A 55,217-nucleotide genomic window follows, 5' to 3' on the forward strand; every position below is an offset into this window, starting at 1 on the left:
TGAACAAGGAATAACTCTATTCATTGCTGAATGTAACACCATTTAAAACATTTGGGTGTGGTGGGTTGACAGTTTCGTTCATATCAGTTGCATAATGAAAAAGCTGCCTTAAAGACAGCTTCGGTCTACAGCTAACTTACCCGTTTGTTAAATAGGAAAAGCATCGCCACAAATTTTATAAAATGCCAACCGGTAACTAAATGGGAATTCTTGAAGCTCTTTTAGAAAACAATTAAAGATCCCCTATTTAATTGCTCCCAAAAAAGTCCGCATTACTTGTTCGGCTGTAGCTTCCAGCAATTCAGCTCCTCTTTCCATTGCTTCTTTTAAAGGCATAGGAGTGTTCACTAAACTATGTACACTGGTTACTCCATGGTCATATAAAACGTCAATCCCAGTTCCGATCGATCCAGCTAAAACAAATACTGGAATATCATGCTTTTTGGCTTCTTGTGCAACTCCCATTGGTGTTTTGCCTGAAGCAGTCTGGTAATCGATTTGGCCCTCACCGGTAAAGACACAATCAGCATCGGAAAATTTCTCCTCCATTTTCGTATGCTCCAACACAATATCGATGCCCCTTTTTGTTTCTGCAGGGAAAAAGGCTTGGAATGCACCTCCGATTCCGCCTGCAGCACCAGCACCCGCTTTATCATGCAAGTGTATGCCTGTCTTGATTTCCACTAAATCAGCCCATAATGATAAAGCTTTATCAAGCATTTCAACCATGGCAGGAGTGGCACCTTTTTGAGGTCCGAATACACTTGATGCACCGTTCGGACCGACTAACGGATTCTGGACATCCGAAGCAATCAAAAACTCGGAATCGGCAATTCTGGAATCAAAATCTTCCATATTAATTTCTGATATCCGCGATAATTCGGCACCGCCGAATCCAAGCGGTTTACCGTCTTCATCAAACACCCTCATTCCCAAAGCCTGGAGCATTCCAACACCCGCATCATTGGTAGCGCTTCCCCCTACCGCTAAAATGAACTTTCGACAGCCATCATTCAATGCTTTTTGAATCAGCTCCCCTGTTCCGTATGTAGTTGTGATCAATGGGTTCAACTCATCTGGATCGATTAGGCACAGTCCGGATGCACTGGCCATTTCAATCACGCATGTTTCCTGATCACCCAAGATTCCATATGCTGCCTGAACGTCTTCAAGTAATGGTCCTTTAACAGTCACTTCAACTTTTCGACCATTCGTAGCTGCCAAAAGGCTATCCATCGTACCTTCCCCGCCATCCGCTACAGGAACCAATTCTGTTTTCGCATCCGGCAGTGCCTTCCTGACCCCTCGCTCGATTGCTTCCGATGCCTCTATTGCTGACAAACTTCCTTTAAAGGAATCAGGTGCAATAACAATTTTCATGCTCAGGCCCCCTTTGAATGAATTTTTAATTATAATCTTTTGATATATTTAAATCATCTTTCATTCCATACGAAAAATAGTATGACTTGTTGCTCGCTTTGTCCTTGGTTATACGTTATAGAAAACATGATCTTTAGTTAGCATTCTGTTATTTACCCACCTACCTTAAGTATAAGGCTGCTAAAGGCTTAAACTAACAACCATTCACACTTTCATTATAAGTCATAGCTTGTTTGCATGGGGTGAATTGAAATTATATCCGTTAAATAAGAGTGAAGTGATTCAAATGACGGAAACTGTTTTTGATTCTCAGCACACCCTTGTTGGGTCAATTTGACTCGGGTTTTCACTCCCACTGCTGCGCTTGCTGAAAATAGTATCGACCAAAGACTGGATACAGTCATCAACCAATCAATTAAACAAAAGGCTCGGTTAGTCGAATCGGTTTGTGCTCCGTAGTGGAAGGAAAAGGAATCTTACAAATGCCACTTTTTCCTGGAAGCTGAATCAGCACTTTTACTAGGTGAAGCAAAAAGGCACTGTTTGAAAGGGGAGATGAGCGGACGAAACGGCAATTACATGAAAGAATACTAAGCAGCTTATCTGCAATTGGCCGGGACACTGCAACAATTTTTGTCCTTAGTAACTAACATATCGGGGTATGTGCAAAAAAGAATGTATATCCTCGTAATGCCTTTATATACCGATAAAACGGTATTATTCACATGAACTAATGATGCCATAAACTAAGCAGTTGGCCATTTGGGTAATATAAAGTAAAAATAAGACGGTCTTTTAAATTAACTCATTCTATTCCTATTAAATCCTTGCATTGGAAATCTGTATAATTGATCGAATTACCGAGTAGATTAACAATACATGATTTTTTTGCATATCAGGAGGGAATTTGAATGAGTGGCATCGCAAATCTTTTAATTATCCTAGGATTTACCGTAATTTTGATCGTTATCATCGTCTTGGCTTTCCTATTAGTTTATATGATTTTCTTTGATCGCACCCAGAAGCATCATGCAATTTTAAGAAATTATCCCGTGCTCGGGAGAATACGTTACTTCCTGGAAAAAATAGGGCCTGAAATGCGGCAATATTGGTTTAACAGTGATAACGAAGGAAAACCCTTTTCCAGGGATGATTATGAACATATGGTGAAAAGTTCAAAATATTTAAGGGATGTTATAGGTTTTGGTTCAAAACGGGATTTTGATGAAGAAGGCTTCTTTGTTAAGAATAGCATGTTCCCAAAATTGGCCGAAGAAGAAAAATACGATCGAGAAACAAAGGTGACGACTAAAAGATACATTCTAATGAAGGACCCGCTTTTCTCACAGCGAGAAGAAAAATGGGGAGATGAAGTGTCCTCTGCATTCTTATTGGATGATGAAGATGCCGTGACCATCGGCCCAAACACTAAGCATCCCTTTCGGGTAAAAGGTCTTATCGGCATGTCCGCCATGAGTTATGGTTCTTTGGGTAAGAACGCAATCACTGCCCTTTCTGAGGGATTGGCTGCAGCAAAGGGCACATGGATGAATACTGGGGAAGGCGGACTTTCTCCTTATCATTTAACCGGCGGTGTCGATATAATCATGCAAATCGGGCCAGCCATGTTTGGGGTTCGTGATAGTAAGGGCGAAATGGATTGGGAAGAGTTAAAAAGAAAAAGTGAAATACCAGAAATCAAAGCATTTGAAGTCAAATTGGCTCAAGGTGCCAAAACTCGCGGAGGGCATATCGATGCTGAAAAAGTGAATCCGGAAATCGCTGAAATCCGTAAGGTCGAACCGTACAAAGCGATTGATAGTCCAAATCGGTTTCATCAATTCAATGACGTGAAATCCATGTGCGATTTCATTGAAAGAATCAGGGAACATACAGGCATCCCAGTCGGCATCAAAATGGTCATCGGCGGCAATGACAGTGTTGAAGAACTTGCTAGCTATATGAAAGAAACCGGGAAAGGTCCGGATTTCATTTCATTGGATGGCGGTGAAGGCGGCACTGGTGCTTCTTATCAGGAATTGATCGATAGTGTAGGATTGCCGCTAAAATCCGCGTTGCCGATTTTAGTATCGACACTGGAAAAATACGGCGTCCGTGATCGGGTTAAAATCATTGCCTCCGGTAAATTGTTCACACCTGATAGAATCGCCATTGCCCTAGCCATGGGAGCCGACCTTGTTAACATAGCGCGTGGTTTCATGATTGCGATAGGATGTATCCAGACGATGAAATGTCAATCCAATGCTTGTCCTGTCGGGGTAGCAACCACTGATCCCGAACTGCAAAAGGCACTTGTCATCGACGAAAAGAAATTCCGTGTGGTCAATTTTCTTGTTACACTTAGAAAAGGATTATACCGGATCTCAGCCGCTGCTGGTTTGGATTCACCTATCCATTTTCAACCTAAGCACATCAGTTATAAGGATGATAAAGGAATTGTCACATCCCTTGAAGATATCATGAAAGAAGTAAAGGGACATATAGGTGCCAGACAATGAAAAAACCACCGCCCAAGTTTATGGGCGGTGGTTTTCACTTTATCAATAAGTGAAGTCATTTTAGGCTGCTCCAAAATGTATCAGGCATGTAAACGAATATCCCCTGTCTGCTCTTTTCCCTTACCCATCAGTTTTCCATAGCGATAATACACATAAACTGCAGCTATAAAACCAGTTACAGACAGAAAAGCATCAAATATGAAGATGATTGATATATTCCCGCTTTTCGACATCCACCCCGTTACAAGCGGCATAACTATAGAAGCCAATCCAGCAGCCGTTGCCACGATCCCTGTCACGGTTCCTTTTTTTCTCCAGAAAAATTCCGTCATAATCGTAATGGCTAATTGAAAAATCCCCGCAGTGGAAAGTCCGATGAAAAATGCGGTGATGGAAACGATGATCGGTACCTTAACCAAAAGGATCGTAAGGATTGAAATAAAAGTTATGACCGGATAAACCATGATAACCGTTATTGGCCTCACGATCTTTTTTAATAATACGGATAAAACCAATACAGAAATAAGCGCCCCTAAACTATAATAACTCAGTAATTTGATGGAACTGGCCATCGTCATGCCCACAGCTTGCTGACCATAAGTCGGAAGCCATATCTGTGAAACGGTGAATAATCCTGTTGAAGTGAAGCCGATTATCACAAGAGCAAGTCCCTCTTTGCTTAATACCGGTTCTGAAATGAATTTCTTACTCCCGGTACGAACATCCACTTGTTTTTCCTTATACATATTTGTACTTGGAAAGGAAACCGTGAATAAAAACATCAAATTCAATAAATAAATGGCAGCAGGAATAAAAAAGGCATGACCATAAAACATCTCATGATTCGAGAAAAATAATATCATGAACGGGAGAAGAAAAGCTCCAGCAGACATGAATGCTTTCACCAGTACACTGGCAGAACCGGAAGCTCTTGGGAAAATTTCTGTTAAACCAGGATATGAACCGGCATCCATCGAAGAATTAGCGACACCTGCAAGGATGGCAAAAACAAAAGCCAAATGATAATTTGGTGATAATGGAATACCGAACAAGAAGATACCCATTCCCAATGATGAAGCAATAATTAATGGTTTACGCCCGATTTTATCTGATAAATATCCGGTAAATGCATATGTAAGTAACTTCCCTACCCCTATAGCTTCGATGATATTACTTACCCCGGCATTATCTGTATCCCATTGCTCCGTTAAATACGACATATTCGATGCGAGCATGATATTGACCATGCCTAACAGGAAATAATTAATATACACTGCTGATGCTGTTTTCATATACGTGTTCTTCATCTCAAAACTCCCAACCTATCTTCAGTAAATCTTCTCCAGCGATTCAATATTCATAAGAATCTAAAAATAATCATAACATTTTTTCCTTTTAAGTAAATTAAACCGTTTAAACTTATTCATTAACGTTTTGCATGCACAAAAAGCTCATATGACATGAGCTAGAAACAATGTTCAATATATCAAATGGATTGATAATACCATTTGCCATCACGTTTAAACTTTCTGCATTGGTCATTCAAAAGAAGGTATTCAAGGTGAGCCAATGTTTCACCAACAGCAAACCTGGTTTCATGAATGGGCAGATTTCCAAATAAGATATGGCAAGCACTTTTTACAGTAATCGGCTCTTTCATGTTTTCATGAATTACATGCAATCTGTCCCGATGGTGGTCCAACAATTCAACAATTCTTTTATTGGCATTTTGAAACGGTTTCCCATGTGAAGGGATGACATATTCAACGTTCAGCTTTTGTATTTTTTTCAAGGAAGTAAAAAACTCTTCCAATGGGTTGCAAGAACCTTTAAACCAATACGAAATATTTGGAGATATCTTTGGCAATATATGATCTGTCGAAAAAAGGACACTTCTTTCCTTATTGTATAATGATATCAGGCCATCAGAGTGCCCCGGCGTGAAAATTACTTCATACTCATATTTGCCAAACTGCAGCTTCATTCCTTCTTCAAGATGATGATTTACGGTAGGATAGGGTTTTACTTGGGGCACGAATCCACTTTCGTCACTGGATAAGGCAATGGCCACCTCGTCTTCCATACCACATGCCTTATAGTTTTCCTTAAGCAGATTCAGCGAATCCGTTTCCCAATACGTAGTTCCCGCATGTTCATCCACTTGTGTCATCCAAACATCGGCACCGGTTAATTGTTGTAATGTCCCAGCATATCCGAAATGATCTGGGTGATAATGGGTGATGATAAGATCAGTAATATCGTGTTTTTCGATAATTGGGTTCCATAAATCCTTTGTCGTTTTGTTATTTAATCCCGCATCAATGATCGTCCATCCTTTTTTACTTTCTGCTAAGAAACAATGGACATGATCCAACCTAAAAGGCAGTGGAATGGTAACTTGAGTAACTTTCAATTCATTCAGCAACTATAACTTCCCCTTCCGATGTAAAACATTTAAGTTTATTAAATAAAAGTATATCATTAATCAATTCGACGATTTCTTTCAAGTTCCTTTAATCGATATCCAGATCCAATCGATTAAAATATAAAACACATAGCATGGGGCATTAAAGACAAAAAGGGGTCGGCATGAGAGCATACCGAAACCCTTTTGTCTACAAACTGACGTCATTAACATGTATGACGACACCTCATTTTATAAATTTTCCTCGATTGTTTGTACAAGGATAAAAAGAAAATGATAGATTAAATCAAAAGCTTCTTCTAATGACATGCCATCTCTAAACCCTTTTAAGTTATCCAAGGCAAAATTCACGTCCCATAGCCCTTCGCCCTGATTAAACATTAAACTGTACGATCCAATTGCTTCTTGAAGTTCCTTAGTTAAATATGTTTTTAACACTTCACCCATTTTTTTCTGGAATTTCAATCCGAACATCGCGTTATATGTGCCGAAAACATCATCGACTTCTAACGAAAGTGCCTCAACACCAATTAATTCGAACCATTGTGATTCAAAGTATAGGAATTCATCTCTGTTTTTTTTCAAATAATCGATGGGTTGTGATAAAAATGCATAGTTCTCTTCCGAGATTAATTCTTCGCTTTCTTTATTACTGCGCTCCATATAAGCATCAGTAAAACGGGATGTATTTTCTTTTTCCACTATAATGATATCATCGGCAATTAATTTATGCTTTTCTACATAATCCTTTTCTTCTTTAAACAACTCAACCTTTTTTTCGGTTACGGATTTTGATATGTATGATTCCATTTGTTTTTTTAACATGATTTGTCCTCCTAGTATCTTTTCAAGCTCTCGCAATTTCAATCATAGCATATTCATTATAGATAAAATAATTTTGTGAAAGAAATTACAATGTCGATTGTAGCAATCAATTCATGTCTTCGATATAGTAGTGTTATGAGTTTATACATATGAGAGAAACGAGATGTTGAATATGAAAAAAATCATTGTGGTCGGTGCAGGAATTTTGGGAGCTTCAACTGCCTATCAGTTAGCTAAAAATGGGGCTGAAGTGATCATTATTGACCGTCAAGATGTCGGGCAGGCTACATCTGCTGCTGCAGGAATCGTTTGCCCATGGATATCGCAAAGGCGTAACCAGGCTTGGTATCTACTTGCAAAAAATGGTGCTGCTTTTTATCCCGGTTTAATTGAAGAACTTGAACGGGACGGGGAAACAGAAACCGGTTATGCCCAAGTCGGTGCCATAAGTCTACATACAGAGGAAGCTAAATTGAATGCCATGAAGAAGCGGGCGGCAATACGGAAAGAAGATGCACCGGAAATGGGGGCGATCACATTACTTTCCGCAGAGGAGACACGTGCCTTATTCCCGCCTCTTTCCAGAGAATATGCAGCCGTTCACGTGAGCGGTGCCGCGCGGGTCGATGGACGCGCACTTCGTGATTCCTTATTGCGGGCATCACAAAAAAACGGTGCAAAACTTTTGTATGGTGAGGCTATACTTTCGTATATCGGTACTCAAGTGACAGGTGTAACACTTGGAGATGAATTCATACCTGCCGATAAAGTGATTGTTTGTGCTGGCGCTTGGGCACCGGAATTATTGAAACCACTTGGCGTGAATTTTCAAGTCACCTTCCAAAAGGCTCAAATCATCCATCTGGAAACGCCAAATGAAAATACGAATAACCGGCCTGTAGTCATGCCCCCCAGTGATCAATATCTTTTGGCTTTCGATAATCATAAAATCGTTGCGGGGGCGACGCATGAAAATACGGTAGTTTTCGATAACCGAATGACCGCAGGAGGGCTGCAGGAAGTTTTCAACAAGGCCTTGCAAACCGCTCCCGGTTTGACGGATAGTACATTTGTTGAAGCAAGGGTCGGTTTTCGCCCATTCACGCCGGGATTCCTTCCGGTCATGGGTCCTTTACCTGACTGGGAAGGCATAATCGTAGCTAATGGTCTTGGAGCTTCCGGTTTAACAATGGGCCCATATTTAGGCTCCCTATTGGCAGACCTAGCACTCGATAGAAAAATCGAAATCGATATAGAAAATTATGATGTAAGAGGTGCACTTTCCACATAACCTTCAAATCATTACTATTGGCTTCCATAAATGTCGGCTCAACTGAAAAATTCCCAGATCATTTTTTAAAATATTCCTTTCTTAAAAAAATCAAGGACCTTTAATGGGTCCTTGATTAATCTTTAATTTATCTAACAAGATTTCTTGCGGAAAAAGTAATGTTTCCATTTATTTTTTCATTCCATGAAATGAAAAATCAAGAATCTTCCATTCGAATTTTTCATCTATTTATATCAGGTCCACATACTTCTTCATAAATAACTTTTAACTCTTCAATAGTAAGTGATTTTAAAAATTCCTCTAGTTCATCCAATTTAATGCCTCCCATAATAAAGAACATTTGTTCTTATTATAATCTCCAAAATATCACTAGTAAATAGTAAATAGTTAATTTTACTTTTAACACTATTAGATGAATTAAAGAGCTAATCGATGTTTGCCATCCTTTTATATCTATTAAAGTTTCATTAAGTATATTTAATCAGTGGTCATTCCTTTGAAAAATAGTTCTGTAACATGTTTTTCATTTGCTCTTTATTTGCTGCAAATTGTTTATGTCGATGACCATTTCCTCCAGAAGGATGAGGAAATCCTGGAAGTATATTTTTAGCATCCAAATAATCGTGACCCGCTAAATAGTTTAAGACCTTGGAAACATTAACGCCTAAAGGAATAATAAGCGGGCGTTCAATGGTACCTATTTCTGCAGCAAATCCTTCCATTATATATTTTTTAAGCAACTCGGTCTTTAAAATGTTCGGAGTCGATCCACTGTAGTTTTTACCGTTATAAAAGACTGGATAGGTTAAAACTGAGGTAGTATGAACAAGGTGAGTAGCTTCGTTAAAAAAATCCTGTGTGGACGAAATGTTTAAGTATGTGTGTAATCCAAGTTCATCTAACATTTGAACCAAATTTTTTCTCATCGTTCCTTCAAAACTGGAATTCTTTTTTACTTCGTGCAGAATCTCTTCATCGCTATGTAAGTGCCCACTTTCATTAATTACGGTAGAATAAGATTTTTTCATTTGATGTAAACCAGGAGTGATTCCGACTATTACCACTTTGGCCCGTTCATTTACATATTCGAAAGGTGCGTAATAGATTTCGAGTTTTTTCGTTTCATCTCTTTCAAGCAAAAATTGTTCGCTCTGTATCATTTTATCTGTATAATCAGCAGGTAAAGCATTAATTAAGTCCTTAAATTGCGTAAAATTAGAAAAACAAGCGATTCCCATAAAATCCTATCCCCACATTTTTTATTTATTTTGCCCATATCAGTATATCAGAATAGGAGGCTTGTCAACGAGCACGGGTGCGTTCTCGGTTATGAAGACATTCACTGGCTTCCATAAGAGAGGCTCAATTCACTTCCTTAATTTCAGAAAATATAGAGTTAAATGAGGATTTGATGTTGGATCAGTAGGATTAAAGAGAATATAGTGCAATAAAACAGGTAAAGGCCCATGTTTAAGGTCCTCTTTTTCCCTTCCATCACCAATGTTACTCTTTAATTGAACCTTAAAAAAAAGATAAATTGCTTTCCAACCCTTCGGTTGAAAAGAATTTATCTTAAAATGGTTTGGGGATAAATAAAAATTTGGGTTTACAAAATGAAACTATTGATTGAATCTTCCGCGCTGGCGAAGTAATTCACGGTTCAGGTTCGGGTCTTTTTCAAATGCAGCGCGACCGTGAAGCCAGAATATATTATTTACGACAACTAAATCTCCAACAGGCAGTTCCAGTTCAAGTACACTTTCATCGCTTTCTAATGAATCGGATAAATCGCGTAAGTATTTGGCTTGTTCGATTGATTCAGGATAAACAAATTGATCGATATAACATATACCAGGTTTGTTGTTATGATTGAAGAAAGTCAATCTTTCAATCTCCTGATCAATGTTCTTGCTTTTTGGGGCCTTATATGTGAATTTCTGGCTGGATAATGGATGATTCACATACATATCAAGCTCTTTCCAATCGTCTAAGTGCAATAAACGTGATTCGCCACCGCGAGCATTTTGTTCAATCATCTTCATCATTAATAACCAATCCGTCGGTTCATCTACAAAGGTGCCGTCCGTATGGAGGGTAAATAAACGATAGGCCTGACGCAAATACGAATCACTGCTATCCGTGTCTTGAACACTAAAGCGAGCATAATATTTTCCTGACATCGCATCATGGTTTGGAGTTCCCAGCAAGTATGAAATGGCCGTTGCAAAAATGACGTATTCATCCGTATTTTCCGTGACACCCTCCAAGCCTAAGGTGAAGCCGCCGGATTCCCGATCATGAACGATGTTCCGAAGCACTTCACCAAAATCTTCACCCACTTGATCCAATAGATATGAAGCAATGATGAGCCGTGCATATGGTGTATATTCCAGATGCTGAACAGACTGATTATCCTTCGATACGGTTTCTAAAAAAGCGGCAATTGCCTCTTTTGAAATTTCAATATGATATAAACGGCTGGATTGAGGGTGAACTTTCACTTCGTATTTTTCAGTTTTCCTTTCGAACTTAGCTCTCCTTTTTTCTGCAATGCTCATGAATAATTCCTCCTGTTATTTGTAATATAGGTGACAAAGTTAACGGGAAATATAAAAAGCCAGTCGCACATGACCCCAAATAAAATAGGAATCAAACTGTACAACTGGCTTATATTCACTTCACTGCTCTATGCGAATAGAGTCACAGCGAATATGCAGTTTATGTATGATTTATTTTTCCTGTTTCCAATCAATATGATCTTTACACGATTCTGAAAAGGTATTTTCCAAAGGTGTTAATGTCATAATATTGGCTTAATTCCATTAAAACGTTTTTTCGTAAAATTGTCAATACTTTTAACATATTATTCTGATAAATTATATTCCTAACTTGGTAATTTCGATTTATCTCCTGATTTAATTTGCTGAAAATGGAGATCGAGGTCTTTCAAGGCAGCAATCAGTGCATTAGCCGCTTTCCCCCGATAATAAGATTGAATGGATTCTATCGCATCATCAACCCCATCATTTAAACTGATTCCTTTTAATAGACGCCCGATAAATTCCCTGCCATGCTCTGTTGCCAGTGTACAGGAAGCTTCCAGGACAACTCCATATTTAGCATCGACTTCTGCAGTGATAGTCAGTGTTTCAAAGACACTTTTCGCAGCCATCCCTTGAGGTAAGCGTGCATGACCTGCAATGAAGATTGTTTTACCATTGAACATGAGGCTTCTTCCTCTCTCTTTAACGATTTTTATTTTGTCAATACGGCTTCCAATAAGTGTGGTTGTTCCGGAATGCGGTTAACAACCTCTTTTCCAATTTCAATTGAGGCTGTTGCAGCAGGTGACGGTGCATTACATACATGTATGGTCCGTTTTCCCATTATAATATGAAAATCATCCACCATATTACCATCATCCTGTAACGCCTGTGCACGTACTCCAGCAGGTGCTGGGATTAAATCATCTTCTTGAATTTCAGGAATTAATTCCTGCAGGCTTTTTGTAAATTGCTTTTTACTAAAAGAACGGACGTATTCATCCATCCCTTCCTTCATGAATTTACTAGCCAGCTTCCAAAAGCCTTTATAGCTTAAAACTTCAGTTAAATCTTTCGCATTGAAGTCCGTTTTCTTATAGCCTTCCCGTTTGAAGCTTAGTACAGCGTTTGGACCGGCATCCACTTCACCGCTAATCATCCGTGTAAAATGAACCCCCAAAAATGGAAACTTCGGGTTAGGTACCGGATAAATCAAATGATTGACAAGGTAGCGTTTTTCGGGCTTCAGTTTAAAATACTCACCGCGAAACGGGACAATTTTCATATCAGTTTTATACCCAGCAGCAGCTGCGATACGGTCACTATGCAACCCTGCGCAATTAATGACCATTTTTGCCTTTATGGTACCATTGTTCGTTTCGATGATGACATCATCAAAATCCTCGTCAATTTTCTCGACTTTTGTTTTCAGCTTAATCTCACCGCCATTGCCCCTGATGATATCCGCCATCTTTTCACTTACTTGACGATAATTGACAATGCCAGCTTGCGGGACGCGAATCGCACCAAGACCATTAACATGCGGTTCGATTTCCTTTAACTCATCCACACCGATTCTTTGTATAGCCAGTTCATTTTGTAAACCCCGAGAATATAAATCATCTAAAAGGGGCAACTCTTCTGGCTTTGTTGCAACAATGACCTTTCCGCAAATATCATGTTCAATTCCATGCGTCCGGCAGAATTCCGTCATTGATTTGCTACCTTGACGGGCAAACCGTGCCTTGAAACTGCCTGGTTTATAATAAATTCCTGAATGAATGACGCCGCTGTTATGCCCGGTTTGATGATCTGCAACAACAGCCTCTTTTTCAATGACTACCACTTTAGCATTAGGAAAACGCTGGTAAAGTGCCATTCCCGTCGATAATCCTACAATTCCTCCGCCAACAATTGCGAAATCATACACAATTAACACTCCTTTTATTGATGATTTTTAGTATTCAGCAACTCCATATACGTAATTAAATTGTTCTTAGTCCGTAAGATGTGAAATTCAACTGCTGCCCTTAGTTCTGCAGGATCTCCTCTTAGTGCCGCTTCATATATCATCCGGTGTTCCCGTTGCGTTTCTGGGTAATAATCAATCAGCAAATTTGGAGCAATGGGTGAGATCCCCAGCGTTTCTACCATTTTTTGAACCCTTGGCCATGGGCACCCTTTTCGAAGGGTTTCATGAAAAGCCGCATTCAATAGGATATAATGCTCATTGGTTTCATCAGATAACTGAATTCCTTCCATTTCTATTAAAATTCCTTTTAGTTTTTCTTTGTCCTCCTCTGTTAAGTACGGAAGTGATTTTTCTACTGCAAGGCCCTCTAGCAGAGACCTGGTATGATAAATTTCTTCAATATCATCCCGGGTAATCGGTGTGACGATTGCTCCTTTATGGGGAACCATTTCCACCAACCCTTCCATTTGAAGCTGTGTAAGGGCCTCACGAATGGGCATCCTGCTCACTTCCAGGCGATCGGCCCACTCCTCTTGGATGAGTCGTTCTCCCTTTTTCAAAGTCCCATTCAAAATCGCTTTCCTAAGACTTTTTGTTACATTTTTAACGATTGTCGATTTATCTTTTCCAGAATTAGCATTATCCAATTCAGCGTCCACCTTTCGATATTGGATACAATTTTAACTATATCAACTATATAAAGCGATTACAATACTGAAAATTAAATATTTTGTATCCAATTCCAAAAATAATGGATACAAAATAAAGAAAAATCATCTACTTCTTACCTGATTAAAGCTAGCCTTAATGGTATGAACCCCGTCACCCCACCATAACCTGCCTTTTTATTTAACCTTTATTCACTAGGGATTTGGAATAAACCTCCTTTAGCAATATGACTTATCTTGTCCAGTCCGTTATTTGTAGTTTCTTAGCATTCTTTTTTATTCATCATTTTTTTGTGTCAGGGTGCATTAATATTTTATCTGCAAGCTACAACCGTGATAAAATCAAACAAATGTAGTTATGAAAATTCATCTATAAAATATGAAATTGGCAAAAAAGTCATTAGAATAAAGGGGAAAATAGCATGGCAGTATTAATCGATTGGAAAAATAATGCTCACGGGCATAAATTCATAGCATCTTTTAGCGGAGGAAAGGATAGTGTCTTAGCTCTATATAAAGCAATGAAGGATGGCGAAGCTGTAGGACTGATCGTCATGCTGGAGGAAGAAGGAAAACGTTCCAGATCCCATGGGATGCCACCGGAACTCATACATGCCCAAGCTGAATCAATAGGTTTGCCTGTATATACAGCAGCTGCCAGTTGGACTGATTATGAAGAAGTATTTATGCGTCTTTTAGAAAATGCTAAAAATCAAGGAGCAGAAGTGTTAGTAACTGGAGACTTGGATATGCCCGCTCATGGCTGTTGGCATGATAAGGTTACGAAGAATGCCGGGTTGAAGCTTGGAATGCCTTTATGGGAAATGAACCATCGTGAAGCTGTCGAAGAGTTCTTGCATCTAGGATTCGTAACGGTCATTGTAACCGTCAATTTAACATTGGGAATGCGAGAAGATGATTTAGGACGAACGTTAACCCATGAATACGTGAAGGAACTTGAAGCTCGGGGCATTGATCCCTGCGGAGAAGGTGGAGAGTTCCATACCACAGTGATAGATGGTCCTATTTTTAAACAGCCGATCCCCGTTCGTAAATGTGAGATTATTAAGGACGGGGAGTATGCTTTTTTGCCTTTGGAGCTAGATCATATAACGAATAGGAATACCTTTTAACCAAACTATACCCCGAATTCCTTCCACGCTTTCCCTACTTCACCCCAATTTTTACATGTTCTCTAACAAGTGGGGTGAAGTTCATATTCCTTTTTGGGCAAGGAGGATAAATCGCCACTTTTAGTTACCATAATATTATTATAGTAACTTCATTGTTTGCCCCCTTACATTCTTGATAACTTTTATAATATTATTTATTCAAAAAAGTAGAATAACAGATTTTCAGAAGTCTAAATGTTTCTAATATATTGTTTAAAAAGAAATTGGAATTTTTTACAGAATCGCTACTGGATGATATCAACAAAAAAAGACTGGAATATAGTCTTTTTTTGTTGATATCATTCAAATGTGTTAAGGCCTGTTCAATTACCAGTATTACCAGTTACCTTTGAGCATACAAAAATATCTAAATAATGTTCACATTGGAATAATTCCCTATTACAAGCCTGTAATAGCAATAATGAGTAATACAGGAGTTGTGTTCGTCCGTTCTGTTAATAATAGAAATCCATTAATGTTTCGTCCATTAAATCCTGTGTGAGCCCTATGTAAATCATCGTATCTTTTGGATTGGAATGATTAAGGATTTGTTGCAGTAAAGCAATATCCTTGAATTTTTGATAATGCAAATACCCGAAAGTTTTTCGAAGAGTATGTGTACCGACATCCGGAATGTCTGCCATTTCAGCTGCTTTGTTCAGCACCCGATAGGCCTGTACCCTAGTGATTGGACCATTTCCTTTTCGGCTCGGAAATAAATACTGTTCATTTTTCAGATTCGATTTCCGGACATACTTCCTTACTTCCTTCCGAAGTTGAGGATTGACAAGGAAACGCTTAATTTTATCTGTCTTTTGCTCCACAATGACTATATGCGTACCCTCAAGGATATCTTTCACGCGCAATTGTAAAAGATCCCCTATGCGTAATCCAATGTTTATCCCGATTGAAAACATCATATAATCCCTGTAACTGCAATATTTTAATAATGACTTTTTCATCTTTTCTATGTGATCCAACCGGCGTATCGGCTGGACATTCTTTATTCTTTGAGAGGTTGCTTGCATGAGTGGTTCATTCCCCTTTCCCCTTCTTTCATTGTACGTGAACAGGTGCAAAAAAGGCAAGTTTTATCACTTTTGATACCCTTATAAACCTTGATTTAACGCGTTTTTGAATGTATCAATAGAGGTCCTTTGTTACATTCGGAATATTCTTATAAAAGAAACTGAAAAACCGCTTAAAATCTAAAAACCTCCATTAACCGGCCATATAGCTTCATATAGCGACTTTAATCAAAACTTGAATAAAGACTCTAAGGAATTAAAACAACAGCTTTAAAAGTTAAATATGAAGCTCGTTTTTTGACTGCTTTTATATTTTTTTAAAAAAATATAAAATATTAAACAAGACTGTTCCTCTAAATTATAATAATGTCTGCATTCTATATTAATATAAGGGAAACGCCATTTTAAAAAGCCGATTTCCCCATGCTAAGGAATGTTCGGCATTAATTACAATTTATTCTTGTAAAAAACAAATATAATCGTTCCCGAAATTTCTTCGGCTCATTTGATGATGGAATCATTTATATTAACAATAACAATGTTATGTAAACCATTACATTTGATAAAGAGAATCTAAGTTGCTTCCCTTTGTCAAATGTAACCAATCAATTAATGAATATAAAAACTGGCATCATCTATGAACTCTATTTCTTTGTAGCTTTTCAGCTCATACACCAATTGGAAAAGTGCTCCATCCTTTTGTTTTGCTTCGATCATGCAATCCAGCTGTGGTAGGCTTCCTTTTATTTGATGCAAAAATTCCATGAACATTCCTGTGTCCACAAAGTCAGCGTGTGCTCGAAATTCCTTATCGGACCTTGGACTTGAAATATGCATTTTAGGAGGCAGCTTCGAATTACTCCAGGTATTTAATATTCGATCCCAATGGTCTTTCCAATCTTCATTTGGTAACTGATGTGCGAGGTAATGGTGATAATCAAAAACCATTGGTATCCCTAATTTCTCACATAAATAAAGGGTTTCCGACAAAGTATAAGTAGTATCATCATTCTCAAGAATGACCATTCTTTGAATCGATTCAGGAATCAAACCCCAATTATAAATAAACTGCTCTAATGCCTGAACATGCTCCCCATAACCGCCACCAACATGCAGAACACAGCGGTGCTCGGGATCCACTCCCATTTTTTTCAATAATGTATGATGCATCCTTAATGTTTTTAATGATGTCTTCAAAATATCGATATTTGTACTGTTCAAGATGACGAAATGATCTGGATGAAAATCTATCCTTATTTTTGGGTGGTTTTTAATGAATGTTTTTAATTTAGCCAGTTCTTCTGAAATCGGATCGATGTAATCCCATTCTGGAATTTCTGGATGATTGGCTAAAGGGATAAGTTTTGAAGAAAGTCTAAAGAACTGGATATTATTAGCTTCATTATGAATCAGTAAACGCCAGCAATTATGAAGATTGGAAATTGAAATACGTTCGAGCTTCCTTATCGCGGCATCTCTGTCCTTAATTTTCGAAAACTGGGCAAAAGTCATCGTTTGGGATGGTGAACAGTTTGGAACATGATTACTCATGGCTACATAGCCAAGGCGAATTAATGTCAATGGGGTAGCTCCTTTACAGTTTTATGTTTATTGGAAGTATTCCCCTTTGGAATCCATATTATATATGTAAGCACCCATCCCTCCAAAAAATTAAAAAATGGCCTTTTACCGAATGAATATCGGGCAAAAGCCATTTTTCCAAATTCATTTTCACGCTAGGATTTCATACCTTTACACTTCAGGAGTCGGGGTCGGTTTGGCATATCCACTGTTATATTTTTCATCGACTTTACTCCGGATCTCTTTGATGCTCATACCATCATTCAAGTCCAAAATGGATTGTGCAGCTATTTCTAAGCAAACTCCGCATTTCGTCCCATGGTCATCCCAAACGACTTCACCATTTTTTTTATTTTCATGGATAAAACAATCGTAATTATTTTTATGATTAGCTGACTCTCCACAACCGCAGTAACAAGGTATTTTTTCAAGTAAATCTTTGTTTTGCGCAACAGCTAAATAGATTGTCTTCATATCCTCAGGTTTATCAGCCAAGAAATCCGGTGCTATCTCCTTGCTGCTGGTCTCCTCCTGAAGATCTCCGGATACAGAATGCTCTGAATGTCCTTCATGACTGCTTTCTTTTTGAACAACACTTTCCTCTTCACCTGAACAACCTGAAAGTATCAATGAAGAACAGATCCCCAAAGTGATGGTCATTAATTTTAGCTTCATTTATACACTCCTTGATCAATTTGATACCCCCATTTTATGGTACGCAATGGATTTCTACAAGTATTTGGTTCCATATTTATAAGGGTGTAAAATGACAAGTATCCATGCCACATTGATTAAATTGCCTTTATGGTACGACTTTGTGCATATTTTTAAAGTATTATCCGCACTTAAAGAAAAGAACGAAGTAATAATGAGGTGAGAGTGCTACCATCATTAGTATTTTGTAAGGCACACATTTACTTATTTCCTGCCGAAAATAGCCGATGAATTCCCATAAGGGAATCATCGGCTATAATATTTTGGTGGATATTCGTCACCGTTCACGATTTTACTTGCGTTTCAACATGAACGAGAAATGTACTTTATTTCTTACTTCTCGATAAAGTTAGCGGAATGGTTATGAGTGAAACTCCTGCTGCAATCCAAACCCAGCTGCTATTTCGTTTTTTTCCTCTTCCTCCTTTACTGGGTATACTTGATCCGTATGTTTTTCTGGTGGTCGGCCGTTCTATGTCTGCTGATTCATTCGCTCTATGCAATTGCTGATTTTCTGGAAGTTGGGTTGTTCTTTCTAAATCGCTTGTATCTTCTCCCATTCCTTTAAGGAAGGTCATCAGAAAAGTCATGGCTTGTTTGACTTCTTGGTCATTCAAGGTACGCAGCAATGTTAGATAGCTTGGCTTTTCTGAAAATTTATCAGATTCGGCCACACGGGCAATCCCTGAATTGACTTTGAGGATAAGCGGTTCAAGCTGCTGAACATTAAGTGTTCCTAAGGTGCCCAGTATGAGAAGGATATTTTTTAGCGTATTTGCCGTTTCGGGGGTGTCTGCTGTCTTGACCAGAATGTTCAGCACTTTGTCCCCTTCCTTCAACAAACTTTTAACCATTGATAAAATACCTCGATCCTGCATGCCTTTCATAACTTCAAAGGTTTCTTTAATCACTTCTTTATTTTCCAAAAGGGTACGCTCTATATCCTCCAGTTCAATTCTTCTTTTTTCGTCATCGCTTAAGTTGATTCGATTGATCATTTTTGTCGCTTTAGCCATGGTTCCTCTCCTCCTTTTTGATTTTCAAGAGGTCACCAGGGAATATATAATCTTCACGGGCCCATTTTTTTTGTACTTGCACACCTATCTGTGGTTGTGGATTGCCATTACGATGGTTGATGCTAGGCAAGGGATCATCTCCCTTGTTCCTAAGCACTTCCATTTTTGCCTGAACTTCCTTATAAGCAGGGGTATCAGTATCTTTATCTGAATGGCTGCTTGTCAATTGGTTGATTGCCCCCTCTCCTGAATCGTTCATTGGCAGGTAAACCTCTTTCCCTTTTACACGATCCGTAATCAAGCATTGCACTTTTGCATTTCCATATGGTGAAGTAAGCCGAACAAGAGTGCCATTTTCAAGCCCTCTATCATTTGCCAATTCCGGGGATACCTCAAGGAATACTTTTGGCGTTTTGGAAGTGATGCCTTTTGATTTATAGGTCATGTTTCCTTCGTGGAAATGTTCCAACAATCGGCCATTATTCACATGAATGTCAAACTCATCCCCAAAGTCAATCGGTCTGGTCCATTCGACTGGAAATAACCTTGCTTTTCCATCAGGGAAAGGAAAAGCTTCCGTGAATAGAAGCGGCGTATCTTTCCCATCTGGTGCCACCGGCCATTGGAGACTTTTATATCCTTCCAAGCGTTCATAACTCACTCCAGCATATAATGGTGATAGTTTAGCGGCCTCGTCCATGATTTCACTTGGGTGCTCATAAATCCAACCTGCTCCTAACGAATTAGCTACATTCATAATGATTTGCCAATCAGGCTTTGAGTCACCCAACGGTTCAAAGACTTGATATAGACGTTGAATACGGCGTTCGGTATTCGTGAAAGTTCCTTCTTTCTCAAAGCTTGGGCTTGCCGGGAGGACAACATCCGCGAATTCTGCCGTTCTTGATAAGAAGATATCTTGTACCACAAAGAAGTCCAGTTTTTCAAATGCTTCATGAACATGATTGATATTGGAATCGACCAGACCCATATCTTCTCCTTTTAAGTACATTGCTTTGATGGTACCTGCATGAATCCCTTCGACCATTTCATGATTATTAAGGCCAGGGTTTTCTGGTATTTTTGCACCCCAGATGTTTTCATATTTCGTGCGTACATTTTTGTCCGTTACTTTTTCGTAACCTGGCAAGCGATCCGGCATACTGCCGAAGTCGCTGGCTCCTTGAACATTATTATGCCCGCGTAAAGGATAAGTACCTGTTCCAGGTTTCCCGTAGTTGCCAGTTACGAGCAATAAATTGGAAATGGCTGTACTCGTATCGCTTCCTCCTCCATGCTGCGTAACTCCCATGGCCCAAAGCGATGAAACGCTCCTCGCTTCATGAATGGCTTCTGCAAGCGTAATTAAATCCTCTTTTGCTACGCCTGTTACTTTTTCGGCATATTCCATTGTGTAAGGTTCTAAAGTGTTGATGTATTCCTCCATCCCATTTACACGATTTTTGATGAATTCTTTATCTGTCCAACCTTTATCAACGATATATTTAGTCACGGCCGACAGCCATATGAGATCCGTTCCAGGAGCGGGCTGGATGAAGAGGTCAGAACGTTCAGCCATTTCATGCTTTCTGATGTCCGCCACAATCAGCTTCTGTTTACCTAGTTTATGGGAACGTTTGATTCTGGTAGCCAAAACGGGGTGGGTTTCGGATGTATTCGAGCCTATGATCAATACAAGTTCGGACTTTTCGATATCCTTTATGCCCCCTGTATCCCCGCCATATCCAACTGTTCTGAATAGTCCCAAAGTCGCCGGTGTCTGACAATACCGGGAACAGTTATCCACATTATTGGTGCCAATGATTCCCCTTGCCAGCTTTTGCATTAAATAGGACTCTTCATTGGTGCATTTGGAAGACGTAATGAAAGCCATCGAATCCGGTCCATGATTCTCCTTGATTTCGGTGAATTTATGGGAAATCAATTCCAGTGCTTCTTCCCATTCAGCTTCCCTGAACGCATCCCCTTCTCTAATTAAAGGTTTTGTAAGTCTTTCTTCACTATTCACGAAATCCCATCCGAATTTCCCTTTTACACAAGTCGAAATCCCATTTGCAGGCGCCTCCACTTGCGGTTCGATTTTTAGGATTTTACGATCTTTGGTCCAAACGTCAAAGCTGCATCCTACCCCACAGTATGTACAAACCGTTTTCGTCTTCTTGATCCTTGCATCCCTCATGGCTGATTCCATATCTGAAATCGCTAAAATCGAACCATATCCCGTTTCTACATTTTTCGTGATTTCTATCATGGGTCGAAGAGTTTGCTTAGCGATGCCGGTTAAAAATCCGGCTTCCCCTTCCATACCTTTTTCCATCATTGCATTACACGGACAAACTGTGGAACAGTGTCCACATGACACGCAAGAAGATTCATTGATTGGAACATTATTGTCCCAAATGACACGTGGGCGTTCAGCTTCCCAATCAATGGTCAACGTTTCGGTGACCTGTACATCTTGACAAGCTTCTACACAACGGCCGCAAAGGATGCATTGATCCGGATCATATCGATAAAATGGATTTGACCGATCCACTTCATATGGTTTTTGATCAAAAGGAACACTTTGATGATTTACCTTCATTTCTTTAACAGTATTGTGTATTACACAAGTTCCGTTATTATAATCGCATACCGTACAATAAAGCTCATGGTTATACAATATTTTGTCCATCGCCATGACCTGCGCTTCTTTTACATCCGGTGAAACTGTATCGATTACATCCCCATTCTTGATTTTGGTGGAACAAGATCTTACAAGTTCTCCATTAACGCTCACCAAACATGTATCACATGTTTCGATAGGACCCAGGCTGGGATGGTAACAAACATTCGGGACTTCAATCGAGCTATCCATCAGCATTTGTAATATTGTTTGATTACCTTCTAGGCTGGCCTCGGCACCATTGATTTTTATCTGTACTTTCTCTGGCAAAATAATCGCTCCCCTCTAAAAAACGATAAAAATTCATCATTAAGTATTTTCTACCCACGCACATTTTTCTGAAACCCGCGAAAGATAATAATGGAAGACTTCCTGATCAATAATTTTCATATCCGAAAATGAAATAAAGTCGAAGTGAGACATAGTATTCACTCACTTCGACTTTATTTTCATTGGTTAGAGTTTGTTTTTAGTACAAACGAACTTAAAGGGGCAACGGTTATCTGACTCCCTTTAACTCTTTCTATTTCTTCCAGGCCCGCCCGCTGACCATCCACCAAAACGGACCAATCACCTTCATGGGGAAGAGAAATGGTTATCGCGTCCCAATTTGCATTATGAATCACTGACATTTTGTATTCCTTATGTTTTAAAGTAAATGCAACCGCATTTGGCGGAGCATCAATGAATTGTAAATGCTCCTCAATTTCCTCGGGTGTGCTTAACCTAAAAACAGAATGATTTTTCCTGAGCGAAATTAGTCCTTTCATATACTCCACTTCCCGATCTAACTCTGCTCTCCTTTTCCAATCCAACCGGTTAATCCAATCGGATGATTGATAGCTATTTTCGTCCCCATCTTTAGTGCGCATGAACTCTTGTCCAGCATGTATCATTGGAATGCCCTGTGATAGTAAGACAACGGCCGAAGCTAATTTATGCATCTGTTTTCGTTCATGTTCTGTCGCATCTGGATTAGTGATGAGAAGCTTATCCCATAAGGTATAATTATCATGCGCTTCAACATAATTGATCACTTGATCCGGTCTTTGATATGTTGCTATATTTTCGTCATATTTCAAACCACCAGCGATTCCTTTTTTTATAATATCTTCCATTCCAGGTTTGCCATTCACGAATCCTTTATCATGTTCATTCATTACAAACCCTTTTAAACCATCACGGATCGCATCGTTAAAATGAGCGATCCCAGGCATTTTAAAAGCATTCTTTTGATTTGCTTTCAGTTCTTGGGGAAGGGGGGTGTCCATATCCCAGCCTTCTCCCAAAACAATGATGGTCGGATCAATTTCTGCAAGTGCCTTTTTGACTTCATTCATCGTTTCCACATCATGAATCCCCATTAAATCAAAACGAAAACCATCAAGGTTAAATTCCTTTGCCCAATAGGTTACGGACTCAACGATGAATTTTCGCATCATTTTACGTTCAGACGCGGTATCATTTCCTACACCAGTTCCATTAGATAAGGTGCCGTCGGCGTTATAGCGAAAAAAGTAAGTGGGAACGAGTTTATGGAAGTTTGAATCCTCCACTGTATAAACGTGATTATATACAACATCCATGATTACGCGTAAACCATGATCGTGTAAACCTTGAATCATTTCCTTTAACTCCCGGATCCTCAATTTTGGTTGATACGGATCAGTCGAATAAGAGCCCTCGGGAGCGTTATAATTCTGTGGGTCATATCCCCAGTTATATTGTGGTTCATTCAATTTCATTTCATTGACTGTAGCAAAATCGAATATAGGAATAAATTGGACATGGGTAACACCTAGCTCTTTAATATGATCAAGACCCGTTTTCACCCCCTCTGGACCTTTGGTGCCGGCTTCTATCACTCCAAGGAATTTACCTTTATGATGGATTCCGCTTTCAGGATGAATCGACAAATCCCGTGTATGCAATTCATAGATGACTATGTCCTCAGCTTTTTCGAGAGATGGTTTATCCTGAGTCCACCTTTCAGGGTTCGTATCAGTTAAATCTATCACCACTCCTTTATTGCCATTAACAGTAACTGCACGAACATAGGGATCAACGGCTTCACTCCAGGATTCTCCCACTCTCACTTTATATGTATAAATCAAACCATCCTGATCTCCGTTCAGCTCAATGGTCCAGGTTCCCATTTTTGAACGAACCATCTGAATTTCCATTCCATCTGGATCATCCCAATGTTTGTAAGTAACTAATTTAGCTTCAGATGCAAGTGGTGCCCATACTCGGAATGCCGTTTTATCTTTAAGATAGGAATTCCCTAAATCTTTGCCTTCATAGAAATATAGTTCATCCAACTCCGACGGGTTTACCGGATTAATATTTGCAATTGGCAGGGATTCCAACTGATTTTCCGCTTCATTATCCATAGGTTTTCGGTTATTTTTATTTTCCTCTTCAAAGTAAGAAAGTGAATCTTTAATAGGTCATTCCTCCATTGAAATTCCCATTTTAGAACAGGAATTATTAATTTTATAATCATGAGTGTATCTTCCCTTATGTTATGATTCCACAGGCATTTCACATCAAAACATTCGAATGGCAAAGTATGTCGAAAATTCAGAAATCTATGTTTATTACTGAAAGCTATAGGATAATTAGCCGAACCTTGCTTATCATTTTATGAAAAGTGAACCAAAAAATAAAAAAATGCCTCCATAACAGTTTTACGGTCTTGGAGGCATTTCTAGTACTCTTTATGGTGTTTTAATAATTTTCACAGAGGTGTCCTCAACAATTGCAGCTAAGTTCTTAACTTCAGGCTGCTCAAAGATAAAGTCAGTGATGCCGTCTTCGAGCTGTTCTTGAAGAACACGGCGGAGCGGCCTCGCCCCGAAAGCTGGATGATATCCCAGTTCGATTAGCCTTTGTTTCGCTTCATTCGTTACATCCAAAGATAAACCATTTACAGCAAGTGTTTCGTCTAGCTCGTGAATCATAATATCAACGATTTGCAGAAGGTCTTCCTTCTTCAATGCCGAGAATTCAATGATGCTATCGAATCGGTTCAAGAATTCCGGTTTGAAGAAACTGCCTAAAGATTGTAGGATTGAAGCCTCTTCCACAGCAGAACTTATACCGAATCCCATTACCTTTTGTTTCTCTCCGACTCCAGCATTACTCGTCATGATGATGACGGTATCTTTAAAAGTAACGGTCCGCCCTTGACTATCAGTCAAGCGGCCATCTTCCATGATTTGCAGGAACATATGCAATACATCCGGATGTGCCTTTTCGATTTCATCCAATAAGATGATACTGTAAGGTTTGCGGCGAACTTTTTCCGTCAATTGTCCTGCTTCCTCATGCCCTACATATCCAGGAGGAGAACCGATTAATTTAGAAACACTGTGTTTTTCCATGAATTCACTCATGTCAAGACGGATCATCGCTTCTTTGTCCCCGAACAATTCCTCTGCTAGAGTTTTCGCCAATTCGGTTTTACCTACTCCGGTCGGACCAACGAAAAGGAAAGAACCGGTAGGACGATTTTTGGATTTTAATCCGGCACGACTTCTTCGAACGGCCTTGGCAACCTTTTTGACAGCCTCTTCCTGCCCGATTACTTTTTTCATCAGCTCCTCTTGGAGATGAACCATTCTTTCTTGCTCATCTTCTTGGAGTTTCCCTACAGGTATACCAGTCTTTTGTTCGATGATATTTTGAATATCTTCAACGGTAACGGTTGGCTTAATTGTGTCTTCTCCAGCCTGCAAGGACTTTTCCAGTTTTTCTTCTTCATCACGAAGAAGGGCAGCTTTTTCATATGCTTCTTCTTTTAACGCCATTTCTTTTTCTTTATAAATTTGCGCCAGACGCTCTTTCATGTTTTCTACCTGGCCGTTTTCGATGGTCAAGTTCAATTTGGAACCAGCTTCATCCATTAAGTCTATTGCCTTATCAGGCAGGAATCGGTCTTGAATGTAGCGGTTCGAGAGTTCGACAGCCGCTTTTAGGGCTTCCTCACTATATGTTACACCATGATATGATTCATAACTATCTTTTAAACCATGTAAGATGACCAATGCCTCAGCAGTTGTCGGCTCATTAACGTGAACAGGCTGGAAGCGTCTTTCAAGGGCACCGTCTTTTTCAATTTTCCTATATTCAGATAAAGTGGTCGCTCCGACAAGCTGAAGTTCACCGCGTGCAAGTGCAGGCTTCAAGATATTTCCTGCATCCATTGATCCTTCGGCTGAACCAGCACCCACAAGCTGATGAATTTCATCGATGAACAAAATGACATTTTTTCTTTCCTGCAGTTCGCTGATCAATTGCTTCATTCGTTCTTCGAATTGCCCTCTAATTCCAGTATTTGAAACGAGGGACGCTACATCAAGCATATATACAAGCTTATTACGTAATTTAACAGGCACTGAACCTTCAACAATCGCTAAAGCTAGACCTTCAGCAATGGCTGTTTTACCGACACCAGGTTCACCGATTAAAACGGGATTATTTTTATTGCGTCTATTTAGAACCTCAATGACGCGTTTGATTTCTTCATTTCTTCCGATAACCGGATCGATAAGTCCTGCTTTCGCAGCATCAGTCAAATTGCGGCCATACTCCTCAAGCAATCCTCCGTCCTCGCCCTGTTCAGCTGAATCCGGTTTTGGTATATCATTATAATTAAATGGATTGAATGAATTTGGAAATCCATTATATTGGAATTTCCCTGTATCCATTCCGCCCATTGCTGCTCCAAGTTTGTTTCGCTCTTCTTTATAACAAGTGGAGCACAGTTTCACATCATGCTCCTGACCATTCATATTTAGGTGAACTTGAATATTAGCTTGGTTTACATGGCATTTTTCACAAAGCATGTAGTACTCCTCCTTTTAAAAAATGAATACACAATAAATCTTTGACCTTCTTTGACTTTCTGACCTTATTATACATTGACCTTCTTTGACTTTCAATAATTTTGTCTGGGAATTTTTTTTGCAATAAAAAATGAAATTCCTTCGATTTGGTTTGCTAAGCATATTAAACTATCCATTTCCAGTCAAATAAAAAGTTTCTATGTATGCCTCTTAGTACATTCAGATATTATTGATTACCCACTTCAAGTTAACCATAACCTAATTTTTTATTAACAAGACATCAATTCCCGTTTTCCTTGTCCATATGCATCATCCACTTAAATAAAAAAGAGACTTTATTAAAGTCTCTTTTTTGACAACAAGGTCCAGGATTGGTCTCATCCTGATCTAGTTCTGCCGTATATCTGGCTAGCCAATATCCCCATGCTTTGATGAGGCTTGGCAGACAGTCGGTGTAAAGGGAGCGGATTTCTTAAAGCGATTTGAACGTTTTTAAAGAAAAAAACGCAGGCAAAGACATCATTAAGTCTATTTGTTCTTTATAATAAAGTTGATTTCCTTCTATATATACGATTTGCATCTATATACTTTGGCTTCCAATCACTATTTAAAGTTACTTTTACCTCATAGAAAAAACAGCGGTAAGAAATCCACTGTCAAAATTCTTTGGATAAAAATGGAAGAAATAACTTTACCCCACGCTTATTAAAAGGTAAACATTTCAAATCTGCAATTAAATGACTTATGTATCCTAATAAACAAGTAGTGAAAATTCCGTCAGTCCCCATAAAGGCTTCGAATTGATAGGCTATGATGCCAAAGAAAGCGGTGCCTGCAATCGAATGTGTATAACTTCTATGTGGTGTAAAGGATGCTAGGATAATATAAACTCCTAACAGCCACAGCCAGTTCTCCTGTAAAGATAAGCCACCGCCTAAAACCGCTAATCCAGTCAAGGTCAGCATATGCCTTTGTCTGATGAAAGATGAAATGATGATGATTCCGATTCCTGCCCCTACACCGATCCATTTTTCAGTTTCAGAGCCTTCCAAAAGACTATAAATGATCATGAGTATCCCAATTGTTTGTGCAATCGTTCGAATTAACTTATGTGAAAAAGTAATCCTATTACTTAACTTCCCATCAATATCCATATCGGGCATAAGGCCTGAAACTCCCCCAATGCCAACCAAGAATAAAGTGGTGGTTGGATCTGTTTGAAGTGTGTTTGCCGTCAAGAATCCAACTGTTGCCCCTAATGCCATGTGTGCTGTACCGTTCACTGTCTCTCTCCTGTTCCACTAAGAAGTAATCTCTGTTCCCTAGAAACGAATGTTTGTTCGAACTCCAGTATTCTAACTATACAATATTTTGGGGAAAATTTCTTTATTTTTTATAAAAAAGCCGTAGTAATCAATATTTTGAGCTTATAAATCCCTCGTTCTAAATTAAAATCATTTCTTCTAGAACGTCTTTGATTGCTTTGTTTAGGTACTTTTCATCACTTAAAACCGCAAAATATTTTTCTGTAAATTGTAGTTTTTCATGAAATTTTATCCATCATATGAATATACTAATCTATAAGGGGAGTGATTCAGATAGCCTTTTTAAATGCCTTCAATAACTTTAAAAATGGGAAAAAGTCCAAGAAAATAAAAAACATGAATTTTCGGGAACAACACGTAAAGAACTCATCCGAGCTCATTGGGAATAATGAAATTGTCCAAAATATAATAAATAATCACCTTTCCAAAAAAAATAACCACTTGTAGGGTGGTTTTTTTAATTATTAAGGGAAATCGTTTCATTCTTCTCCAGCTTCTCACTCGCATCGTAAATATAGTGATATTGTAAATAGTAATCGTATATGACATTATGCAGGATCTTAAGCAATGATTTATCGAATGTATCGAATTCAGTCTCGTAACTATTTAAAACAGTGACAAATTTCCCGTCCATGTTTTCGAAATAATGGATAAGAAAGTTCTTGTAATATTCACTATCACTATTGCTTTTATTCGTAATGCATGGATCGCCGGTTTGAATGGATTTATCAAGCATGGCTTTGATGGATTTAGGCAGCTTTGCTTTTTTGAAATGGTTCAGGGTATAGATATCGTAGGTAAATGAAAGTCCTAATTGATCGGAATAAAAATCTACGGCACAGTCCAATGTATAAATTAAGGGTGTTTTAAAGTCCTTGCTGTTGGCAATTTCCTCTGATATCTCCAATTGATATTCCTCGGACGTTAAATACGCAGCAAATTTCATTTTTGAACTGCTCATGCTGAATACTTCGTAAACGGCTGCATCTTGTTTTTCAATTTCAATTTCGATATTAAAAAATTTAAAGTGTTTTAAACGGTAAAAAGCAATCGGTGCTAATAGGAAAAGCAATATCCAAACAAGGTAAAGAAATAACGTGTTAAAGATGATTTGATAAAAATCAGACGTTACGATCGGTTCAATGATTAACGATATCAATGTATGTTCAAAGCCCTGAGATATAGGGGGATTTATGGCAGGACCAACGGCTTCTTCTGGCTTTTTCAAAGTTTGGATACCTAAATGAGCCATTGCGACAAGGGTATAAATAAAAATTAATATTGTCCCAATCACATAAAATTTTGGCATGAATCCTATAATCCTGTCGAAAACAGAAATTCGCTTATCTTTCTGCTCCTCTATAGCCAATGTGGTTTCTCCTTTTGAGATTATTAATATCAGGAAAAGTCTAAGGACTTAGATCTTCCTGAACACTGCCTATTTAATTTATATGTTTTAAATAATATGAAAATACGTAAAATTTGCATAATCATTGACATATTCCAAAATACTTTCGACGTTTTCATTAAAATTAAAAATTTTTCGTCGTTAAAAATGCCCAACCTCTACATAGAAAATGAAAGGATGAGCAAAAGTTTAGGTGATTTATTTAGGACGGCCCTTTATCGCAAATTCTTCGACCTTCCTCAAAAACAACTCCATGGCTTTTGATGCTTCGAGGTCTAACTTTTTCACGATTGAAAAAGGTCTTATAATGGATTCATTTTTCAAATGAAAGGTTTTCAATTCATTGGACTTCAGTTCTTTTTGGACAGTCAGTCGTGATAACAGGGCAATGCCAAGCCCCGCCATCACCGCTTCTTTCACTCCTTGGATACTGGTGAAAATAAACGACTTCTTTATATGCAACTCCAGGTTGCTCAGAAGTTTATCGGAATATGTACGGGTTCCCGATCCTTGCTCCCTAAGCACCCAAGTTTGGTTTTGGAGTAATGTACTCTCGATGAAATCCATCTGTGAAAGTGGATGAACCGGGGGGACGACGACAATCATCTCGTCATTCATGAATGGTCTGACATCAATATCTTTATAATCCGTTTCACCTTCAATCAATCCTATATCAATCTTATTCGAGCGTATTCCTTGTATGACTTCATTAGAATTCGAGATGATGATTTGTATGTCCACCATCGGATATTGAGCCGCAAACTCCGCTAAAACTTTTGGAAGGTAGTATTCACCTATCGTGAAGCTTGCACCTATTTTCATCGTTCCGCTAACCACGTTATTAAATTCATTTATTTCTCTCTTTGCAGTCTCATAGTGATCAAGCATTTGCTTTGCATGTCTATATAAAATTTTTCCCGGCTCTGTTATTTGCACTTGTTTGGGAGAACGATAAATTAATTTCGTTCCCAATTCATTTTCAAGATTTCTTATGTGAAGACTGACTCCTGGCTGCGACAAGTTCAGAATGTCCCCAGCCCTTGAAAAGTTTTTCTGTTCGATTACGGTGACAAATACTTTTAACGGATCCATGGTTACCTCCCTTATTCTTTGTAATCCATTTTATCATAAGTAGAAGTAATCATTGAAATAGCAAATATATATTTCACTTATTTTTAATGAAGCTTTAAAGTTAAAGCATCAACATAGATGGAGTGATCACACTGGAACAAACAAACGTCGAAACTAAAAAACTTGGATTTACAAAAGGAATAGCATTGACTTTGCTCATAGCCATTGTTGCAAAATACTTAGCAGAGCTTCCATTCCTTCATATAATGGGACAGTTAGTCATTGCAATATTGATTGGAGTTGTTTGGAAAGCGATCATTGGCGTCCCAGCCTACACTGTTGCAGGGACAAATTATTCAAGTAAAGTCCTTTTGAGAATGGGCATTATTTTATTGGGAATGCGCCTGAACCTAAAGGATATATTTAATGCCGGTCCGAAAACATTTGCAGTGGGTGCCATATGTCTTGTATTTGCTATATTAGTAGTTTATGGACTGACCCGTCTTTTTAAAGTTGAGAAAAAGCTAGGCATATTGACAGCTTGCGGAACGGGAATTTGTGGGGCTGCTGCCATCCTGGCAATTTCCTCCCAAATAAAAGCAAAAGAAAAAGATACAGCAATAGCCGTAGCGACTGTTGCCGTTTTAGGCACAACCTTCACTTTCGGTTATACTATCCTATATCCATTATTAGAGTTATCCGATCATGGCTATGGTATATTTTCGGGTGCGACACTCCATGAAATCGCTCATGTGATCGCCGCATCAGCGCCAGGGGGAAGTGAGGCAGTCGACTTGGCAGTCGTAGTCAAATTGACTAGGGTGGCGCTGCTCATTCCCGTTGCCATTTTAATCGGTTTCATCATGAATTGGAAAGAACGATCAAGAGATGACGGAAAGAAAATTTCCTGGAAGTCCATTCAAATACCTTGGTTTATTTTTGGATTTTTGTTAATGAGTTCCCTCTATTCTACAGGTGCAGTTCCTGAACCCATAGCCGATAAAATTGTTATGCTTTCCTATATCCTCATGGCTATGTCCATGGCAGGACTAGGATTGAATATTGACCTCGTAACCTTTAGGAAATATGGCGGTAAACCTTTTATTGCTGGACTGATCGGCTCTATATTATTGACTTGTCTGGGGTATGTATTAGTCCAGGTTCTCCATTTAAATTAACTTTTCAATCAAAACAAGCATCCCTTAATCGGCATGCTTGTTTTTTTCTATTGGATGCGGTACATTGGCACCGTAAAAAATTTCATCCATCTCCGTTCGAAGCCTTTCTATAATTTCTTCCCTTTCTTCTGTATTCAGCTTTTCCTCTGTATAGCCGAATAGGTAATTATTAATATCGAATCTTTTCAGCTTACATTTTGTATGGAATATATTTTCCTGGTATACATTCACATCAATCATGTCATATAAACCCTTTACTTCATCAGGAATATAGTTTTGAATGGAATTAATATCGTGATCAATGAACAATTTCCGCCCATCTTTATCTCTCGTAAAGCCTCTTACTCGGTAATCGATCGTGATAATGTCGGTATCGAAGGAATGAATGAGATAATTAAGGGCTTTGAGAGGTGATATTTCCCCACAAGTAGAGACATCGATATCGGCCCTGAATGTGCTAATGCCTTCATTTGGATGGAATTCAGGGTATGTATGTACGGTAATATGGCTTTTATCCAGTTGCATGACCACATTATCAGGCAAAGGCCCTGGTGATTCTTCATAAGTTCCTGTAGGTACTTCTACGACAGGACCTTCCGAAACAAGAATGGTTACACTTGCGCCTTGAGGGACATAATCCTGTTTGGCCGTATTTAAAACATGTGCCCCTATTAAATCAGAAACATTGTGCAAGATCTTCGAAAGCCGCTCTGCATTATATTGTTCATCAATATAATCCAGGTATGCCTCTCTTTCTTCCCTGGTTTTTGTGTAACAAATATCATACATATTAAAGCTTAAAGATTTGGTAAGATTATTAAAGCCATGAAGTTCAATGCGCTGCTCCGGTGTAAGTTTCATGATTGATTCCCCTTATATTTTTTTACGACTACCCTTATAGTTACCCTTTTTCCGAAATAAAAAACTAAGTCAGCCAGTCTAAGCTTCTGACTTATAATCAGTATTGTCATTTCTGGCCATGGAAAAGCCATTGCATTAACATGCAATGGCTCTTTTGGTTTAGGCAGTATGAATTTTTTTCTTTTTTATCGGTGAGAGAATTCGTTCCAGCCATCCGAGTATAAGATCTGAGAGAATCGCCATCAATGCTGTCGGGATTGCTCCTGCGAGTATGATTGCTGTTCCATTTGAAGCATTCGTTCCCCTGACAATGATATCCCCCAGTCCGCCTGCACCTACGAATGTTCCGACCGCGGTTACTCCAATTGCGACGACAAGGGCTGTACGTAAGCCAGCCATGATGACTGCCAGAGATAATGGCAGTTCGACCATTCTTAGTAACTGGAGCTTCGTCATCCCCATTACCTTGCCAGATTCTAAATAAGCTTGTTCGATACTTGTAATACCTACATAAGTATTTCGGAGGATTGGCAGTAAGGAATATAAAAACAATGATAAGATTACCGTATTTGTTCCTAACCCCATTACTAGCATCAGGAGAGCGAGCATAGCCAATGCTGGTGTAGTTTGTATGACATTCGTTATCGAAAATACCCAATTGCTCAATTTCTTATGTTTCGCGATGAATATGCCTAACGGGATAGCTACAATTGCCGCAAATATAACTCCATAGGCGGACATCAAAAAGTGTCGATAAAATTCAGTAAGTACATACATCCAATTTTGGGAATAATACGTTCCCAGCTGTTGCAAGGTTTCCATTAGTGTGCACCTCCCATTTATTCAAAGTATTTATGTGCTTTAAGGAATTCCGATGCTACGACCGATGGTTCCTTCAAGTTCCCATCAACTTCATAGTTCAGTTCCTGCATGGTTTCTGTAGTGATTTCACCAATTAACTTGTTAAGCTCACCTTCAATTTCAGGAAATCGTTCCAATAATTCTTCGGTAACGACTGGTGAACAGTCATATGGAGGGAAATATTGTTTATCATCTTCCAAAAGCTTCAAATCATTAACCTTAATCCGTCCATCTGAGGAATATGCAAGGACAATATCCATCTGACCACTTTTGACTGCATCGTATACCAAGCCAATCTGCATCGGATAAGTTTCCCCAAATTCCAATCCATATGTATCGACGAACCCTTTATAACCATCCCCTTTTCTTTTCAGCCAAGCACTGTCTACACCTAACCTTAAATTATCTGCATCCTTTTTTAAATCCGATATTTTCTGATATCCCTTTTTCTCTGCCAATTCATTTGAAATCGTAAAGGCATAAGTGTTATCGAATCCGTAAGAATCAAAAAATTTGAACCCATATTGTTCTTTGAACTCCCTTTGAACGATTTCCATCGCCTTTTCTGGATCCTTTTCAATTTCCTGACCCAGCACACTCGTTAAATCAGTCCCTGTATATCGAGTTGCAGCTATGTCTATGTCACCTGTCTCCATCGCCTTTTGCTGAACGAAATTGGAACCTAGATTTTTAATGATTTTCGTATCAACTTCCGTATTCCTTTCAAGGAGTTGAGCGATCATGTTCGCCAAGATTTCGGATTCGGTCATGCTTTGGGCACCGATCTTTACAGTAGTTTCAGAAGATGACCCTAAACCAGGCAGGGAGCAGCCGGTGATCACTAATGAACAAACTAAAAGGGTCATGAAAATGGTACGTCTCATTTTTTTATACATGGTAATCCTCCTCAAGCAACTTCCTTCATACCTTTCAATCCTTTTGGTACGACTTTTCGTTCAATGATCGAGAATACATAATCCACCAGGATAGCCATGATGATTACCGGAACTGCACCTGCGATGATATATTCTGTTTGGTATAAATTCAAACCGATAAAAATGTAATCTCCAAGCCCCCCGCCTCCAATAAAGGAGGCTAGGGTGGCCCATCCAATTAAATAGACGGAAGCCGTACGGATGCCAGCCATGATGACGGAAAGTGCAAGCGGGAATTCAACCAGACGAATTCTCTCCCAGCTTGTCATCCCGATGCCACGTCCGGATTCCAGAAGATTTTCATTTACGCCTTTAATGCCCGTGTATGTATTTCTAAGAATGGGTAAAACGGAATAGAAAAATAACGCAATGATTGCGGGTGTTTTCCCAACTCCGAGGAAAGGAATGAAAAAGGCCAGGACCGCTAAACTCGGCAATGTTTGCATAATGTTTGCTATTCCGATTATTAACGAAGCGCTCCTTTTCATTCGCGTCAACATGATTCCTAGTGGTACGGCAACTATTATTCCAAGGAAAACAGCAATCAAGGAAATATATAAATGCTCCCACGCCTTGTAAACCAATTCTTGCCAGTTCATTTGTAGAAAATCGAGCAAAGTTTCCAACACATTCACCTCCTAAAACATTTCTGCCATTTCTGTCATTTGATTTTCTTCCTCTCCCCAGATGCTGTCATATACGATATCCACCAATGTAGCTCTAGTTACAATTCCGACCAAATGTTTATTTTGGTCAACTACGGGCACGTATTTGAATCCACGTTTTAAAATCTTCTGAACGGAATCTTGGATTAAAGTATCCTGTTTCACTGAATAGACTTCAGGATTTATGACTTCACTGATAAATTTAGCCTTTTTGCGATATTCACTGATCGTTTCAACATCCACGAACCCTTTCAACACATTTTGCTCATCGACTACAAGTAAAGAATCAACCCTTTTCTCGCGCATGATCGATATGGCGTCTGTAAGGGATTTTTCTTCTGTAATGGATATTGGATTTCGACTCATGATTTGTTCAACCAATTCAACATTTGGTCTAGTTTGAAGAAGGCGATCTTTGCCGATGAATTCTTCCACAAACTCATTGGCAGGGTTTCTGAGGATATCATCCGGCGTTCCCACTTGGACGATTTCACCAGCTCTTAATATGACGATCCTGTCGGCTAGTTTAATGGCTTCATCCATATCATGGGTAACAAAAACGATTGTTTTATCAAGTGTTCGCTGTAGATTTTTGAATTCCTCCTGAAGGGCATCGCGGGTGATTGGATCTAGTGCGCCAAAAGGTTCATCCATTAGTATGAGTGGAGGATTGGAAGCTAGTGCTCTGAGAACGCCTATCCTTTGTTGCTGCCCGCCGCTCAATTCGTAGGGATACCTTTCCAAGTATTCAGGTCCCATATCGACAAGCTGTAGCAATTCCAGTGCGCGCTCCTTTTTCTTCTGTTCATCCCATTTTAGAAGTTTTGGAACAAGGGTTATATTTTCAAGAATCGTCATGTGAGGGAAAAGGCCGATTTGCTGGATGACGTAACCTATCTGTCTTCTTAATTCGACTGGATCTTCATCCAAGATATTTTCACCATTAATAAGTATCTTCCCTTCCGACGGTTCGATAAGGCGGTTAATCATTTTCATTGTCGTTGTCTTACCGCATCCACTCGGACCAATAAAGCAAATGAACTCCCCTTTTTTAATATCCAATGATATATTATTTACAGCTTTCTTTCCTCCCTTATAGATTTTCGATACATTTTCGATTTTTAACATAACAAGCACCTCCAACATTCTCGTAAAATTACAAATTTTACAAATATATTAATTTTCCATTTGCACAGTCTTTTCTACCCATATAGATAACTGTATAAACCTTTTATTTTTAAAAAACTAGTTCAATGGAATTATATAGAATAAATGGTAAAAAAAACTACCCCAAGTTAATTGAGGTAGTTAAAAGATTTATAAAATTAAAGATGAATTAAAACCCAATATTTTTAGAAATAAGGGTTTTTACAGCTTCATTTGTGCCTGTAAAGAAAGTTGTCAAAGGAATATCCCGGTAACGCTGGGCAATTTTAGCGTCCCCTACATTTCCATAGCCATCATGTAATTGCATGCACTTATCAGATATTCGCTTGGACATTTCCGTTATCCAATATTTTGCCATCGATACTTCAGCTATGATATCCTCCCCAGTCATATGTTTACAGATCAAACCATCAACAAATGTTCTTCCCAGATGAATATCTGTCGCTATTTCAGCAATGGTAAACTGTGCATTTTTAAACTTACTTATTTTCTTTTCAAATGCTTTCCGCCCGCTTATAAAATTCATCGTTAAGTGAAGCATTTCTTTCGCTGCCATTAAAGACCCGATCGCACAAATTAGTCTTTCCTGCTGCATTTTTTGCATGATATATGAGAGGCCCTTCCCTTCCTCCCCAAGGAGGTTGCCAACAGGAACAGAAGCATCATCGAAAAATAGTTCGGCTGTGTCTAAGCATCCCTGTCCTGTTTTACCAAGCTTTCTTCCTCGTGAAAATCCTGGCGTATCTTTATCAATGATCAGCAAACTGATTCCGCCCTGGGAAGGAACAGCATTAAGATCAGTTTTGCATGCCAATATCATGAAGTCGGCTTTAAAGCCATTTGTGACAAATGTTTTGGCTCCATTGACAATATAATACCCATCTTTCTTAATCGCTGTGGTTTGAATATTCGCTATTTCCGAACCCATTCCCGGCTCTGTCCATGCAAAAGCTGAGATCAATTCACCTGTTATGAACTTTGGTAAATATCTTTGTTTCTGATCTATTGTTCCGAATGAGGCAAGATAAGGGGCTACAACATCAGAATGAATGGATATTCCTCCTAACGCTGATCCAACCATTTCCAATTCCTCTGCCAGAACAACTGAATATCCAAAATCTGCTCCTATTCCACCGAACTCCACATCAAGCCATGGACATAAAAATCCATTATCTCCAATTTTTTCCCAAAATGAACAAGGTATCTCCCCCTCCTTTTCCCATTGTTCATAAAAGGGTACAGCCTCCTTGGCGAGAAAATCACGAATTGATTGTTTAAATAATAAGTGTTCTTCCGTTAGGAAGGAACGAGAATCATCCTTATTGATTGCCATCGTGCTAACCATGGGTTAACCTCCATTCTCTAACGATTTTGTACGTATAATCTTCTAACATGATCAAGTTAAATCCTCTGTTGTAAACGATTACAATCGCAAATATCCAAACTGTTAAAAGGGCCCACAATATTCTTGTTCAACAAAAGTATTGAATTCCCTTTATAAATCTATTTTTTACCATTTTAAATCTTGATTGTTTATTACTTAACTGCTTTGAATAGGGGTTTACTATATATATTCTATCGAGGTTATTTTTGGAATATAATTTGTATTTAATTAACAAATTTCCTATAGCACTTAACTATGTAAAAACAGGTGCGAAAGTAAATAACCTAAACTTTACATAAAGAAAAAATACTCTGGAGAATATCTCATCCAAGAGTATTTTTTACGATACCACTTTTTCATTTAACTGCCTCTTTTCCTTATCCGGTATAAAAGCAGTGAACTTTGGAAGTGGCAAATTATTCTTCCCCTGTATGTGGGTTTCTAGTTCGACCTGCTCGGTCGTACACTTCAAATGTACCAAATCTAATCAAATTAGAACTCGTAAAAGTAAGGAATCTGAGAATTACTTTACGATGTTATGAAGTTTGTTATGGCCCTGCACCAATCACTTTGGTCCATCGGCTATGCCCTCTACAATGTTTATTCTCTATTCCTTCACAAATTTTAAGCTTGGATTTTTCCATTAATGACAACACACTTCCCATTTGTAGGTTGCTTTATCACCCTTCCGTCCTTGATGTAAACTGTGTAAGTATTATTGACTTTAGCATCTAATCTTGCTAGGTCTCCCGTTCTTGCTATGATATTTTTGACAGCTTCCCTCTTTAGATTATCCATGACTTTCCTTTTCATTTGTTCCCGTTTGTTTTTTTGTTTATTTTCATCAACCATCAGGATCCCATCCTTTTTGTTTGATTTATGTCTTCTCCGGATATAGTGTATTATATTTTTACCAACTTGTTACCTTAATGCTTTTCCTTATTGATTTATTTTGTAACGTAACAGGTATGTAAAGAGCTTATAAATAAAATGGCTCACGCTAATGATTACAAAAAAAGAACACACATAAAAACAGGATGCAACTGAATGTTGCACCCTGTCTGAAAAAGGGGTTTGCTTCATTTCGAATCAGCATGAATTCTCTGCGATAAACACCTCATCTACATTAGAGTAAATACTGGTATCTGACTAGAGTTTATCATCCAAAGCAACCATCTCCTATATCTTAAAAGTTTTATCAACTTTCAAAGCATAATTGACAATTATTGAATGAGTTTTTTGCTTTTACGTGCAAGCGAACCATCTCCTTGCTCGAACGATTTTTTAATGAAGCTTCCAGTAGTTAAGTTAAACGTCTTTAACTAACACCTCATTTACTAGATGATATGAATCATACGTAAATCACTAGCCCCTTCTTCTTTATTTATGATGACCAGTAACGGGCAAAATATAATTGGTTTTTTATGGAACAAACGTTTACTTCCTCACCTCACCATCCTTATTACACAAAAAGGGAGCCGAATTTACAACACAGACAAAATCGACACTAAGTTCGACGTTCTCAGTGGAAAGAGCGGAAATTCGCAAAATAAAAAGACCGGCAGTCGTTAGTTTTCACTGACTCCTGCACAACCCCTTGCATTCTTGCTGCATAATTAATAAAGAAAGGACAAAGCGAAAATCTCGCTTTATCCATACCTCAAACCATTAAGAAGACTTCATTTGGATTATTGCGCTTTCAACTCTGAACGATATTTGTCTATAATCGCTTGTATCTCCGAATCGGCTGGGACATTTGTGACGTCGTATAGGGATCCATCGGATTTGACTAGGGTCATTTTGCCGTCAACAACTTCAAAAGACAAATCCAGACGGCCCAAATAATGTTCCTGTTCTCCGCCAGCTTGAGTAATTGGCACCATCACCTCTCCGTTGAATTCGTATTCGGGTGTTTCAATGACTTTGTGTGTATCTGCGCCGATTACCGCTGAAACTCCTGGAACCTGAGCCAACTTGTGTTCTTCAGTGTTTCCGGCATGCGAAAGAACAATGTTAATGTCCGACTTTTCACTCACTTCAGGAAGCAACTCATTCAATGCTTCAACCGGTTCGATGAAATCGAGGTCAGCAACATCATTCCAACCGCGAATTTCCGGCTTCATCGAGGTAAGGCCGATCATGCCGATTTTTACGCCATTGAAAGTAAAACTCTTCCAAGGCTTGACATTCTGGATGTACTTTCCTGTTTTCCTGTCAATGACATTACCAGTAAGGATGGGGAAATTCACGTTGCGGTGGTAATTCTTTAACTGTTCATACCGGCTGTCCTCTGTGCCCTCACCGGAAGGGTAAACGCGGAAGTCGTTGTTTCCGAGAACCATTGCATCATAGTCCAAAGCTTTCAAAAGAGACGTCTCCAACTCTCCTTGTCCTGCCTGAAACTCGCCGCGCAGAAAGACGTCCCCGCCATCGACAAGAAGTAGCTTCTCCTCTTCATTGCGCACATTTTCAATGATGGTGGCATACTTCGCAATTGAATTGTGATGAATGGTTCCATCATCCAGCGTGACGAGGTCATCCAAATGACCATGAAAGTCATTCGTCTGGAGAATGGTGAGTTCAAACTTCTCTCCCTCCTTGAGCTTTTCCTCCGCACTTGCTATTACGGGCTGTCCGACAAAAGCAGCAGCCATCGCCAACGAAAAGCATCCCGTCAATAAATTCCTTCCCCTTTTATTCATCCTATTTCCTCCAAGCAATTACTCTATTAATTGTTAAACATGTTATTTAGTTTCGAGTCTTTTCTGTTTTTTCAAGAGCGACAAGTTTAGTTTTTTCTTCTTTGTCATTGCTGATTAAATCATTTGTTGCCTTTTTAAATTCATTTAAAGTTTTCCCGAAAGCACTTCCGATTTCCGGTAATTTAGAAGGACCAAAAATGATTAACGCAATGACTAGAATGAGAATTAAGCCAGGAATGCCGATACTAGATAACAATCTTCTCACCCCCTAAAGCATGATGGTTTGTTTTGTACTCAAAAAAATGCGATGATTACTTATAAAATTGGCATACCATGCCGCTCTAAAGCTGCTGCTTCTAATACAGACATGCCTTGTTCATTTGCAAAAGCCGTAAGTTTATCCGAAACAATGGGAGCAAGACTTGCTGGTGGCAGAGCCTGGTTCATAGCTCGTCTACGGGTTGAATTTCTGCGTGCAAATGGTCCCCAAATCGCAAAGGTGATACCTGGTGTTTGCATATTTACAAAGAAAGTGTTTCCATCTGGAGAAAATGTAGGGCCAGCAAATTCAGAACCATTCATCATATTTTCAGCGAAAGTATATATATTTCCTTTAGGAGTTAATCCGACAATACGATCATTACCGCCACCATCTTCCGCAATCCATAAATCTCCCCAAGGAGTGATTGTAATGTTATCTGGTGCTTCTAAATCATTTTTATCCGTAGACTCATAGAATAGTTCTAAGGTGTTTGTTGCTGGCGTGTAGCGATAAACACGGCCTAGGCGTGCTGAACCTGCACTTGTATCATCAAACCATAAAGTACCTTCAGAAAAATAAGCCCCTTCTAAGCGGCTAAACTGAATACAGCCTTTTTCCTTAGCGTCTTGCTGTGCGATTTCAGGATTTAATTTTTTCCAAACAATACCGAATTTTTGCCTAGTACTAAATTGACTTGCAGCTGCAGCTGGTAATTCATCAATCGCTGCTGCTTCAAGTGTACCGCCCTTTTGCAGAGAACCTAGTTTTTGACTACGGTCATGTGGTGTAAAACGGTACAAGAAGCTTGGACTTGCGTCTTCCGTTAAATACCAAATTCCTGTTGAAGGGTCAACATGCCCTGCCTCATGTGAAAAATAACCCATATCACGGATTGGTGTTCTTGACATTTCGTTTTCAGGATCAAGCGGATTTACTTCAAATACAAAGCCATGTCCCATATCACGAGTTTCTTCCATTGTTAACCAGGTACCCCACGTCGTAGATCCACCCGCACAGTTACGGATCGTACCTGAACTTGATACATACTGATCAATGACTTTATTATTTTGTCCAACGATTAATGTGGTTGTGCCGCCCGCTGCACCAGCGCTCCAAGGTTTTTTTCCGTTTACAGGGAAATCTGAATTTGTCCCATTTTCATGGTTTCTTACAAGAATGGTTGTACTCTTCTCCCCCTTATAGGCAGCCATTCCATCGTGAGCAGATGGGACAAGGTCACCATTAGGCATAACATCACCAGTTTGTGAAAGCATTTTGTAATGAAATCCCGTTGGCAAATCAAGAACACCATTCGGATCCTTCACTAACGGGCCATATCCACCAAAACCGCTTGTTGGATTGCTAGATTCCACTGCAAATCCTTTTGTAGCTCCCGCAAGAGAAAATACGCCAGTTGAACCAAGTGTTAATGCTAAAGTGCTCATTCCACCAACTTTTAAGAAATCACGTCTGTTTAAACCGCTATTGCTAGGTATCATTAACATTACCTCCAAAATTTTTTTGTGGGATGCTATATTCCTTATAGCAAACTCTACCCTCAAAATTAACAGACCTTTTTAAATGTTCCGTTAATTACGTGTGATTTTATAACTTCGTATGAAAAACAAGCCAAAAGTCACAGTTAATACGAAAAAAATGGATGTTATGACCACTTTTGCAACATGCATAAGGTGGAAAATGATGGTATGGGTCCAAAGTCGAGAATAAACTAAGGATTTTGTCATAAAAGGACCGATCCAGATTATTAAAGCTTATTAAAAGTTTGTAAATAATACACGATGACAAACTTGTTAACCCGATTATTTTGCCTAAATCTAGTAAATTTTCGAAAGAGGATTCGGTTAAGGACATCCTTAACATATAGTGCTACAGAATGCGCTGCCCCCAGCTCAACAGGGATTGAAAATCGAACTTGGAAGCAAAGCGCGAGGCTATAGAAACTAAAAGCAAAGATCATGACTCGCTATACCGCAACCGTAAGCCTTCGATTCAATTAAGGATCTTATTCAAAGCTGGCTGTACGAAATCAATAGGTCTAGGGCATGACTCAGGTATATGAAACGAGACTTATTGTAGAGTTTCCGTCTCATAGAGCACATATTGTTTTATTTATAGATTATAAAAAATCCCGCCAGTCTTAATACGGTTGAAAATCCCCCACCTGAGCAATAAGTAGCCTAAAAAAATAGTTGACATGAAACTTGTACCCAACTTAAAGTATAGCCTATACAACAAAAAGTTTCCTTAAAGAAACTTTTTTAGGAGGGGGTCAAGAAATGTCGGATGATAAAAAGGTTTCACGAAGAGACATTTTAAAGATGGGGGCTGCTGGTGCGTTTGGAATAGCCGGGTCATATTATCTGAATAAAATGGCACAATTCCCACCAGTGGCTCAGGCATCCATTGATTCATCTCAAAAGAATGATCATTCCAGTCATGTAAATATGGTTGATCAAACAAAAACCACAGGTTATAAAATGGCAGAACGGCTCCTTACAGAGTTTGATTATGGTAAAGTTACTAAGCTGTCCAACGGACAAATCCTTCGGGAATATGAAGTAGTGGCAATTGATAAAGAAATCGAAATTGCCAAAGGAATTAAATTTCCAGGCTGGACGTATAACGGATCAATTCCAGGACCATCTTTTCGTTGTACCGAGGGGGACCTTTTACGGTTTCACTTTATTAATAAGGGCAGCCATCCCCACTCTATTCATTTTCACGGAATTCATCCTCCAGAGATGGACGGTTTAACATCCATTTATCCTGGACAAAAATTCACGTACGAATTTAAAGCAAACCCATACGGATTACAAATTTACCATTGCCATGTACTCCCCCTAGCCCGACATATCCATAAAGGCTTATACGGTAATTTTATTATTGATCCAAAGAAGCCAAGAGAGCCTGCATTTGAGTTAAACATGGTTATGAATGGATATGATTTGGATTTAGACGGCGAAAACGAGTTTTATACGGTGAATGGCTATGCCTTCGCATTTATGAATCACCCTATTAAAATCAAAAAGGATCAACTAGTAAGGATCTATCTAAGTAATTTAACTGAATTCGATTTATTAAATTCGTTTCACTTACATGCGAATTACTTTACGTATTATCCAACCGGGAGAAACGATAACTCCTCTCAGTTCACAGATACCATCATGCAATGTCAGGGAGAACGCGGAATCATTGAAGTTCGGTTTCCGTACAAGGGAATATATATGTTCCATGCCCATGTAAGTGAATTTGCTGAGTTAGGCTGGATGGGATTCTTTGAGGTTGAGTAAAAAAAGGAGGGATAATATGAAGAGTAAAAGATTGATTACAGTATTAATACCGTTAGTATTCCTTATAGGAGTACTAGGATGGGTGCTAAAGAATGGAGCAGGTGTTGAAAAAGTTCCTTCAGCACCGATAGAAGTCTTGAACATTGAACGCATCAAGGTAACTACAATCGGTTTCGAAATATTTGTTAGTAATACCGGACCCAAATCCTTAACGATTTCCCAAGTGATGGTTAATGATTCAGTGTGGAATTACAAGGTCTCTCCTCAAGCAAAACTTGAACGATTTGATGAGGGAAAGGTGACCATCTCCTATCCATGGGTGGAAGGTGATCCACATACGATTAAGTTAATTACAGAGAATGGGATTATCACGGAAGGCGAAGTTTCTGCTGCCACACTCACTCCAGAAACCACCTGGAGCAACTTTCTTAATTACGGCTTAATCGGCTTTTACGTTGGTATTGTCCCGATTACATTGGGGCTGTTGTGGTATCCCTTTATGAAACGCTTCTCACGAAAATCCATAAATGGGATTCTCGCCCTTACCGTTGGTCTCCTTTTATTCTTATTTGTCGGGACTTTAGCTGATGGATTTGAAATTGGTGCTGAAGCACCTTCAGTCTTTCAGGGAAATATGGTTGTCATAATCGGGGCTTCATTAACCTTCTTATTATTGATCGGTTTTGATCAGTATCAACAAAGAAAACAAGAAAAGAAAGGATATTCTCCATTTGGTCTGGCTTTGTTGATGGCTACCGGAATAGGGCTTCATAACTTTGGAGAAGGTTTGGCAATTGGCTCTTCCTTTGCACTAGGTGAAGCGGCTTTAGGCACCTTTTTAATTATCGGGTTTACCCTGCACAACATTACGGAAGGGATTGGAATCGCTGCTCCTTTATTAAAGACCACACCTCGATTTAGAGTTTTTCTATTACTGGGAGTTATCGCAGGTGCACCTGCCATTGTAGGTACTTGGGTTGGCGGATTCATCTTCTCACCAATTTGGGGATCTTTGTTCCTTGGTATAGGTGCAGGGGCAATTCTTCAAGTAATTTATGTAATAACGAAAATGCTCATTGAAGATCATAGAAAACATAATGAAGCATACGTTTCATGGCTAAACCTTTCTGGATTCGCAATCGGACTATTAGTCATGTACTTTACTGCATTTTTTGTGAAATTTTAAGGGGTGCCTTAATAAACTTGATGGGTCCATAAACAATTCGGACTTGGTAGAGCTGTGGGTTCAACATTGATGGGCAAGAAAGGTAATAAATTTAGAGTTAGAAAGAGCATAAAAAAAACAAATATCAACGGTGATAAAATAAATCAGGACTAAAAAAACTCGATAAGAAATGGATTCAAACGGCATTTCTATATTGAAGTAATTCTAAAAAATGAGTATAGGAATTAAAATATTTAATTACTTGGGGGAAGCATTATGTTTCAAAGTATAGGTATACCGGGTTTAATTTTAATCCTTGTCATTTCCTTGATAATATTTGGACCTAAAAAGCTGCCGGAAATCGGTAGAGCTTTTGGACGTACTTTAACTGAATTCAAAAGTGCTACCAAGGGATTAGTAAATGATGAAGATAAGGATCAGGGGGAAAATCCTGAGTTAACGAATGTTGAAAAGAAGCAGGATAAATCAACAGTTTCATAATTGAGACGAGGCAACTCGTCTTTTTATTTTTCATTTTAAAGGATACATCCACCCATGAAAAAAATGAAATCTTATTGGACATTTGGAGGAACTTGCTCCACGTTAATTGATGAATAGTCTGGATTTGCGGGGTTTAATGCTAGCATCCTTATTAGATTGATAAGGATCACATAGGACTTGTGGTTGAACAATTTTAAAAAATAAAAGCCAGTTTCTAAAAAAGAACTGGCAAATTTTCTCTATTACATTCTTTTTGCTCCTAAATATCTTTTCTTCCAATAACTATTATCCATAGAGGTAATGCTTACACCATTTGATGATGAGCTGTGTATGAATTGATTACCCCCGATATAAATACCAGCATGTGAGGCACCAGATTTATAGGTCTCATAAAAGACTAAATCTCCAGCTTGTAGTTTGGAAACCTTTGTCCCCTTTTTATAAATTTCAGATACCGTTCTCGGTAAAGTGACATCTGCGCCTTTATCAAAAACGTATTTTAGGAATCCGCTGCAATCAAAACCTTTAGGCGTAGTTCCCCCCCATACATACCGTACATTTAAATGTTTTTTTGCTTCTTTCACTATAGCAGAAGATTTATTGCTTGCTTTATTCACATTAGCTACGGTGGATGGCTGCTTTTTTACACCCAATGCTTTATATGTATTTGGACCTACAATACCATCAGCTTTTAAGCCTTTATTTTTTTGGAACTTTACAACTGCACTTTTAGTAACCGTACCAAAATATGTAGTTGTATTCTTACTCTTAAAATATTCTTTTTTCTTTAATACCTCTTGTAATTGTTTTACTTCGGTATGGGTCATTCCACTTTTTAACGTCCGATCGCCCAATGCAGCATTACTAACCAACGGATTTGATAGTAACAATCCTGAGACTACAAAAGATGCTATAATTTTTTTCATTTTCTCCCCCGATAAAATCCTTTTTTTATGATTTTATCAGCTTTAAGTGACAAACATATTTACCTAATTTTACATTATCATTACAAATTTATGCATAATGTGTGTAAAAAATACAAAATATCTAAAATACTCCTATCATTCTTTTTCTTTCTTATTTTGAAATGATTATTAATTATACTTTTAAAAGGCTGCCATTTGGCAGCCTTATTAACCCGCTTGTTGCTCTATATCTATTGAAGAGTTAACACAAACTATTGTAATAAACAAGCACTAAACTTATGGTCTGTACCCATATCCAAATCCGAATAAAAAAAGTAATAAATAAAAAAATGGCAGTTGGTGGAATGAAACTTACAACAACCAATCCATTAGCTGTTTTGCTATGTACACTTCTATACCATTTGTAATAAATTAAAAGGAGAATTACTGCCAAAGGCCAGGAAAAATATCCAACCATCATGTCAACCCATCCTGAATGCTTATCCCAAAATACATCTGGTACAGGGAGGATATTCTCAAATTGTCTATCAATTTTGTTTTTAGTTTTTATAAAGATATAAGAAATTACAGTATAATAAGCTACTATTGTAGCTTTTATCCACCAATAAAAAAACCTATTGGAAATTACGATTATAAAAATAATTGCAGCATTACAAACAACCCTGTGTATCCCAAAACAAAATCACCTCTAAATCATTTTAACCAATTAATCTATCAAATTCCTTAAAATGTCTAATACTACCCCTTCAAAGACACTTTGCTTGTGAACCACTCTGCCCCATTGGTTGATAAAGGGTAAATTTCAACAAAACTTTAGGTAACGACAAAAAAGAGGATACCCCAAAGTAAGTGACCTCATGTGGGCCTCTGGACCTTTGGGATAGCCTCTCATTCTTAAGCGGTTTTACTTAGTTTCAGATTCATTTTTACCCATGCCTTCAGATAATTGTTCAAATGATTTAACTTTACCATGTGGATTCTGCGATTGTTTACGATCTTTCCATTGGCGTTCTTCTTGTCGCTTAGATTGAGTCATCTAAATAAGCTCCTTTACATAAAGTTCAGTAAACCGTTAGAAGCAAGAAAAGCCTCCACCCTTGTACCCGGTGCAGCCATCACTTATGATAGTTCGAGTTTGGCAAGCATTGATTAATGCATGCCTTTCCACTCACCTTGATTTTTAGATGCTTTTTCTTTTTTTGCTTTATTTTTATGTGCTCGATTAGCGTTTGCACTACCAAATTCTTGAGAAAACTCTGAATCGGTTTTGTTTGAATTGAATCCTTGTTTGTTCTTTTGGTCTGCATCATTTTTCTTGGTTCGTTTTGCCATGGAACCCCCTCCTTCTTATCTTTAGTATGAGATCAGAAAGAAGAAATATACCCCGAATAAAAACCGATAATAACATGAACCTTTCATGTAATTCTGCTAAAACACAAAGTGAATAATAAGTTCCGGTTCGGTTATTTTATAAGTTACATACTAACGATATTGCTGTTTTCCATATAACTTAACATCAGAATTTCTTGAATTGGATTTTTCCATTAATGTTCATACACTTCCCATTTGTATGTTGTTTATCATCCTTGATGTTTAAATTGTAGGTATTATTGAGTTTAGCATCTAACCTTGCAAGGTCTGTCGTTTTTGCTATGATGGTGACAACTTCCCTCATCAGATTACCCTTACCATCCTTTTTCCATTTTTCCCGTTTGTTTTTTTGCTTATTTTCATGAACCATCGGAATCATTATTCTTTTCCTTATTAATCCGTTTTGGATATTTTTTGTTCTACTATAAAACAAGTTATGGTAAAAACAGTGAATGATTCAGGTACAAGCTTTTCAGGAAGAAATAATAAACGATAACTAAGCAAGTGTTTTACTCCTAAATATTTTTTATGATATGATAATTGAATTGTTTATCTACCCCGTGGCACATTTACATTCATCTAAGAAAAGAGGTATTTATGCACGACACAGAATTATCCAAGCGACATTGGTTACTCATCTTAACACTTACTTTATTAACATTTGTTCTTGGGACAAGCGAATTTGTTATCATCGGGATCTTAACCGATATTTCCTCGAGTCTCCAGATTACAAATGCAAAAGCAGGTACGCTCGTTTCTGCGTTTGCGATTACGTTTGCCATTGCGACACCACTCGTGATGTCGACAACAAGCCATTTTCCAAAACGTAAATGGATGTTATTTTTGATAGGTTCGTTCATCATCCTGAATGCTTTATGCGTAATTTCGAATAGCTACATCATGATCCTTGCTCTTCGGATGATGACTGCCATCGTAACAGGAGTTTTAATTTCGCTTGCCATGATTGTTGCAAGCGAAACGATGCCAATCGCAAAACGTGGACTTGCTATATCATTCGTATTCGGTGGTTTTACACTTGCAAATGTAATCGGAGTACCAATAGGCACTGTCATCGCTGATTGGTACGACTGGAATGCAACTTTCCTTTTAACGACCTTTCTCGGTGGAATTGCTTTTTTGGCGTCTTTCTTCATTTTGCCTAATATGGACAGTACATTTCGCAGTTCAATGCGTGAGCAATTTTCCTTGTTAACACACCCGCGAATCTTAATGGCTTTTTTCATTCCATCTCTTGGATTTGGTGCAACGTATGCCGTTTATACGTATCTTGTTCCGATCCTGAAAGGAATGGAAGCACCAAGTAGTTCAATTAGCTTGATATTGTTTGGCTACGGATTTATTTCTATTTTCAGCAACATTCTTGCTGGTAAAATTGCCAGCCACAATGCTATCGGACGCCTCCGGTTTGTTTTTCTCGTTCAAGCAATTGTTCTGATCAGTTTATATTGGACCACAGATAATTTGATCTTTGGATTGGTTAATATTAGCTTAATGTCATTAATGGCCATCCTTTTAACAACATCCACCCAGCTTTATTTGATAGATCTTGCCGGCATTTATCAACCAAAAGCTACAGGCCTAGCTGCTTCACTGATGCCAGTAGCAAGCAATGTCGGTATCGCCTTTGGTTCAGCATTAGGAGGAGTTGTTTACCATCAGGGAAATTTGATGAGTGTTACATTGGTAGGTGGGTTGGTTGCCATCTTCGCAAGTCTTCTAACTTTCCTAAGTCATCGCTTAGACCAAAAACAAAAAAAACTAGCATAAGAGAGAAGCTATGTGCGCCTTGGTATGAATCCTATCAAAAGAGAAGTGTATTGTAGCTTTGAAACAAAGTGGTATCAAATTAATACGAAAAATCTTGATAGAGCATGTTTTGAAAAAAATGGTCAAAGCATGCTCCTAACCATATACAATTGAATGATACTTTTATTAAAGGATCAACTAGCCAAATGGAGGTTCTTTCTGTAAATTTCCATTACCCGTATGATCCACTATTTTTGGCCATTCCCCAAAACCCTCCAAAACCTTTTTGATGGGTTTTTTCTTTTATAGTAAGTGAATCCAATGAATTTAATAAAGGCAACGTTGGCAGGTTTTCCATCGAATTTTTGTTATCATATTATTTAATTCAACGTCTTAACCGCTTACACCATTGCAAGGGCATGAAAAATAAAAGTCAACTTCTAAACCGGCAGCATTTCTTTCCTGATATAGCAACACGAATCACAATGAAAAAATGATTCATTGTTTTATTTTATATGTTCATGAAATTGACTTGTTTTCTTAAAAAGCATGAATATTTCCAGAGTCCATTTTATTCTTTATATTCTGTACGTTGCTCAGTTCATCGGCAAAAGCAAGAAATGACTCCCTATCATGTGCATCGAGTGCTTCGTTTACTTTAAAACTCAAATGGTTTATTTTTAGGTTCAAATCCAAAATCGAACAAATGCTACCGTTGGAATATAGTTCTTCAATATCTTCCACATGCATAAAAAACTGAAACTCATTGTTGACAACTATCAAAGAGTGCCATCCTAGGCAATCAACATACTTCCGTTCGTTTGTAATAGTCCAAACATCACCTTGAAGAAACTCAATGATATGTTGGTGTTTTTGCCCAGGACAGCAGCAGCTTACTTGATGCTGAAATAATTCCAATATTACAAAATTTCTATTCATAGGTGTTCCTCCCCCACTCACGTTCATTTTTTTGAACTCTTCATCAAATCTAACTCTTTGTCAGTCAGACTTTTTTTTGTCAGAGTTCACATCTATTCTGATAAGGTTGACTAATTTCCATATTTATCTTACTGGTCCATATTGTCGTATTGAAATTTTTTTATCGACATGAAAAAGGATTAATTGAAAATGATTATCAATTTCAATTAATATTTTATATGATAATGATTATCACTGTCAAACGGTTTTAACCAACTTTTCATATTTTCGTTTCGTTGTCTCTGAAAAATAAATGCCCGGTTACTGCTGTCACGCGCCCTCTAGAGTATAAAGGTTTTTACTATTCATTCTTTTTTATTTAATGTTCGTTTTAGTCAAATTCTAATAATGATTCTTGAGTGGATGTGTCCATCGATTAAGTCCCACGCATCCGTACGTCCTACCCTGGCAACTGATAAAATAGATTCCAACAAAATAGGTCAATAGTAATTTTACTTGTCGACCTTAGTATATGAAAGCACCCGTTTTTTCCATTGCTACTTACTGTTTCTGATATTACTTCTGGGGGTTCCCAATTTTCATTTTTTGAATACTACAAGGCATTGTTGTTGTATCTGATTGTATAGGGGAACTGACAAAAGTTAAGATAATAAATATGCCCAAAACAATTTGTTTCTTGGTTATTTTACCTTCATTATGATCTAAATATAGATAGTCCTTATTGATGTACCCTGCCTCTCTATTTGCATAAGAAAAGGAGCTGCTCAGCAGCTCCTGGTAATGAGGTAAAAGCACCTTATTTTGTTTAAGGACAATTCTTCACAATCTTCCGAGTAACATTAACATAAATATCCATTTATAACTTACTTCAAATAACTAAAGATGAGGGTGTGATATGAATTCAACCAAGCTTTACATAATCCCCTACTTTAATATGATTCTTTTCAAACCATCCAAGATTCACTTCAATCGCATAATGATATGGTATTTCCGGATCATAGGTAGGGCATATATACTCTTGACAAGGTACCATATCAAGTATTTTTAGAATTTCCCCAACTGAGTCAAGAAATGCAATAGATAAAGGAATAAATGTGTTTTTCATCCAAAATCCACCATATATTTCTTTTGAAAACACAAATAACATTCCTTCATTTTCGGGTAAATTCCCAACAAACATTAAGCCCTTTTCTCTTTTTCTTTGAGTATCTGCAACTTGAACGATTAATCTAGTTTCCCTGTTTCCACTAAGTATTTTTATCATTTTTCTTTTTATTATATTTTTCATGTTCACTCACCTTCGAGTATCATTAACAGGAAAAAGTTTTAGGTCTTTTTAAAAAAAGTTCATGGGATTGAAATTTTCTATTATCGAAATAACCTCCATTCCCTAATAATAAAAATGAAGAAAGCTTGAGATAAAACGAATACATAAAGAAAAAAATAACGAACAAAGCACCGTTTCACTTCTAATATTATTCTGTGATTTTAAATTTAATACGCTGTTTTCTATAAACACAGCAACAATATAAAAGTACAGGCATGTTTTGGAACCCTTTCATGAACTTAATTAAAGCTTGCTAAATCGAATTTTTAGTTGTTAACGCATAGCATATGAAAGATGTCCTTGATCGAAACACGAGAATTGAGTATCCTTGTTCCATTCCGCAGAAGTTATGTAGTATGAGCTAGACACCATAATCAAAATTAGGAACAGCAATGAGCATCACCACTAGTTATTAGGAGCTTTAGTCTATTTGCATATCTCCAGGTAGGAACTATGGGGAGGTTCTTTTGTTTGAATGTCGATTTTATGTACATGTTACAGTTTCACTTTTAAGAATTCATCTTTAAAGGTTCTTTTCTTATTTGACTTTTCTCATAGGGGATGGCCTCAACATGAGCGCCCATGAGGACCCTTTTAAAAACCCTCCCCATTTAGCACCTTTCATAAGGCCCATCCTAGGGCCTGTACAACTGTACTACGTAACGTCATACGGTATCAGCAAGGCTACTATATAGGAAGGATTTGAAGAATTGGATTGGAATAGTATATTATATGCTCAACCTTCCAATTAGTGTACAATAGTAATAAATATCCTCATCAGCCCCTTATAATCTACCACACACACCATCATACCCAACCAATGGGATAAGGACCCTTTTCAAAACCGATAGACCTAAGTAAGACCTACAGGGAATCTTGATTTCTAGAAGGGTATTTATGACCCCGTAAGGCTAATGCGCTAGATTTAGAAAACATTACTAATCTAATGATAGACAAAAAAAGGCCGCATTTCTTTACATAATGAATGCTGACCCTAGTTTTTTAAGAAGATCCTCTGAAAGGGAGCCCTTCTTTAAAGCATTTTATTGATACTCCTCATAAAGTCTTTCACAACGGTGGATAATTTCCCTTTCGCTTCCTTCATCGAGCTTCCATGAACACCGAAATAAAATTTAATTTTAGGTTCTGTTCCGGAAGGTCGTAAACATACCCATGTGCCATCTTCAAGAAAGTATTTTAAGACGTTCGATTTTGGGAGTTTGATGGCCTCTTCCCTATTTGACGCAAACATGAATTTTTTCCTGCTGAGATAATCTTCTTGAACCACTACTTGAAGACCAGAGATTCGATCTGGCGGATTTTCACGGAATTCATTGATAATCGCTTCAATTTGTCTGGCACCTTCGATTCCTTTTAAAGTCAACGATCGCAAATCTTCCAAGTAATATCCGTATTTACTGAAAACATCCAGTAAACCTTCGTACATCGTTTTTCCTTGCTTTTTGTAATAGGCACAGACTTCCACTGCCAGAATAGTAGCCTGTATCGCATCCTTATCTCGAGCAAAATCTTTGATTAGATATCCATAACTTTCTTCAAAGCCAAACAGGAAAGAATGTTCTCCACTTGTGTGGAATTCATTGATTTTTTCAGCAATGAATTTAAACCCAGTTAAAACATCTACGGTTTTCAAACCATTTTGCTCTGTAATCGCCCTTCCGATTTCTGAAGTTACAATGGTCTTTAATACGACTCCATTTTCAGGAAGAGTCCCTTTCTTTTGTTTTTGTGAAATTAAATAATCCAAAAAGAGAGCGCCTGTTTGGTTGCCTGTTAATACGACATAATCTCCTGCATTATTTTTCACGCTAATTCCGAGCCTATCCGCATCCGGATCGGTGGCAATCAATAAATCAGCGTCGACACGCTTTCCAAGCTCAATGGCCAACTCAAAAGCAGCATGTTCCTCAGGATTAGGCACTTTTACAGTAGGAAAGTTAGCATCGGGGATTTCCTGTTGTTTAACAATATGGACATTTCGATATCCAAGATCATGCAAAGCACGTTTTACTGATTTATTTGCTGCACCGTGAAGCGGTGTAAACACGAGCTTTACATCGATTTCATCTGCTAGCTTTAAATCTTCCGGAATAGTGAGCAAATGCTCATTATAAGCAATATCCAGCTCCTCACCGATGATTTGAATGAGTCCTCTGTCCTTTAGGATTTCTTCTTCCTCAACAGCAATGGAAAGCTCACTTCCAATCGCGTTCACGTAATTAATGACTTGATTCGCCGCTTCAGGAGAGAGCTGTGCCCCGTCTGACCCGTACACTTTATACCCATTATATTCAGGCGGATTATGGCTTGCTGTAATGACGATACCTGCAAATGCATCCAGCTTACGAACGGAAAAAGAGAGCTGTGGAGTAGGCCGTAATTCATCAAATAAATAAGCTTTAATTCCCTTTGTTGCCAAAGTCTTGGCTGCTTCCAATGCAAATTCGGGAGACTTATGTCTTGAATCATATGCAATTACGACTCCTCTGGATTTTGCATTGTTACCAAACGTTTGAATATACTCAGCAAGTCCTGCAGTCGCTTTTCGAACGGTATAAATGTTCATCCTATTCGTACCTGGACCAATTTCCCCTCGCATACCACCCGTCCCGAATTCCAAATTTTTATAAAAGGCGTCTTCAATTGTTAATTCATCATCCTTCATTTCTTCAAGCATAAAACGCATTTCATGATTTAAATTGGGGTAACTTGTCCAAATGTTATACAAATGCTTCCAGGTCAATGAAATACAGCTCCTTCCAGTTTTGATTTATTTGGCATTTCTTTTCACTTTGATATTCGTACACAATGTAGCGATCAATCGAGTATGAAAACTAAAAAGCATCGTACCTAAAGATCTTCTTTTGCAAAGGAGTTGTAGAATCGCCAAATGTCCTCCCTCCAAAGTTGTTGGTTACGATTTATTCATAATCCCAACCAATACTTTGGAAAGAGCGTCATTTATTTTACATTCCTTTTTAGGAAGAGCGAAAATATGAAATTGGAATCCATATCTTTTAGCATTAGCAGCTGTTTGATTGGAAAGAATTGAACAGTACTTCCCAATAATAACTATTGGCTATACAGCTTGTTTTTTCGAAACTGTTTTTAAGTTTTCCTTACTTTATTTTATTTTTTCTTTTCTTTTTCAGTTTTCTTTTCCTTTTTCGTTTCCTTTTCCTTTTTCATTTTCTTTTCCGCTTTCTTTTCCTTTTCCGTTTTCGTTTCCTTTTCTTCTTTCTTTTCCTTTTCCGTTTTCTTCTCCTTTTCTGTTTCCCCTTTCTTTTTCTTCTTTTCCATTTCTGCTTTCTTTTCCTTTTTCGTTTCCTTTTCTTTTTCTGTTTTCTTTTCCTTTTTCGTTTCCTTTTCCTTTTCCTTTTCCTTTTCCTTTTTCATTTTA

43 protein-coding genes and 2 pseudogenes are annotated in these 55,217 nt (G+C 38.3%); 8 read left to right on the forward strand and 37 right to left on the reverse strand.

Features of this window, described 5'->3' with window-relative positions; genetic code table 11:
• Positions 1-243: 243 nt before the first annotated feature.
• Positions 244-1,380 (reverse strand): glycerate kinase, encoded by a 1,137-nt coding sequence (locus ACQKNS_RS18525; RefSeq protein WP_427644757.1) that lies wholly within the window; start codon positions 1,378-1,380, stop codon positions 244-246.
• 911 nt (positions 1,381-2,291) lie between these two features.
• Between ACQKNS_RS18525 and ACQKNS_RS18530 the strand changes: the two genes are divergently transcribed.
• Positions 2,292-3,899, forward strand: coding sequence for an FMN-binding glutamate synthase family protein (locus tag ACQKNS_RS18530; protein ID WP_427644758.1), 1,608 nt, complete (start codon positions 2,292-2,294; stop codon positions 3,897-3,899).
• Between the two features lie 80 nt (positions 3,900-3,979).
• Here ACQKNS_RS18530 and ACQKNS_RS18535 read toward each other — a convergent pair whose 3' ends face one another.
• The 3 genes from ACQKNS_RS18535 to ACQKNS_RS18545 form a co-directional block, all read right to left on the reverse strand.
• Positions 3,980-5,206 (reverse strand): MFS transporter, encoded by a 1,227-nt coding sequence (locus ACQKNS_RS18535; protein WP_427644759.1) that lies wholly within the window; start codon positions 5,204-5,206, stop codon positions 3,980-3,982.
• Between the two features lie 179 nt (positions 5,207-5,385).
• Positions 5,386-6,324, reverse strand: a complete 939-nt coding sequence (locus ACQKNS_RS18540) for an MBL fold metallo-hydrolase (RefSeq protein ID WP_427644760.1) — start codon at positions 6,322-6,324, stop codon at positions 5,386-5,388.
• A 231-nt stretch (positions 6,325-6,555) separates the two neighbouring features.
• On the reverse strand, positions 6,556-7,149 hold the full coding sequence (locus ACQKNS_RS18545; protein WP_427644761.1) for a branched-chain amino acid aminotransferase: 594 nt from the start codon (positions 7,147-7,149) through the stop codon (positions 6,556-6,558).
• 172 nt (positions 7,150-7,321) lie between these two features.
• Between ACQKNS_RS18545 and ACQKNS_RS18550 the strand changes: the two genes are divergently transcribed.
• A complete protein-coding gene (locus ACQKNS_RS18550; RefSeq protein WP_427644762.1) occupies positions 7,322-8,440 on the forward strand; it encodes an NAD(P)/FAD-dependent oxidoreductase in 1,119 nt (372 codons plus the stop codon).
• Between the two features lie 488 nt (positions 8,441-8,928).
• Here the strand turns inward: ACQKNS_RS18550 and ACQKNS_RS18555 are convergent, their stop codons facing one another.
• The 5 genes from ACQKNS_RS18555 to ACQKNS_RS18575 form a co-directional block, all read right to left on the reverse strand.
• Positions 8,929-9,678 (reverse strand): hypothetical protein, encoded by a 750-nt coding sequence (locus ACQKNS_RS18555; RefSeq protein ID WP_427644763.1) that lies wholly within the window; start codon positions 9,676-9,678, stop codon positions 8,929-8,931.
• 381 nt (positions 9,679-10,059) lie between these two features.
• Complete coding sequence (gene glaH / locus ACQKNS_RS18560) at positions 10,060-10,998, reverse strand: glutarate dioxygenase GlaH (RefSeq protein WP_427644764.1); 939 nt, start codon at positions 10,996-10,998, stop codon at positions 10,060-10,062.
• 326 nt (positions 10,999-11,324) lie between these two features.
• Positions 11,325-11,666: a DUF3870 domain-containing protein gene (locus ACQKNS_RS18565; RefSeq protein ID WP_427644765.1), complete on the reverse strand. Its 342-nt coding sequence runs from the start codon at positions 11,664-11,666 to the stop codon at positions 11,325-11,327.
• A gap of 29 nt (positions 11,667-11,695) precedes the next feature.
• On the reverse strand, positions 11,696-12,913 hold the full coding sequence (lhgO, locus tag ACQKNS_RS18570) for an L-2-hydroxyglutarate oxidase (protein WP_427644766.1): 1,218 nt from the start codon (positions 12,911-12,913) through the stop codon (positions 11,696-11,698).
• Positions 12,914-12,927: 14 nt separating this feature from the next.
• Positions 12,928-13,602, reverse strand: coding sequence for a GntR family transcriptional regulator (locus ACQKNS_RS18575; RefSeq protein WP_427644767.1), 675 nt, complete (start codon positions 13,600-13,602; stop codon positions 12,928-12,930).
• A gap of 443 nt (positions 13,603-14,045) precedes the next feature.
• On the opposite strand from ACQKNS_RS18575, the gene ACQKNS_RS18580 reads away from it, so the two are divergent.
• Positions 14,046-14,756 (forward strand): diphthine--ammonia ligase, encoded by a 711-nt coding sequence (locus ACQKNS_RS18580; protein WP_427644768.1) that lies wholly within the window; start codon positions 14,046-14,048, stop codon positions 14,754-14,756.
• Positions 14,757-15,250: 494 nt separating this feature from the next.
• On the opposite strand, the gene ACQKNS_RS18585 is transcribed toward ACQKNS_RS18580, so the two are convergent.
• The 10 genes and pseudogenes from ACQKNS_RS18585 to ACQKNS_RS18630 all read right to left on the reverse strand — a co-directional run bounded on the left by ACQKNS_RS18585 (position 15,251) and on the right by ACQKNS_RS18630 (position 30,495).
• Positions 15,251-15,823: a site-specific integrase gene (locus ACQKNS_RS18585; protein WP_194719377.1), complete on the reverse strand. Its 573-nt coding sequence runs from the start codon at positions 15,821-15,823 to the stop codon at positions 15,251-15,253.
• 609 nt (positions 15,824-16,432) lie between these two features.
• Complete coding sequence (gene uvsE / locus ACQKNS_RS18590) at positions 16,433-17,404, reverse strand: UV DNA damage repair endonuclease UvsE (protein ID WP_427644769.1); 972 nt, start codon at positions 17,402-17,404, stop codon at positions 16,433-16,435.
• Between the two features lie 171 nt (positions 17,405-17,575).
• Complete coding sequence (locus ACQKNS_RS18595; protein WP_427644770.1) at positions 17,576-18,079, reverse strand: PCYCGC motif-containing (lipo)protein; 504 nt, start codon at positions 18,077-18,079, stop codon at positions 17,576-17,578.
• Positions 18,080-18,612: 533 nt separating this feature from the next.
• Positions 18,613-19,134: pseudogene (locus tag ACQKNS_RS18600) on the reverse strand (DUF1641 domain-containing protein); the annotation flags it as partial.
• Positions 19,127-22,090: a formate dehydrogenase subunit alpha gene (gene fdhF, locus ACQKNS_RS18605; RefSeq protein ID WP_427644771.1), complete on the reverse strand. Its 2,964-nt coding sequence runs from the start codon at positions 22,088-22,090 to the stop codon at positions 19,127-19,129. The gene fdhF and the pseudogene ACQKNS_RS18600, both read right to left, overlap by 8 nt.
• A 179-nt stretch (positions 22,091-22,269) precedes the next feature.
• Positions 22,270-24,156 (reverse strand): annotated as a pseudogene (pulA, locus tag ACQKNS_RS18610) (type I pullulanase); the annotation flags it as partial.
• A gap of 384 nt (positions 24,157-24,540) precedes the next feature.
• Complete coding sequence (locus ACQKNS_RS18615; protein WP_427644772.1) at positions 24,541-26,670, reverse strand: ATP-dependent Clp protease ATP-binding subunit; 2,130 nt, start codon at positions 26,668-26,670, stop codon at positions 24,541-24,543.
• 656 nt (positions 26,671-27,326) lie between these two features.
• Positions 27,327-27,953, reverse strand: coding sequence for a metal-dependent hydrolase (locus tag ACQKNS_RS18620; RefSeq protein WP_427644773.1), 627 nt, complete (start codon positions 27,951-27,953; stop codon positions 27,327-27,329).
• A gap of 499 nt (positions 27,954-28,452) precedes the next feature.
• Positions 28,453-29,364, reverse strand: a complete 912-nt coding sequence (locus tag ACQKNS_RS18625) for a hypothetical protein (protein WP_427644774.1) — start codon at positions 29,362-29,364, stop codon at positions 28,453-28,455.
• A 237-nt stretch (positions 29,365-29,601) separates the two neighbouring features.
• Positions 29,602-30,495: a selenium metabolism-associated LysR family transcriptional regulator gene (locus tag ACQKNS_RS18630; RefSeq protein ID WP_427644775.1), complete on the reverse strand. Its 894-nt coding sequence runs from the start codon at positions 30,493-30,495 to the stop codon at positions 29,602-29,604.
• Positions 30,496-30,626: 131 nt separating this feature from the next.
• Between ACQKNS_RS18630 and ACQKNS_RS18635 the strand changes: the two genes are divergently transcribed.
• Positions 30,627-31,652 (forward strand): YeiH family protein, encoded by a 1,026-nt coding sequence (locus ACQKNS_RS18635; protein WP_427645135.1) that lies wholly within the window; start codon positions 30,627-30,629, stop codon positions 31,650-31,652.
• Between the two features lie 24 nt (positions 31,653-31,676).
• On the opposite strand, the gene speD is transcribed toward ACQKNS_RS18635, so the two are convergent.
• The 10 genes from speD to ACQKNS_RS18685 all read right to left on the reverse strand — a co-directional run bounded on the left by speD (position 31,677) and on the right by ACQKNS_RS18685 (position 41,988).
• Positions 31,677-32,513 (reverse strand): adenosylmethionine decarboxylase, encoded by an 837-nt coding sequence (gene speD, locus ACQKNS_RS18640; RefSeq protein ID WP_427644776.1) that lies wholly within the window; start codon positions 32,511-32,513, stop codon positions 31,677-31,679.
• 159 nt (positions 32,514-32,672) lie between these two features.
• Positions 32,673-33,335, reverse strand: coding sequence for an ABC transporter permease (locus ACQKNS_RS18645; protein ID WP_427644777.1), 663 nt, complete (start codon positions 33,333-33,335; stop codon positions 32,673-32,675).
• Positions 33,336-33,352: 17 nt separating this feature from the next.
• Positions 33,353-34,270 (reverse strand): osmoprotectant ABC transporter substrate-binding protein, encoded by a 918-nt coding sequence (locus ACQKNS_RS18650; protein ID WP_427644778.1) that lies wholly within the window; start codon positions 34,268-34,270, stop codon positions 33,353-33,355.
• Between the two features lie 11 nt (positions 34,271-34,281).
• A complete protein-coding gene (locus ACQKNS_RS18655) occupies positions 34,282-34,908 on the reverse strand; it encodes an ABC transporter permease (protein ID WP_427645136.1) in 627 nt (208 codons plus the stop codon).
• Positions 34,909-34,947: 39 nt separating this feature from the next.
• Complete coding sequence (locus tag ACQKNS_RS18660) at positions 34,948-36,102, reverse strand: betaine/proline/choline family ABC transporter ATP-binding protein (RefSeq protein WP_427644779.1); 1,155 nt, start codon at positions 36,100-36,102, stop codon at positions 34,948-34,950.
• Between the two features lie 208 nt (positions 36,103-36,310).
• Positions 36,311-37,486 (reverse strand): acyl-CoA dehydrogenase family protein, encoded by a 1,176-nt coding sequence (locus tag ACQKNS_RS18665; RefSeq protein ID WP_427644780.1) that lies wholly within the window; start codon positions 37,484-37,486, stop codon positions 36,311-36,313.
• 663 nt (positions 37,487-38,149) lie between these two features.
• Complete coding sequence (locus tag ACQKNS_RS18670) at positions 38,150-38,377, reverse strand: hypothetical protein (RefSeq protein ID WP_427644781.1); 228 nt, start codon at positions 38,375-38,377, stop codon at positions 38,150-38,152.
• Between the two features lie 836 nt (positions 38,378-39,213).
• Positions 39,214-40,227 (reverse strand): bifunctional metallophosphatase/5'-nucleotidase, encoded by a 1,014-nt coding sequence (locus ACQKNS_RS18675; RefSeq protein ID WP_427644782.1) that lies wholly within the window; start codon positions 40,225-40,227, stop codon positions 39,214-39,216.
• Between the two features lie 46 nt (positions 40,228-40,273).
• Complete coding sequence (tatA, locus tag ACQKNS_RS18680) at positions 40,274-40,483, reverse strand: twin-arginine translocase TatA/TatE family subunit (protein ID WP_427644783.1); 210 nt, start codon at positions 40,481-40,483, stop codon at positions 40,274-40,276.
• 59 nt (positions 40,484-40,542) lie between these two features.
• Positions 40,543-41,988, reverse strand: coding sequence for an alkaline phosphatase PhoX (locus tag ACQKNS_RS18685; protein ID WP_427644784.1), 1,446 nt, complete (start codon positions 41,986-41,988; stop codon positions 40,543-40,545).
• A gap of 798 nt (positions 41,989-42,786) precedes the next feature.
• On the opposite strand from ACQKNS_RS18685, the gene ACQKNS_RS18690 reads away from it, so the two are divergent.
• The 3 genes from ACQKNS_RS18690 (at position 42,787) to ACQKNS_RS18700 (ending at position 45,466) form a co-directional block, all read left to right on the forward strand.
• Positions 42,787-43,800, forward strand: coding sequence for a multicopper oxidase domain-containing protein (locus ACQKNS_RS18690; protein ID WP_427644785.1), 1,014 nt, complete (start codon positions 42,787-42,789; stop codon positions 43,798-43,800).
• Between the two features lie 16 nt (positions 43,801-43,816).
• Positions 43,817-44,986, forward strand: a complete 1,170-nt coding sequence (locus ACQKNS_RS18695) for a ZIP family metal transporter (RefSeq protein WP_427644786.1) — start codon at positions 43,817-43,819, stop codon at positions 44,984-44,986.
• Positions 44,987-45,241: 255 nt separating this feature from the next.
• Complete coding sequence (locus tag ACQKNS_RS18700) at positions 45,242-45,466, forward strand: twin-arginine translocase TatA/TatE family subunit (protein ID WP_427644787.1); 225 nt, start codon at positions 45,242-45,244, stop codon at positions 45,464-45,466.
• Positions 45,467-45,708: 242 nt separating this feature from the next.
• Here the strand turns inward: ACQKNS_RS18700 and ACQKNS_RS18705 are convergent, their stop codons facing one another.
• The 4 genes from ACQKNS_RS18705 to ACQKNS_RS18720 all read right to left on the reverse strand — a co-directional run bounded on the left by ACQKNS_RS18705 (position 45,709) and on the right by ACQKNS_RS18720 (position 48,142).
• Positions 45,709-46,392, reverse strand: a complete 684-nt coding sequence (locus ACQKNS_RS18705) for a C40 family peptidase (protein WP_427644788.1) — start codon at positions 46,390-46,392, stop codon at positions 45,709-45,711.
• Between the two features lie 904 nt (positions 46,393-47,296).
• A complete protein-coding gene (locus ACQKNS_RS18710; protein ID WP_427644789.1) occupies positions 47,297-47,428 on the reverse strand; it encodes a DUF6254 family protein in 132 nt (43 codons plus the stop codon).
• A gap of 113 nt (positions 47,429-47,541) precedes the next feature.
• The gene (locus tag ACQKNS_RS18715; RefSeq protein WP_427644790.1) at positions 47,542-47,724 is read right to left on the reverse strand and encodes a hypothetical protein; all 183 of its coding nucleotides are present in this window, start codon (positions 47,722-47,724) and stop codon (positions 47,542-47,544) included.
• Between the two features lie 184 nt (positions 47,725-47,908).
• Positions 47,909-48,142 carry a hypothetical protein gene (locus ACQKNS_RS18720; protein ID WP_427644791.1) on the reverse strand — a complete coding sequence of 78 codons (234 nt, stop codon included), beginning with the start codon at positions 48,140-48,142 and terminating at the stop codon, positions 47,909-47,911.
• A gap of 218 nt (positions 48,143-48,360) precedes the next feature.
• On the opposite strand from ACQKNS_RS18720, the gene ACQKNS_RS18725 reads away from it, so the two are divergent.
• Positions 48,361-49,551: an MFS transporter gene (locus ACQKNS_RS18725; protein ID WP_427644792.1), complete on the forward strand. Its 1,191-nt coding sequence runs from the start codon at positions 48,361-48,363 to the stop codon at positions 49,549-49,551.
• Between the two features lie 519 nt (positions 49,552-50,070).
• Here the strand turns inward: ACQKNS_RS18725 and ACQKNS_RS18730 are convergent.
• The 4 genes from ACQKNS_RS18730 to ACQKNS_RS18745 form a co-directional block, all read right to left on the reverse strand.
• Entirely contained in the window at positions 50,071-50,469 is a 399-nt protein-coding gene (locus tag ACQKNS_RS18730; RefSeq protein ID WP_427644793.1) for a hypothetical protein, read from the reverse strand.
• Between the two features lie 901 nt (positions 50,470-51,370).
• Positions 51,371-51,757, reverse strand: coding sequence for a DUF192 domain-containing protein (locus ACQKNS_RS18735; RefSeq protein WP_427644794.1), 387 nt, complete (start codon positions 51,755-51,757; stop codon positions 51,371-51,373).
• Between the two features lie 1,072 nt (positions 51,758-52,829).
• A complete protein-coding gene (locus ACQKNS_RS18740; protein WP_427644795.1) occupies positions 52,830-54,560 on the reverse strand; it encodes a phospho-sugar mutase in 1,731 nt (576 codons plus the stop codon).
• A 386-nt stretch (positions 54,561-54,946) separates the two neighbouring features.
• A partial coding sequence (locus tag ACQKNS_RS18745; RefSeq protein ID WP_427644796.1) for a hypothetical protein occupies positions 54,947-55,217 on the reverse strand: 271 nt, incomplete at its 5' end.

The organism is Peribacillus sp. NPDC094092, assembly GCF_050279365.1.
In the GTDB taxonomy this organism is placed as follows: Bacteria; Bacillota; Bacilli; order Bacillales; family DSM-1321; genus Peribacillus.

Bases quoted from the DNA above. Each gene is read 5' to 3' on its own strand.
- ACQKNS_RS18525 (WP_427644757.1), bottom strand. From the start codon at position 1,380: ATGAAAATTGTTATTGCACCTGATTCCTTTAAAGGAAGTTTGTCAGCA.
- ACQKNS_RS18530 (WP_427644758.1), top strand. From the start codon at position 2,292: ATGAGTGGCATCGCAAATCTTTTAATTATCCTAGGATTTACCGTAATT.
- ACQKNS_RS18535 (WP_427644759.1), bottom strand. From the start codon at position 5,206: ATGAAGAACACGTATATGAAAACAGCATCAGCAGTGTATATTAATTAT.
- ACQKNS_RS18545 (WP_427644761.1), bottom strand. From the start codon at position 7,149: ATGTTAAAAAAACAAATGGAATCATACATATCAAAATCCGTAACCGAA.
- ACQKNS_RS18550 (WP_427644762.1), top strand. From the start codon at position 7,322: ATGAAAAAAATCATTGTGGTCGGTGCAGGAATTTTGGGAGCTTCAACT.
- ACQKNS_RS18555 (WP_427644763.1), bottom strand. From the start codon at position 9,678: ATGGGAATCGCTTGTTTTTCTAATTTTACGCAATTTAAGGACTTAATT.
- glaH (WP_427644764.1), bottom strand. From the start codon at position 10,998: ATGAGCATTGCAGAAAAAAGGAGAGCTAAGTTCGAAAGGAAAACTGAA.
- ACQKNS_RS18565 (WP_427644765.1), bottom strand. From the start codon at position 11,666: ATGTTCAATGGTAAAACAATCTTCATTGCAGGTCATGCACGCTTACCT.
- ACQKNS_RS18580 (WP_427644768.1), top strand. From the start codon at position 14,046: ATGGCAGTATTAATCGATTGGAAAAATAATGCTCACGGGCATAAATTC.
- ACQKNS_RS18585 (WP_194719377.1), bottom strand. From the start codon at position 15,823: ATGCAAGCAACCTCTCAAAGAATAAAGAATGTCCAGCCGATACGCCGG.
- ACQKNS_RS18595 (WP_427644770.1), bottom strand. From the start codon at position 18,079: ATGAAGCTAAAATTAATGACCATCACTTTGGGGATCTGTTCTTCATTG.
- ACQKNS_RS18615 (WP_427644772.1), bottom strand. From the start codon at position 26,670: ATGCTTTGTGAAAAATGCCATGTAAACCAAGCTAATATTCAAGTTCAC.
- ACQKNS_RS18630 (WP_427644775.1), bottom strand. From the start codon at position 30,495: ATGGATCCGTTAAAAGTATTTGTCACCGTAATCGAACAGAAAAACTTT.
- speD (WP_427644776.1), bottom strand. From the start codon at position 32,513: ATGAAACTTACACCGGAGCAGCGCATTGAACTTCATGGCTTTAATAAT.
- ACQKNS_RS18645 (WP_427644777.1), bottom strand. From the start codon at position 33,335: ATGGAAACCTTGCAACAGCTGGGAACGTATTATTCCCAAAATTGGATG.
- ACQKNS_RS18650 (WP_427644778.1), bottom strand. From the start codon at position 34,270: ATGTATAAAAAAATGAGACGTACCATTTTCATGACCCTTTTAGTTTGT.
- ACQKNS_RS18655 (WP_427645136.1), bottom strand. From the start codon at position 34,908: ATGAACTGGCAAGAATTGGTTTACAAGGCGTGGGAGCATTTATATATT.
- ACQKNS_RS18660 (WP_427644779.1), bottom strand. From the start codon at position 36,102: ATGTTAAAAATCGAAAATGTATCGAAAATCTATAAGGGAGGAAAGAAA.
- ACQKNS_RS18665 (WP_427644780.1), bottom strand. From the start codon at position 37,486: ATGGTTAGCACGATGGCAATCAATAAGGATGATTCTCGTTCCTTCCTA.
- ACQKNS_RS18670 (WP_427644781.1), bottom strand. From the start codon at position 38,377: ATGGTTGATGAAAATAAACAAAAAAACAAACGGGAACAAATGAAAAGG.
- ACQKNS_RS18675 (WP_427644782.1), bottom strand. From the start codon at position 40,227: ATGAATAAAAGGGGAAGGAATTTATTGACGGGATGCTTTTCGTTGGCG.
- ACQKNS_RS18685 (WP_427644784.1), bottom strand. From the start codon at position 41,988: ATGATACCTAGCAATAGCGGTTTAAACAGACGTGATTTCTTAAAAGTT.
- ACQKNS_RS18690 (WP_427644785.1), top strand. From the start codon at position 42,787: ATGTCGGATGATAAAAAGGTTTCACGAAGAGACATTTTAAAGATGGGG.
- ACQKNS_RS18695 (WP_427644786.1), top strand. From the start codon at position 43,817: ATGAAGAGTAAAAGATTGATTACAGTATTAATACCGTTAGTATTCCTT.
- ACQKNS_RS18700 (WP_427644787.1), top strand. From the start codon at position 45,242: ATGTTTCAAAGTATAGGTATACCGGGTTTAATTTTAATCCTTGTCATT.
- ACQKNS_RS18705 (WP_427644788.1), bottom strand. From the start codon at position 46,392: ATGAAAAAAATTATAGCATCTTTTGTAGTCTCAGGATTGTTACTATCA.
- ACQKNS_RS18710 (WP_427644789.1), bottom strand. From the start codon at position 47,428: ATGACTCAATCTAAGCGACAAGAAGAACGCCAATGGAAAGATCGTAAA.
- ACQKNS_RS18715 (WP_427644790.1), bottom strand. From the start codon at position 47,724: ATGGCAAAACGAACCAAGAAAAATGATGCAGACCAAAAGAACAAACAA.
- ACQKNS_RS18720 (WP_427644791.1), bottom strand. From the start codon at position 48,142: ATGATTCCGATGGTTCATGAAAATAAGCAAAAAAACAAACGGGAAAAA.
- ACQKNS_RS18725 (WP_427644792.1), top strand. From the start codon at position 48,361: ATGCACGACACAGAATTATCCAAGCGACATTGGTTACTCATCTTAACA.
- ACQKNS_RS18730 (WP_427644793.1), bottom strand. From the start codon at position 50,469: ATGAATAGAAATTTTGTAATATTGGAATTATTTCAGCATCAAGTAAGC.
- ACQKNS_RS18735 (WP_427644794.1), bottom strand. From the start codon at position 51,757: ATGAAAAATATAATAAAAAGAAAAATGATAAAAATACTTAGTGGAAAC.